Origin of the sequence: Gillisella vitis, assembly GCF_021559775.1 — a bacterium.
Taxonomy (GTDB): domain Bacteria; phylum Pseudomonadota; class Alphaproteobacteria; order Rhizobiales; family Rhizobiaceae; genus Allorhizobium; species Allorhizobium ampelinum.
Map to the genome: position 1 here is coordinate 288,026 of NZ_CP056049.1, position 57,671 is coordinate 345,696.

The following is a 57,671-nucleotide window of genomic DNA, read 5'->3' on the forward strand; positions in this document are numbered from 1 at the left end:
ACGGACGCGGCAAGGCCATATTCCGTATTGTTGGCGCGATGGATCACATCATCGACATCTTTGAACTTCAGAAGCGGCAGAACAGGGCCGAAGGCTTCCTCGACCACCACGCGGCTATCCTCCGGTGGATTATCAATGATGGTCACAGGCACGAAGAAGCCCTTGCGGTCCTCAACTTCGCCGCCCAGCAGGAAGTGGAGGCCTTTGTCCTTCGCATCAGCCAAAAGGTTTTTCAGCTTCTCAAACTGCATGCGGTTCTGAATAGGGCCGAGATCCGTTCCCTGTTCGGCACCGTCGCCAACCTTCACGGTTCTGGCATAGGCCACCAGAGCCTCGGCCAGTTCATCATAAATGTCTTCGTGGATGTAGAGCCGCTTGGCCGCGACGCAGAATTGGGCGCTGTTCTGAAAGGCCGCCCAGAATAGCTTTTCGGCGGTTTCCTTGATGTTGACATCCGGCAGCACAATGGCCGGGTCGTTGCCGCCAAGCTCCAGCGTAATCCGCTTGAGATTGCCTGAGCATGCCTCCATAATTTTGCGGCCGGTGGCTGTGGAGCCGGTGAAGCTGATCTTGCTGATGTCCTTGTGCTGCGTCAGCCAGGAGCCGAGGTCGTTGCCGCCAGAAACCACGTTAAGCACGCCCGGCGGCAGAATATCGCGGACAATCTCGCCCAGTTTCAGTGTGCACAAAGGCGTATAGGGCGAGGGTTTCAACACCATGGTGTTGCCAGCCACCAGCGCAGGCGCGATTTTCCACACGGCCAGCAGGATCGGAAAATTCCATGGGGTGATGCCGCCAACGACACCGAGCGGAACGCGCCGTGTTTCCACCGTGCGCCCATCGGTTTTCTCAGCCACATGAAGGGGCAGCTCTTGCTTGGCGATTTCCCGGCACCAGGTGGCAGAGCCGCCAACCTCCCATTCCGCACCCTTGAACGCCTTGCCCTGTTCCCGGGTCAAAAGACGCATGAACTCTTCCGCATGGGCCTCGATGGCATCGCCAAGGCGGGCAACAAAGGCCTGACGCTCGCTCAATGGGCGGGCCGACCATGCCGGAAAGGCTGCCTTTGCGGCGGATACGGCCGCCTCCAACTGCTCACGGCTGGCGTCGGGGGCCTTGGCAACCACCTCTTCGGTGGCGGGGTTGAAGACCTCAAAGCTGGATGCCGCACTGACGGCCTTGCCGTCGATGGTCATCGTATAATCCCCATTGAAATTAATAGGCATGATGGAACCTCCCGTTTCCAGCGCGTCAAACGCGCAAATATTGACAAATGCCGACCGCCGCTCAGGCGGGGACGTTGGCCTCTCGCAGCGAGCGGCGTAGAACTTTTCCGGTGCTGTTTTTCGGCAGATCTTCGACGAAAATCACCCGTCGCGGGATCTTGTAGGATGCCAGATGCTTGCGGCAGTGGTTGAGCAACGCCTCCTCGCTCAATGCCGTATCGCGGTGAGGCACAACGAAGGCCTGGGCAATTTCACCCTTTTCCTCATCAGCAATGCCCGCAACAGCCACCATGGCAACAGCCGGATGCATGGCAATCACCTGCTCAAGCTCTGCCGGATATACATTATAGCCAGCGGTGATGATCATGTCCTTCTTGCGATCAACCACGAAGATATAGCCATCCGCGTCGGTGCGGGCGATGTCGCCGGTCGCAAGCCAGCCGTCAGTGTCTATCGCCTCAATGGTGGCAGCCTCGTTGCGCCAATATCCCTTTGTGACCGTGGCACCACGCACCAGCAATTCACCGGGTCTACCGGGCGTGGCTTCGTGCGTTGGCTCCTCCAGATCGGCAAGGCGCACCTCCAAACCCGGCATCGGCAGTCCGATTGATCCGGGGCGCGGGCTCCAGTAGGGCGAATGCGTGATGGCAGGGCCTGCAACCTCGGTCATGCCCCACAATTCCAGAAGCGGGCAGCCAAAGCGGTTTGTCACGGCATCGATCTTGGCAGTCGGCATGGTCTGACCGCCAACGGTGCAGCGCGTCAGGCTTGTCAAGTCGGCGTTTGCAATGTTCGGATGGGCGAGCATCTGGTAGAACATGGTTGGCACACCCTCGAAAAGCGTGGCTTTTTCCGCGCTGATCAGCCGCAAAGCCTCGGCGGCATCGAAGCGCGGCGTGGTAATCAGCCGCGACCCGACGAGAAACGTCGCATTCATGACGATATTGCCGTAAACATGCGGAAACGGCAGAGAGGTCAGCACGGCGTCGCCACCGTGACGCACATGGATGGTGGCCGTGCCCGCCAGACTCGCAAAAAGCCCGGCATGGGTCATTGTGGCACCTTTCGGACGCCCGGTTGTGCCAGACGTATAGCCGATGGTGAAGAGATCGTCCGGGCGGCGCTCGACTGGAAGCCTATACTCTCCATCGAGAAGTGTTGTGAGTTCTTCCGCCTCCGGGGCCTCGCCAAGCGTAAAAACATGGGCTTTGGTTTGGAAGGAGGCACGGCGATCAGCAGGGACAATCAGGGCTGCGGCCTCGGAATTGTCCAGAATGAAGGCGACTTCCTCAGCGCTGAGGAGAAAATTCGCAGGCACGACCACCGCACCCAATCTGGCAATGGCATGATAGGCAACCACCCATTGCCAGCCGTTGGGCAAATGCAGCACAATGCGATCGCCCGCTTGCAGACCGCGCGCCGCAAACGCTCCGGCCATGCGCCCTGCCAGATCGTCTATGTCTTGAAAGCTGAAGGAACGCACGCCGGGAAGGGTCAAGGCCGTCTTATTGCCAAACCGTTGGGCGGCGTTATACGCCAAATCGCTGATGCGGGATTGTTGCATTGTTCGCCCCCTCTATGCCATGGCTGGAATAGGAACGGCTTTCACAACGCGCGCTTCGCCTTTTCCGCACACGACGGCGGCATTAAAACGGATCATGCAGGCCTCCCTCGCAGCCGCCCGCTCCTCCAAGCGGCTGCCTTGATCTTCGCAAAAGCTACAACCGAATGCGGATCAAATCCTGCCAAAGAATTGATGCATTCGGACAACGACAAGGCTGCCTCACGGGTGCGATGCAGCTTTCACGGCTTATGCGATGATGTACCCTGCCTTGCCGCAACCGCGAAGGCCCGTGGGGTCTGGCCAGTCCAGGACTTGAACGCGCGCACAAAACTTGCCTCTGCATCAAAGCCGCATTCGCGGGCAATGCGCTTGATCGGCCACTGGGTGGAAGCCAGCAGTCGCTCTGCCAGACGTTGGCGCGAAAGGTCTTTCAGCGCCTGAAACGATGTGCCTTCCTGCTTGATATGGCGGTGAAGGCTGCGGGTTGACAGATTGAGCTTTTCGGCCAAGTCATCAACCCCCGCTGCTGGCATGTCATTCAGCAAGCGGAGAATTTCGCGCGAGAGCAGACGGTCGCGCCGATACTGACGCACCATCAGCGGCAAAGGCCGCCGAAGCATTTGTCGCAAGGCAGCATCATCGCGCAGGACAGGCAGGCCCAGATAGGCTGCATCAAAACGCAGGCTTGCATGATCCGCGCCAAACGACGCAGGGCCGTTGAAGAGATAGTGGTAGCTCTCAGCATGCGCTGGTGCGTCAAAGGGAAACGCAACATCAATCAAGGGAATGCGCGTGTCACCGAGCCACGAGGCCACGCCCTGAAGATTGCGCAGCAGGCTGACCAGACAAAATTCCCGAAACGCGCCAAGCCCGCTTTTTTCTTCGATCCGCACCTCAGCCAGATTGCGTCCCGTTTCGAGACTGAGCGTCACATCCTGCGTGATGAGATTGTGATGACGGCACCAACGCGCGATGGCAATGCCCAGCGTGGCCGAGGGCAGAGATGCGCGGCACAGCATGCCATAACTGCCCCACGGCAGGCGGTGGGAAAACCAGCCAAGCGCCTCATCGTCCAGCTCGCGCATGGCGTGATCCGACAGGCGTTCGAGTTGATCTGCGGTGATTCTGCCATCTGCATGCAGGGTGGCGGGATCAATGCCTGCCGCGAGCAGCGCTGGCTGCGCTGTCATCCCGCGCTTTTGATAGGCTAAAACAATAGCCAAGGCAAAGCCGGAGGGCGTTCTCGCCTGCGTCATTCACCTGCCTCCCTCTGGCACTATCCATCAATTCTTTGACGGGATTTGCCTATCTTCAATCGCTAGACTGCCACAAAGTCAATAATGACCGGCGCGGCGGAAACGCTTGCGGCAGAGGAGGCCGGGCGTGAATCCATTGTCAACAAGCATCAACTCTGGCTCGGCAGAATTTCGCGCCAATGCCGAGGCGATGGCGGAGGCTGTCGCCGATCTCGCCTTGAAAACGGCTGAGGCGGCGCTGGGCGGTGGCGAGGTGGCGCGCAGGCGCCACACCGGGCGCGGAAAGCTGCTGCCGCGTGAGCGGATCGATCGCTTGCTCGATCCCGGATCGCCATTTCTGGAGATTGGTCAGCTTGCGGCCCACGGCCTTTATGATGGCGAAGCCCCGTCTGCGGGTATTGTTGCAGGCATTGGTAATGTCGAGGGCCGCCGTTGCATGGTGGTTGCCAATGACGCGACAGTAAAGGGTGGCACCTACTATCCGATGACGGTGAAGAAGCACCTGCGCGCCCAGAAAATTGCTGCGCAAAACCGTCTTCCCTGTCTTTATCTCGTGGATTCGGGCGGTGGCTATCTGCCGCTCCAGGATGAGTTTTTCCCCGACGAAAATCATTTTGGCCGCATCTTCTACAATCAGGCGCAGATGTCGGCGGCGGGCATTGCACAGATCGCCGTTGTTATGGGCTCCTGCACAGCGGGTGGTGCTTATGTGCCCGCCATGAGTGATGAGACGGTGATTGTACGCGAACAGGGCACAATCTTTCTCGCAGGCCCGCCATTGGTGAAGGCGGCAACGGGTGAGATTGTCACGGCGGAAGATCTTGGCGGTGGCGATGTGCATACCCGCATTTCCGGCGTTGCCGACCATTTGGCCGAAAATGATTCCCACGCCCTTCACATCGCCCGGCGGATCGTCTCGACGTTGCCCGCGCAGGAAGACGCCGCCAACCAGTTCGACGAGCCGATTTATCCAGCCGAAGAGCTTTACGGCATCATCCCATCTGATACACGAAAGCCTTATGATGTGCGTGAGGTCATTGCCCGTCTGGTGGACGGCTCGCGGTTTGATGAATTCAAGGCGCGCTACGGCACAACGCTTGTGACGGGCTTTTCCCATCTTTATGGCATGCAGGTTGGTATCATTGCCAACAATGGCATATTGTTTGGGGAAGCCGCTCTGAAAGGGGCGCATTTTATTGAGCTTTGCGTTCAGCGCCGTATTCCGCTGCTGTTTTTGCAAAACATTACCGGCTTCATGGTCGGGCGCGATTATGAAAATGAGGGCATCGCCAAGCACGGCGCAAAACTGGTGACGGCGGTGGCCACCGCCGCTGTTCCAAAACTCACACTCGTCATCGGCGGCAGCTTTGGCGCCGGAAACTACGGCATGTGCGGGCGGGCCTACAGCCCTCGCTTCCTGTGGATGTGGCCAAATGCGCGGATCAGCGTCATGGGTGGCGATCAGGCGGCGTCCGTTCTGGCCACGCTGCGTCGTGACGGCGTTGCCGCCAAAGGCGAAACATGGCCGCAGCAAGAGGAAGATGCATTCAAAAACGGCATCCGCGCCCAGTACGAACGGCAGGGCCACCCCTATTATTCGACCGCCCGTTTGTGGGATGACGGCATCATTGACCCCGCGCAAACACGCCGGGTTCTCGGCCTTTCCCTGTCAACGGCGCTCAATGCGCCCATCAGTGAAACCCGCTTCGGCCTTTTCCGCATGTGAGATTGCCATGATCTATAAAACCCTTGATCTCGAATTGAACGGCGCGGTCGCAACAGTGTGGATGAACCGGCCAGACCTGCACAATGCCTTCGATGAGATGCTCATTCAGGACATGACGCTGGCCATTGAAGCGCTGTCTGAAAACGACAGCGTGCGCGTCCTTGTGCTGGCCGGTCGTGGGGCCAGTTTTTCCGCAGGCGCTGACCTTGCGTGGATGAAGCGGCAAGGTGCTGCTACCGTTGCGGACAATGCGGCGGATGCAGCCGCCATGGGGCGGATGTTCATGGCATTGCGCAATTGTCCCAAGCCGCTGATTGCCCGCATTCAAGGCGCTGCGATTGGCGGTGGAATGGGGCTGGTGGCGGCCTGCGACATTGCCGTTGCCGCTCCCGATGCCGTGTTTGCCACTTCAGAGGTTCGCCTCGCGCTGATCCCTGCGGTTATCAGCCCGCTGGTTGCTGCTGCGATTGGGGAGCGTCAGTGCCGCCGCTATTTCCTCACGGGGGAGCGGATGGGGGTTGAGAAGGCACATGTGCTGGGCCTTGTGCACGAGATTGCCGAAAAGGATGGCCTTGACGCTGCTGTTGCACGGATTGTTGCCGATGTGCTGAAAGGTGCACCGGGTGCGGTAACAGAGGCGAAGGCGCTGATCACGCAGATTTCCGGCCGTCGTTTCGATGCAGCATTGGTGTCTGAAATGGCAGAGCGGATTGCGGCCCGCCGAGGCACGGATGAAGCCCGCGAGGGCCTTTCGGCTTTTCTGGAAAAACGCAAACCCGGCTGGATCGCGGATCGGAAAGAAGGGTGAAGGATCAAACCATGTTTCAGAAAATCCTGATCGCCAATCGCGGCGAAATCGCCTGCCGCATTATCCGCACCGCACGGCGCATGGGCATTGCCACCGTTGCCGTCTATTCGCAGGCCGATGCTGGCGCGCGCCATGTTCGGCTTGCGGATGAGGCCATTCTCATCGGCCCTGCACCGGCGCGCGAATCCTATCTTGTTGCCGAGAACATTCTTGCCGCTGCCCGCCGCACGGGTGCTGAGGCCATTCACCCCGGCTACGGCTTTCTATCTGAGAATGAAGAGTTCGCCGAAGCCTGCGCTGCCAGCGGCATCGCCTTTATCGGGCCGCCCGCCGCTGCTATCCGTGCCATGGGATCAAAATCGGCTGCAAAAGAGCTGATGGGCAAGGCCGGGGTGCCGCTTGTGCCCGGCTATCACGGCACGGACAACGATCCGGCACGGCTGCGGCAAGAGGCCGATCACATTGGTTATCCCGTGCTGATCAAGGCCTCCGCAGGTGGTGGCGGCAAGGGTATGCGGCGAGTTGATCGCGCAGACGATTTTGCCGATGCGCTGGCCTCCTGCCAGCGTGAAGCGCGCAATGCCTTCGGCGACGATCATGTGCTGATCGAGAAATACATTCTCAAGCCGCGCCATATCGAAATTCAGGTTTTTGCCGATTCCAGCGGCAACTGCATCCATCTTTATGAGCGCGATTGCTCGGTGCAGCGCCGCCACCAGAAGGTTCTGGAAGAGGCACCCGCGCCGGGAATGACCGCAGAGCGGCGCGCAGCCATGGGTGCTGCTGCCGTGACGGCAGCAAAGGCGGTTGGCTATGTCGGGGCGGGCACTGTGGAGTTCATCGTCAATAGCGATGGGTCTTTTTACTTCATGGAGATGAACACCCGCTTGCAAGTGGAGCACCCGGTTACGGAAATGGTGACCGGGCTGGACCTTGTCGAGTGGCAGTTGCGCGTTGCCGCAGGCCACCCCTTGCCCTTGCGGCAGGAGGATGTGCCGCTGATGGGACACGCCATCGAGGCCCGCATCTATGCCGAGGATGCGGACGCAGGTTTTCTGCCGTCCATCGGCACCCTCCAACATCTGGGACTGCCGCAGCAGAATGCGCATGTGCGCATCGATAGCGCGGTCGATGCAGGCGACGCGATCTCACCCCATTACGACCCGATGATCGCCAAGCTGATCGTGTATGGAGCAAACCGCAAAGAAGCGCTGAACCGCATGAGCGAAGCCCTTGGCGCAATTCAGATTGTTGGCCTGACGGCGAATATCGGCTTTCTGCACCGGCTCATAAAGACCCCGTCTTTCGCTGAGGCCGATCTCGACACCGGGCTGATTGAGCGCGAACAGGAGAGATTGTTTGCCCTATCCCCTGTGCCTGCCGGGGTCTGGTATCTGGCGGCTTTGGAGGAGCTTTTGCGGGACGTTCCTGCCAAGCCTGCATCCCCATGGGCGCTGACTGATGGCTGGCGGCTGACCGGCCGGGCGGAGCGCCGGATCGCGCTGTGCTGCAAAGGCGAAACGGTGACCGTCACCGCCGTTTTCTCCGGAGAGGGTTGGTCTCTGGCCCTGTCCGGCACGGATGAACCATCGACCTTTGCGCAAGGCCGTGCCAGCCAAAACGGCCCGGCAACGGCGCTTGATGTGCGGATTGGCGAGCGGCGTTACGACGCGGCGATCATGATTGATGGGAACCATCGTCATGTGTTCTATACCGGGCAAACCTTTGTGGTGGAACGCTTGCCCGACCTGCAACGTGCCACCGACACCAACAGTGGCGGCGGCGGCCTGCGCGCCCCAATGCCCGGCGCGATCATCGCGCTGCTTGCCGAGCCGGGAGCCTCCTTGAAAACGGGCGAGCCATTGCTGGTTATGGAGGCAATGAAAATGGAACACACAATTGTTGCGCCATCCGATGGCACGCTCGCCAGCTTCCATTTTGCGGTTGGCGATCAGGTGGTGGCGGGTGCGGAGCTGGTTGATTTCCAGCCCGCCGCATAAGGACAAGATCATGCACCAAACCAGCGACGACAACATCGTCATTGTCGAGGTCGGCCCTAGAGACGGTTTGCAAAACGAAGCCGCTATTGTTTCGACCGATGTGAAGATCGAATTGGTGAAACGTCTGGCCAGAGCTGGCCTTGATCACATTGAAGCAACCGCTTTTGTGTCGCCAAAATGGGTTCCGCAAATGGCCGATAGTACCGATGTTATGAGGGCTTGCGCCTCGGCAGCGGAGCTTTCGCATGTCACCCTCTCGGCCCTCACGCCCAATCTCAAAGGTTTCGAGGCCGCCATTGCTGCCGGAAGCCGCGAGGTGGCGGTGTTTGCCTCTGCCTCCGAGACCTTCTCCCGGCGCAACATCAATTGCTCGATTGACGACTCCTTCACACGCTTCGAGCCGATTTTCGAGGCGGCGCGGGCCGTGGGCATTCCGGTGCGCGGCTATGTTTCCTGCGTCATCGCCTGCCCTTATGAAGGCGCGATTGATCCGCGTGCTGTCGCGCGCGTTAGTCGTCTTTTGCTGGAAAAAGGCGCCCGCGAAGTCTCCCTTGGCGACACAATCGGGGTTGGAACACCTGCGAAGGTCAAGCGCATGCTTGAAGCAGTGGCGGCAGAGGCACCCTTATCGGCGCTGGCGGGACATTTCCACGACACCTATGGCATGGGGATCGCCAATATTCAGGCCGCACTCGATGCGGGCATCCGTGTGTTCGACAGCTCCATCGGTGGCCTTGGCGGCTGCCCCTATGCCGCTGGCGCGGCTGGCAATGTTGCGACAGAGGAAGTGGTCTATCTGCTGCAAGACCTCGGCCTGTGCCGCGATATAAACCTGCCCAGACTGGCTGAAACCGCCGCATGGATCAGCCACATCACCGGACGAACGGACGTCTCGCGTGTTACGAGAGCTCTGATGGGCAGTTCAAAGAGCTGACATGGTCTCAGCCAGAGAACGATGCGCGGACCATTGTTGTGTCCGGGCAGACCCACGCATCCATAAATTTCAGAAAAAGAGGACATCGCGAGCCTTGTCGAACGAATGGTATCGCGAAGTTATCTATAAATACGTGTTGTGCGCTCACGCGACGATTTTTCTACTCCATCCTTCAGAAAACGTCACTCGTTAGCTCGAGTTTGATGGCATTCACAAAGGGGGGTCGGAACAAGAGCAGTTCAAAACACTGCGCTAAGGTTCAACGTAGCGTGAACTGCGTTACGAATTCCCAAAAGGGTCCACCCGCGGATCGTAAACTAAAGGCGGCAACGTGCATGGTAATCCCGCCGTTTTTAACGGGGGCTTGAGCCAACAAAGTCAGTCACAGAGCCGCGAGGGAGAAGAAACCTAGTGCACTGACGCATTCACTTCGTTCATGCTTTCGTTCACCCGTCTTTTGGTTATGCATCGATCCAAACGGAGGCTTCAGCCGAGTTTGGATCGATGCACCAGTGGTCCGATTCCGACATTTGCCTCCGTCTCCAGCACCCTCGAGAGCAAATGTCGGAGTCTTAAGGACCCCACTAGAAGGTGGGCGGGGTATTAATCCAGATCAACGTGGCCTGCACGTCCGCCGGATTGCGCCAGGAATGCGGACGGCTGCTCTCAAAGTAAAAACTGTCGCCGGTCCGAAGATCATAAAACTGGTCCCCGTCGAGAACGATCTGCAACGCTCCCGCAAGAACGAAGATAAATTCCTCGCCCTCGTGCCGGTAAGCACCTTCGCTGGACGCGCCGGGTGCCAAATCAAACCGATGACATTCCATCTGCCGCGCCCCGGCGGCAAGTGAATGGATGGAAACGCCCATTGATGTGGTCGGCCACGTCATCCACTCGCCGTCACGCACCACTGACGCGCTCTGTTGCTGGGTTGGATGCCCGTTCAGATCGGCAACCGTGGTGCCGAAGTGCTTGGCCAAGTCGTGAAGAACGGTGATGGAAATACCCTGAGATGTGCGCTCGAACGTCGAAAGCTGTGAGACGGACGCTCCTGTCGCCCGGGCCACCGCGTCCAGGGTTTGGTGTGACAGCCTGCGCATTTGCCGAACCTTCGTGCCAATCGCCGCCGTGTCCGTCACCGGTTCAGCCACGTCGAGCCCCTTCTGGCCCGTTTCAGGATGCCCCAGTTCCTCTTTAATGGCAGCCGGGTTTAGCCCTCTTTCGCTGCGCAACCAGGCAATCCTGGCAATGCGCTCCAGAACAGCCGAATCGTAAAGCCTCTGTCCCGATGGCGTGCGTGCTGGCTCGATCAGCCCCTGCTGTTCCCATAGCCTCAGAGTCGATTGCGAAACACCGGACATCCGGGCAGCTTCGGCGATTTTAAGGTGGGTGTTTTGCATCGTATTTCCAGCATGGCTTAAGTGCGTTGTTTTTTTTCTAGCGGCTGTGTGATGGGCATTGCAAGTCTACCGAAAAAATGTAGAGATTTTCACGATATCATCATTGCAACTTCCGATAACCCCAGGCTCGAAGGTGTTTTCAATGCAGAATTCGCAACTCGCGGCACGCCGCACGAATGCCATCTCCCGCGGCGTCGGCGTGACGACCCAGATTTATGCCGAACGGGCCGAAAATGCCGAGATCTGGGATGTCGAAGGCCGCCGTTATATTGATTTTGCTGCCGGGATCGCCGTCGTCAATACCGGTCACCGACACCCAAAGGTGATTGCTGCGGTGAAGGCGCAACTCGATTGCTTCACCCATACCTGCCATCAGGTCATCCCCTATGAGAACTATGTGCGCCTTGCCGAGCGCCTTAACCAGGCAGTACCGGGAAATTTCGAGAAGAAGACAATTTTTGTGACGACCGGTGCCGAGGCGGTCGAGAACGCCGTCAAGATCGCCAGGGCGGCAACCAACCGGTCTGCCGTCATCGCCTTCACCGGCGCCTTCCATGGACGCACCTTCATGGGCATGACGTTGACGGGCAAGGTTACCCCCTACAAGGTTGGCTTCGGGGCGATGATGCCGGATGTCTTTCATGTCCCCTTCCCGGTCGAACTGCATGGCCAGACGATGGAGGATTCGTTGGCTGTGCTCGACAAGCTCTTTAAGGCTGATGTCGATCCGGAGCGCGTTGCAGCCTTCATCATCGAACCCGTGCAAGGCGAAGGTGGATTTTACGAAGTACCCCGACTTTTCATGCAGAAGCTGCGCCAGATTGCCGACAAGCACGGTATCCTGCTGATCGCGGATGAAGTCCAGACAGGCTTTGCGCGCACCGGCAAGCTTTTCGCCATGGAGCATTTCGGCGTCGTTGCCGATATCACCACAATGGCCAAGGGCCTCGGTGGCGGCTTCCCCATCGCGGCTGTCACCGGCCGGGCGGACATCATGGACGCACCGGGCCCAGGTGGTCTCGGCGGCACCTATGGCGGCAATCCGATTGGCATTGCAGCCGGCAATGCCGTCCTCGATGTAATCGAGGAAGAGCAACTGGCAGATCGCGCCACGTCGCTCGGCAACCGCCTTAAGCAAAGACTTCATTCCCTGTCCGATGCCGTGCCTGAGATCGCCGACATCCGCGGTCCCGGCTTCATGAACGCCGTGGAATTCAACCTGCCCGGTTCCAAGACTCCGGATGCCGATTTCACCAACAAGGTGCGGACCGTGGCCGTGGAAAAGGGGCTTATTCTGCTGACCTGCGGTGTGTATGGCAATGTCATCCGCTTTCTGGCTCCCCTGACGATCGACGAGAAAACCTTCAGCGAAGCGCTCGATATCCTTGAAGAAACATTGCGCGCCTGCACCAGGAATAGTTGACGCTATAATGCCCGGCAGGCGCCTGCCAGGCTCAAGGGATCAGAGTTGGCTTAGGCATCGGACCGAAAAGTGGGAACCGGTTTTCGGTCCGATGCTCTAGGGCGAGCGGGTATCCGGCAAGCTGCAAGAATGTCTGGACAATCTCGAATGCAACCTCTTTATCGATGCCCTTCTCATCCAGAAACTGTTGCTGGAGGTCTGTTTTCACTTCGGAATAGAATGAGAATGCCGAAGCATCGACATTCTCAACACTCGCGAAATCGGAAATTTTGGATGCGAGTTGCGCAGCCGAAAGGTCCGTCCCGTAAGGGGCGTTCACAGTCGACAGTACCTTAAACGCAACGCTCGACATTGTTATCACCACCATTTCCAATCAACTATATAAGACCTAACCGTTAAAAACGCAGGAAACACCGCAGACGCAGGACCCTCAGGCTGTCAGCCGTGCAGAGACGGGGTCACGCCTCACTCTAGGAGATCGAACTGTAGACCGCGCAAATGTTGACAGATACGATTAGAACATTTAGTGAACATCGTATGAAAAAGTCACTCAAAGAACGCCTCGCCATCCTCTCGGATGCCGCAAAATACGATGCGTCTTGCGCCTCCAGCGGAACGACAAAGCGGAACGCAGCAGCCGCGGGCGGGCTGGGATCGACGGAGGGCTCCGGGATCTGCCATGCCTATGCGCCGGACGGGCGATGCATCTCTCTCCTTAAAATCCTGATGACGAATTTCTGTATTTACGACTGTGCGTATTGTATCAACCGGTCGTCCAGCAATGTTGAGCGGGCGCGGTTTTCGGTCGAGGACGTCATCTGGCTGACCCTCGAATTCTATCGCCGCAATTACATCGAGGGTCTCTTTCTGTCCTCTGGCATCATCCGCTCTTCCGATTACACAATGGAAGAGATGGTCCGCATCGCTCGCGAATTGCGCACGACACATAATTTCCATGGCTACATTCATCTCAAATCTATTCCCGAGGCGTCGACCCAACTGATTGAGGAAGCCGGGCTCTATGCGGATCGCCTTTCGATCAATATCGAATTGCCGACCGATGCGGGCATCGGGAAATTCGCCCCGGAAAAACGGCCCGACAACATTCGCCAGTCGATGGGCAATTTGCGCTTGAAGATCGAAGAAATGGCCGACCCGACCCTACAGACCAAGCGGCGAAAGAGGTTCGCACCCGCCGGGCAAAGCACCCAGATGATCGTCGGCGCCGACGCTGCCGACGATGCGACCATCCTTGGCACCAGTGCGAGGCTCTATGGAAGCTATGGCTTGAAGCGTGTCTATTATTCCGCCTTCAGCCCGATCCCGGATTCGTCAAAAAACCTTCCGCTGATCAAGCCGCCGCTGATGCGGGAGCATCGACTGTATCAGGCAGACTGGCTCTATCGATTCTACGGGTTCGACATCGCAGAGATCACGGCGGCACGGCCAGACGGCATGCTCGATCTCGACCTCGATCCGAAACTCGCCTGGGCGCTTGGCCATCGCGATCGATTTCCAGTCGACATCAATCTCGCCGACAAGGAAGCGCTTCTGCGTGTGCCTGGCTTCGGCACAAAGACCGTCACATCCATTCTCTCAACACGGCGGTTCAAGCGGCTGCGGCTCGAGGATATCGGGCGTCTCGGCGTGTCCCTCAAAAAAGTCCAGCCGTTCATCACTGCTGAGGGCTGGACGCCGCATCGCTTGATCGATCGCGCCGACTTGCGGGCGATGTTCATGCCAAAGCCCGAACAATTATCGTTATTATGACTGAGACCTGCTTTCTCGAAGGTCGAGGTGATCTGTCTGAATGGCGCGAGGCCGCGCGACGGTGCCTACAGGCTGGGATCGAACCAAAGGCAATCGACTGGCAGCTTATCGGTGATGAACAGGGCTTGTTTGGTGCTGACGCAAGCCGATCCAAAGAGGGCAGCGCGCCAAGCCCGGCAGAACGCACAGGTGGCACGGCGCAGATGTCCGTCCCGGCAGCCTTCCTTCAGCTTGGAGAAGCCGTTGTGTGTCATTCCGATCGCGGCCGCTTCGCCTTGCTTTATCGCCTTCTTTTTCGGTTGAGGCAGGAACGCCATCTTCTTGAGGTGAAGACGGATGCCGATGTGGCGCTGGCGTACCGGATGCAGAAGTCAGTGGGGCGCGATTATCATAAGATGACGGCCTTCCTGCGCTTCAAGGAAGTGCCACTGCCTGTCGGTGTTGCAGGCCGGCGGCGCTTTGTCGCTTGGTTTGAGCCTGACCACTTTATCGTCGCGCGCGTCGCGCCGTTTTTCCAACGTCGGTTCAATGACATGGACTGGATTATTTTGACGCCCCGCGGGTCCGCGTCCTGGGATGGCCAGACACTTCTGACGTCGACCGAACCGGCAGTAAAGCCCGATATATGCGATGAAACCGACGATCTCTGGCGCATATATTATGCATCCATCTTCAATCCCGCCCGCTTGAAGGTGAAGATGATGATGACGGAGATGCCGAAGAAATATTGGAAGAACCTGCCGGAGGCAGAGCTTATTCCCGGCCTGATTGCCGGAGCGGAAGCCAAGCTGATCGATATGGCCCACCGACAAGCCAGCGAGCCGCTCCCTTTCCATCATCGCCTCCAGGACGCTGCTGCGCGTGTACCGGCAGCGCCAGCGGCCGAAGCGGACACGATAGATGCGCTGCGTCAGGAAGCGCGACGCTGCAATCGATGTGATCTCTTCTGCCGGGCAACACAGACCGTGTTCGGCGAAGGGCCTGTCGATGCAAAGATCATGATCGTTGGAGAGCAGCCGGGGGACCAGGAGGATCTCGCAGGCCGGCCATTCGTCGGACCAGCGGGCCGCGTGTTCGATGAGGCTCTGGCGCAGGCAGGCCTGGACCGGCGCGCGCTCTACGTCACCAACGCGGTGAAGCATTTCAAGTATGAGCCACGGGGAAAGCGCCGCATCCATCAGCGCCCGAATATCGCAGAGGTGCAGCAATGCAGATGGTGGCTCACTCAAGAGATCGATATAGTGAAACCGAAGCTGATTGTCGCCATGGGCGCAATCGCGCTGTTTTCGCTCACGGATCGAAAGGACCGCTTGGAGGATGTCCGCAGCCGTCCAATTGTCATGGACGACACGCGACATCTATTCGTGACCGTTCATCCGTCCTACCTGCTGCGTATTCCGGACGAGATCAAGAGAAACGAAGAACTCGCGCGCTTTCGAGAGGATATAAGCCAGATCGGTAGAGTTGTTTGTTGATTTTCACTGAGAACTGACCCGGTAGCACAAGATAGGGGGGGGCGGACGAAAACTTGGACCACCAGGAGGTAGTTCATGTATTCCTACGCAGACAGACTTCGAGCGGTTAAGCTCTATATCCGGCTGGGCAAGCGACTTAACGCGACCATTCGCCAGCTGGGATATCCCACGAAAAATGCCCTGAGGGGCTGGTATCGCGAGTACGTCGAGAATCACGACTTGCGTGTTCAGGCGGTAGCGCGACCGCCAAAGTTTTCCGAGGCTCAAAAGCAGGCTGCTCTTGAGCATTACCGCACTCACGATCGTTGCATCTCTTCGACGATGAGGGCGCTCGGCTATCCCGGTCGAGGAACTCTAACCGGATGGGTTCGTGAGGCGTTTCCGGAGGCGCGGACCGATGGTCGGTCGATCGTGGCACCCTGGCTATTGCGAGGAGGTCCGGCAAGCGGGGGTCATCGGATTATGCAGTGGAGATGAAAGCACTCAACAGGTCGCTGACCGACTGGGCGTCTCAAGGCCGACATTGTATAGCTGGAAAGACCAGCTTCTCGGTCATGAGGCTTCTTCATCCATGAAACGCCGCAAAGCCAACTCCAAAGCGCCAGAACGTGAGGAACTCGAGCGACAGCTTGAAGCCCTCCAGCGTGATGTCCGCCAGTTGCAACTCGAGCATGATCTCCTGAAGAAGGCCAATGAACTCCTAAAAAAGGCCTGGGCGTCGATCTGCAGATCCTGAGTAATCGGGAGAAGACACAGCTGGTTGACGCCCTTAGGAATATCTATCGAGTGCCGGAACTGCTTTCCCAATTGGGCTTGGCACGGAGCTCCTACTTCTACCACAAAATCCGTATGGGCTTGGCAGACAAATATGTCGCTATCCGCCGCAGCATGACGGAAATCTTTGAAGCGAACCGTCGTTGCTACGGTTATCGACGACTGCAGGCGCCGCTGGCCAGACAGAGCGTGATAATCTCGGAAAAGGTTGTCCAGCGATTGATGAAGCAGGAGCAGTTGGTCGTTGCCAGGCCGCGTCGACGGCGGTTTGGATCCTATCTGGGAGAGATCAGTCCAGCGCCCGAGAACCTGATCAATCGCGACTTCCATGCAAAAGCGCCGAACGTGAAGTGGCTGACAGACATCACCGAGTTCCAGATCCCAGCTGGCAAGGTGTACCTTTCGCCTATCATCGATTGCTTTGACGGCATGGTCATCAGCTGGTCGATCGGAACGCAACCAGATGCGGGTCTCGTCAACACCATGCTGGATGCAGCCATCGGAACCGTCGCCAACGGCGAGGAACGGCCAATCATCCATTCTGATCGCGGAGCCCATTATCGATGGCCCGGCTGGTTAACCCGTATCAGCGAAGCAAGACTGGTTCGCTCGATGTCCCGAAAGGGTTGCTCGCAAGACAACGCCGCGTGCGAAGGGTTCTTCGGTCGGTTGAAAACCGAGCTCTTCTATCCACGAGACTGGAAGGCCATCACAATCGAACAGTTCGTGGCAGAGGTGGACGCCTATATCCGATGGTACAATGAAACGCGTATCAAGATATCGCTGGGATCGCTCAGCCCGGTCGAATATCGTAAAAGCCTCGGCCTGAGCATTTAAAACACTCCAAGTTTTTATCCGCACCCCCGCCCGACGAGAGAGCGGTATTGCCGAACATATCGAATGTGAAGGGATCGTTTCATCTGCTTTCCCTCGCTTTTTATCACTGCAAACAGCTTATGAAGCATCGCAGAAGCGGGCAGTATTCGTTACGAGGGGGAAGCTTTAGCGCCTCTAAACCAGAGCGCTGTTGTTTTAGCGGCTTTGTCGCAAAATTTCGGCTTAGTTTGCCGCCTGGATGATCATGAGGTAGATGCGGTCTGAAGTAAGCAGACAGGTAGATTTGAGCGGTCATGGTCGATTTCAAAGGCAGTCACTGGCAAACGGGCTTTGGTTGAAACCGCGATGGGTCGATACAAAGGCGTTATTGGGCTGCGTTTGCGTGCCCGGTCGTTCCTTGCCCAACAGACAGAGGCTGCGATCGCCATCGCGGTATGCTGCTTGGTCGGGCAAAAAATCTTGGCGGCGCTGATCCAGCGTTATGGCATCTACAACCGCTAAGCTGGCCGCGGTGCCATCAAGGGATTGCTGTTAGGCGGACCGCACAATCTTCGGGATATTCTGGCAACGCCTATCCTGAAACAGACCGGCTCCTACCAGTAGGACAGCTATGTCATCTAGAACACAGCGGATATTGTTCAGCAGCATTACGCACGCTTCCTACCTCAGGACAAGACCGCGCTTGCGGTGAAAATCTTCAATCAGGTTTAGGAAGCTGCATAGCGGATCGGATGAATAGCTGATCCGCATCTGCCTGGATTTCATTCGTCTTCGCCTTGAACGGATACGAGCCATCACCTGTGTTCGCCAGATTCCCTAAATTATAAGGCGACGACAATGTCACCACATAATATATTGTATTTTGTAATTTTACGTGGTTTTATGCGGATATGGATATTATAGACCGCAAAATAGTCAGTCTTCTTGCCGAAGACGCCCGCCGCTCGCTTGCCGATATTGGCAATATCGTCGAGCTTTCCGCGTCGGCGGTGAACGAGCGCATCAGACGCCTGACCGCGAGTGGGGCGATCCGCCGTGTCACCGTTGATGCCGATCCATCCGCATTCGATTTGCCGGTGATCGCCTTCGTGTGGATCGCCTTGGCGGCGGATGCGGACGAGGCCAGCTTTCGTACCTATGCTGCGTCCCAGTCCGCTATTGCGGAATGTCACCATGTGACCGGGCAATGGTCCTATCTTATCAAGGTTCATGTCGCGTCGCTGGCGGAAATCGAAGCCTTCCTGGCGGCAATGAAACAGAACAGATTCCTTGCACGTAGCGAGACAATCATTGCTCTCTCATCTGTGGTGCCAGGACCATTCATGCCGAAGGGAAGTTTGGACTGATGGAGCTGACACTCATTTTGAAAAGCATTGTGCTTGGCCTTGCTGTCGCAGCCCCGCTCGGCCCCATCGGCGCCTTGTGCATCAACCGGACTCTTGAACGTGGGTTCTGGGCCGGCGTGGCGGGCGGCTTTGGGACTGCTCTGGCAGATGCCGTCTACGCCAGTCTCGCCGCGCTTGGCTTTTCCGCTTTCGCGGCGACCCTTGCGACAATCGATACGCCGCTCAAAATCATCGGTGGACTTTTCATGGTGTGGCTCGGCTGGAAAAGCCTGAAGCCCAAACCTCTCGCGGACGCGGCCAAGGTTGGAGCGCGCGATCTTTTCGGTACCATCGCTGCAACCTTTTTCCTGACGATCACCAACCCTGTGACCATTCTGTCCTTTGCTGCAATTTTTGCCGGTCTTGGCCTTGCTGGCGCATCGGGGGCGACAAATGCGTTTTTCGTGGTCGCAGGCGTTTTCCTTGGCTCGTTGCTGTGGTGGTTCCTATTGAGTGGCGGCATTGCATTGGCGCGACAGCGCCTTCCCTCAAGTTTTGCCCGCTGGGTTTCCCGTTTGTCCGGACTGATACTGATCTCGTTCGGACTTTTTGCCCTCGGTTCAATCGCTTGGGGCATGATTGCTCGATGAAGATATCCGGCGTTAGCGATTGGTGTCCGTCAATACATACACCGGAGCTGACGGTAAAGATAAGACGACTGAACTTTGATTGACACAGATGCGCGATCTGGCGCTGTGCAGTCCTGCGATTACCGCGATACCAGTCGTTGCAATCATCAGTCCGTCTTGCGTGCAGCAGAGATAATAGCGGCAAACAGATCGAGATCAGCCATGGACTCTGATGGCGGCGTTCGGTTCTCGCCGCCTTGCTTGACCGCCGCATGGAATGCTCGCAACTCGACATCAAAGGGGTCTTGATGAAAGGGGCCAAGCCGGGTGAGGCTGTTATCGTGATCGGTGGAATTTTGAATATCCAGCACCATCGGCAGATTGCGGATGTAAGGGGTTGGATATTCAAAGGCCAGACGATTGTAGCGAGAGTTGATCTCGAAACCGGCTTCAAAGCGCACCACATCGCCAATCATGCATTCATAAATTGCGGTAAAATGACCGTAGTCAAAGAGGGCCGTGATCTGGCTGCCGCCCTGTTTAATCTCGGCGGCAATCACGCGCTTGGGACTGCCCAGCAGATCCCGCATGGCCGAGAGGGAATGAGACGAAAGCCCTGTCAGCACAGAATACGCCGTCTGAAGTTCAGCGGATGCATTCGGGCCAAGCACGCTGTCCATCATCGTACCACGCAACTTACGGCTTTCCTCGATAAGGCTTGCCGGAATATCGTCCTTGGGCGTGACAACCGTATCCGTCTGGCGAAAATACCAGGGGCCTTCGCAGATGACATCCCGGACACGAACGTAGGTAATGTCGGCAAAGGCTGGCAACCGCCTTTTCGCCTCCAGAAAGGCGGGCGCAAATCGACGCATATAGCCAACCATGGCAATGCGATCTGTCTGCTCCACCACATCACTGAGTGCAGCGAGGTCTTCCATCGTCAAACAGCAGGGCTTTTCAATCAAAACATGCTTATCAGCTTTCAGGGCCGCACGGGCATGACGGCCATGGTATTGATCCGGGCTCATGATCAGAATTGCATCAATATCCGGTGACGCAATCATCGCATCGACACTTTCAAATACGCGCTCAATGCTCCACCGTGTCGAGATCGACTGGGCCACGCTGGGGGACGGATCATAAGCGCCCGCAAGCGTGAACATTTCGGTCAATCTCTGCAAAATCGGCAGATGGATCAACTGCGCCACTTCTCCAAGCCCAACAAGACCAAGTCTCACCATAGGATTTCCCGCCTTCGACCAGCTTTCAAGATGCGATAGATATTTCAGGCCGAATTAAATACACAATAATGATTATATCAAGAGATGTTTTGCACGAAATGAGCAGCCTCGGCACAGAATTTTGAAAACGGAAATGGCTTAATGATTGAATTCGCTTTATTTTGTCCGATTTTCAAGAAAATAGCATTTTTAACGCAATGCTCTTTTGCTTTCAAATCGGATCGATTAAGGTGTCATTGTAGATTTAATAATCAATGGAGTCGATTATGAAGCTTGCGACAGCGCCCGACGCCTGGGGCGTCTGGTATGCAGACGATCCGCGACAGACCCCTTGGGAGCGCTATCTGGACGAGGTACGAGACTCCGGCTTCACAGCGACAGAGACCGGGCCTTGGGGCTATCTGCCCACCGATCCATCTCATTTGACAGATGCCCTCGGTAGCCGTGGATTGAGCGTATGCGGATCAGCCCTTGTGCACCTGCTTGCCCCCGCAGACGCCATGGAAACCCTACGCCCAAGGCTTGAGCAGACCTGCGGTCTTTTGAAAGCCATGAAGGCTGAGTGGGTGGTGCTGATGGATGATTCAGACCTGCCCCTCCCCGGCAAAAACCGCGCGCTTTCCCCGCAAGACTGGGCATCGATGATCCGCAACATCAAGGATGCGGCCCATTATGTCACGGAAGAGCACGGGCTTTCTTTCGTTTTTCATCCGCATGTCGGCTCTGGCGTCGAAACGGAAGCCGAAGTCATTCGCCTTCTCGAAGAAACGCCCGAAGACAGCGTCGGCCTTTGCTTCGATTTTGGTCATCACGCCTATACCGGTGCCGATGCCGTGGCTTTTATGAAGCGCTATGCGGACCGTATTCCCTATTACCACTTCAAGAATGTAGATCCCGTTTTGCTGGCGCATATACGCCAAAACAACATCAACTTCATTGAGGGCTTCCAGTCGGGGGTTATGTGCGAGCTGGACAAGGGCATGGTGGATTTTGCAGAGGTTCGGGATTTTCTTGCAACCCGTGGGTTTGATGGCTATGCCGTTTATGAACAGGATATGTATCCCTGCCCTCCGGAGAAGCCTTTTCCGATTGCGTGCCACAACCGGCAGGTCTTGCGTGAGCTTGGGATTTAACATCCATACCGAGAGTGGCGTGCGACAATAGGACGAAGGAACAGCCGTGACACTTCTGGATCGGTTTGATGGAGGCTTTGCCCGCGACGGTGAGGACATTATTGCGGGCAGCCGGATTGAAGATGCCCGCATTCATAATCGTCGTCTGGTGTTTGAAACCATTTTTCAACGCGGCCCCATCAGTCGGGTGGAGATTTCAGCCATTGTCGGGCTGAAACCCCAAACCATTTCGTCCATCACCCGCGAACTGCTCGAGCAGGAATTGATCGTCGAGGCCGGGCGCTCCTCAGGTCTGCGCGGTCAGCCGCAAATCTATTTGGAGGCCAATGCCGAAGCGGGCTTTTCAATCGGGGTTCATCTGGATCAGAACCAGTGTCATATTCTGGTGTTTGACTTGAAACGGCAGGAGCGCGCCCGCAAGTCGATGCGGTGTGATACGGCAAACCCCGATGTGACCGTGCGGATGCTGGCGCAAACCATAACAACATTGCTGCACGACAATGCCCTGCCTGCGGAGCGCATCTGGGGCCTTGGTCTGGTACTGCCCACATTTGGCTCCGATGTCTATGATTTCGATTTTTCCATGCGGCATTGGGAGGCCTGGCGCGATGCATCCTTTGCTGAAGACCTGCAACGCCTGACCGGCTTTGCCGTTCTGGTGGAAAATGACGGAACGGCAGCAGCCATTGGCGAGCGCCTTCACCGCCATGATGCGCAAGAGGCGTCGTTTGCCTATTTCTACATCGGCCATGGAGCCGGTGCAGGGCTGATTATTGATGGCTATCCCTTCAAGGGTGTTGGCGGAAATGCCGGCGAAATCGGGCTGTTGCCAATCCTTGGCCTTGGCGCCAATCCGGTCTGGCCGGACAATCCCAGCAGCGCTGTTCAGGGCGGTGTTCTTTCTATTGGCGGGCTGGCAGCCGCTTGCGGTCTATCAGAGCAGTCCATGGATGAGCAGAGCATCTTGAGCCTGCTGGAGCGGCGTGATCATCGGTTGATGGATTGGCTGGCGTCTGCGGCCAGTGTGCTGCGTGATGTCTGCGCGGTCATTGAAGTGATGTTCGATCCCGGCTTTATTGCCGTGGGCGGTGCCTTGCCACGGGCGCTGGTGGAACGGCTGGTGGATCGCGCCTATCCGCTGCGCCCCACGCCATCGGCTCGGCGTGACCGGGCCTTGCCACGGCTTTTGCCTGCAACGCTGATTGAGGATGCGGCGGTGACGGGGGCGGCGATGCTGCCGATTTTTGTCACCACCAGCCATAATTTCCGCCATCTCTATTTCCGGCAGATTCTCGCAGACGACCGGTCATGATTATGCAGGCCCTGCATGATGCACGGCCTTGTTATCACGAAACACGGTGTAGCGGGCGACAACGGGTGTATAGAACACGCCTTCCTTGATGTCGGCGTCTTTTGGTGTCTGAACTTTCCAGACGGTGCCATCCTGCGCTTGCGCCTCGATCTTGAGGAAAGAGCCATAATTGACAATACGCCGCACACACGCCCCTTGGCCGTCATCTGATGGCAAGAGGACAATATCTTCCGGGCGCACAGTTAACAGCGCTTCGCCCGTCTCTATCGGCGCATCAATAGCAACGCCACCCAGATGCGCGCCACCTTGGTTGATCTGAATGCTATGGGAATTCATATCGCCAATGAAGCTAGCAACAAAAGGCGAATTGGGCGTTGAGTAAATTTCACGCGGCGTGCCCACCTGTTCAATCCGCCCCATGCTCATCACCACAATCCGATCAGCAACAGAGAGCGCTTCATCCTGACCGTGGGTGACGAACACGGTGGTAATGCCGAGTTTTTTCTGGATTTGCCGCACCTCTTCGCGCAAACGGTCGCGCAGGTGTTGATCAAGGCTGGCAAAAGGCTCATCCATCAGCAGAATTTTGGGCTCCAGCACAACGCAGCGAGCAATGGCAACACGCTGACGCTGGCCACCGGACAGATGTGCCGGGAGGCGCTTGCCATAATCCGCCAACCCCACCATGGCCAAGGCATCGGAGACCTTGCGGGCAATCTCGGCTTTCGGCAGGCCGCGCAGCGTCAGGCCAAAGGCAATGTTTTCAAACACGGTCATGTGCTGCCACAGGGCATGGCTTTGGAAGACCATGGCGGTAGGGCGTTTTTCCGGCGGCGTCCGTGCAACATCCACGCCATCAATCAGCACCTTGCCGCCCGACGGCGTCTCGAACCCGCCAATAATGCGCAGCAATGTTGATTTTCCCGACCCGGATGGGCCGAGCAGGCAGACCAGTTCACCATCATCAATCGTGAGCGACAAAGGCTCAATCGCGGTGACGATGGAATAGTTTTTCGAGACGTTTTCGAGGGCGAGTGTGGACATGTGTTCAGTGTCTTTCTCGAAAATAGGTTTTAATCATCATCATCCGCCGAGCCCTTTGGCAAAAGCTTCGCCGCCAATCACCCGGCGCGCCATCAGGATGGCGGCCAGAGACGGCACCCAGAGCATGACCGACAGCACAGCCCCGTATTGCACCACCAACTGATTGTTGATCATCGACATCATCAACAGCGGCATGGTGCGAATGCGCGGTGCACCCACCAGCCACGCGCCTTCCGTCTCGTAGAAGGTCCAAACGAAGGTCATTAGCAAGGCAGCGGCAATCGTGGGAAAAGCTTGGGGCAATGTGATGTGGCGAAACACCTGCCAGCGGTTTGCGCCGACATCGCGAGCCGCCTCTTCCATATCCCGGCTGACAGCTCTGAACGCGGCGGTTGGCAGCCAGATCATCAACAGCAGGGTATTCAGCAGTTGGATAATCACCACGCCGGTAAAGGTGCCCACCAGATTGAAGGATAAAAACAGCACCGCGATGGAAATGATCAATGCAAAACGCGGAAAGGCATTGGCCATCAGAAATGACAGCATGAATACCGATTTCCCCGGAAAATCCATGCGGGCAAAGGCATAGGCCGCTGGCAGGCAGATGATGGCGGATAGCAATGTGACGGTCAGCGACAGCTCAACTGATGTCCAAAGGGCCGCCCAGACATCGGGCCGGGCCAAAACCGCAGACCAGAAGCGAAAGCCCCATTTGGTCGGCAGAACGGAGGGATAGAACCATTGCTCAGCAAAGGCCCAGAGAAAAACCGTGAGCACGGGCAGAACGATAAAGACAATCAGAAACAGCAGAATGATCAGGCCAAACACATCATGGCGGCGACTGGACAGGAACATCATCACTCTCCGTCTTGGGGCTTGCGGGCAATCGAGCGGACATAGGCAATACCGGCCAGAGAGCAGATGAGAAAGGTGATCGTCGCCTGCGTTGAGGCTTGCAGCGGATCACGCACGCTTGCAAATGTGCGCAGCATGAACGGCCCCATCATCTCCGGGCTCGTTGGTCCCAGCATGAAGGGCATCAGGGCTTGGCCGAAGAAGCCAAGAAAATTCAGCGCCGATACGATCAGCAGGGAATGCATGATCTGCGGAATGATGATGCGGACCAGAATCCGCAGCCGTCCCGCGCCCACATCGCGGGCCGCTTCAATTGAGGCATCCGAAATGCCCGACAGGCCGGAGATCAAGATCAGCAAAGTGAGCGGCATACCGTCCCAGAGCAGGCCGATCACCGGCCCCCAAGGAGTCAGATAGGGCGATGCATAATGATGGAACCCGATAAAGGATAGCAGGCTTTGCAGCCAGCCATTCGGCCCCAGATAGCGGATCAGTGCGTAGCAGATGATAATGCCGGGAACAAACATGGGAAACAACGCCAAGCCTTGAATCAGGCTGGCCAGCGGACCACGGGTAAAGCGCATGTAGAGCGCAATCGGCAGATTGATGGCAATCAGCAGCGCAAGGCTGACGAATGTGGTCCAGAGTGTTCTACCAAGATTGGCAAGGCTATAGGCATCGGTGAAGAAGAAAACATAGCTGTCAAAATTCAGCGTATGGACACCATCACGGCCTTCACGCCAGAAGGTGCCGATAATGGTCAGCGCCGCCGGATAGAACAGAAAAATCACGATGGATAGAACCGGAATGGCCACAAAGGCCAATCCGGTCCAGCGCGATCCTTCCGAGAGGCCATGCGTGCGCATCACCATGCCTCAGCGCTTAATGTTTGAGGCGACGTTGCGATACCAGCCCTCAAACAGTGCAGGCTCCCATGTGCCGGGGAAAAGCGGGATGGATTTGGGCGCGACTTTTGCGAATTTATCCTGAAGTTCCTTGGACATAAACTCCCACTTGATGCCGGGGAAGCCGCCGAGGTCGGTCACCACATGGTTCTGGATGTCCGCTGTGATCAGGTAATCGGCAAGCTTGAGCACCATATCCTTGTTGGCCGCAACCGTTGGCACGACAATGCCGGAAAAACCGCCGGTAAACGCCAGATCCTGCAACTGCGCAACAGATGTTGTCTCAGGCACCACGCCCTGGCTCATCGCCTGCAAGGCCATGTCCGACCAGGCAACGGTCATGGAAACAGCGCCGCTGGCCAGCATCTGGATGGACGCTGTGTTGCCGGAGGTGTATTCACCGCCATTGAACAGTGAGGGCTGGATGTCCTTGAGCAAAGGCCAGAGCTTGGAAAACAGCGGCTCGGCATAGGCCGGGGTGTAATTTTCCGGCAGGAACAGGTCGGGGTTCAAGCCAGTGACTTCCTGAAGCGCACGCTCGATAAAGCATGCCCCGGAATCGCCAAGATCAGGACGAGCATAGGCAAACTGGCCGGGATTGGCCTTGATCCACGCCACAAGCTCCCTGAAGGTGGTGGGGACGGCTTTGACCTTGTCGGCATTATACATCATCACGACTTGCGAGCCGCGATAGGGCAAAAGCGCCGGGCTTTGCACCACGACCGGGTTGACCTTGTCGTAATTGGACAGGCCAGCCTTGGAAAAATCCACCCAGAGACCCGCTTCCAGCGACCCTGTGGGATAAAACGGGGTGACAGCTTCCAGCATATCGACCTGCGGGTCCTTCTTGGCTTTGAAGGCGGCCATAGCGCGATCAGCCAGAGAATTCATCGCGGAGCCACCACCGCCCGGAACAAGATTGAGCGTCACACCGGAATGGGCCGCCTCAAAACCCGGCTTGATCACCTGGGTCCAGAAATCAATGACATTGGTATCGCTGTTGAAGAATATGTCGAGAACGCCGGGGGCCGCAAAGGCTGGCCTTGAACCAGCCAGCGCCAGACCAACACCTGTCGCAGAATATTTCAGGAATTCACGTCGTTGCATGCGCATTGACACCTCCATCGGCAGCACGGACACGCGCCTGCCCTTTGTTTGGCCACGGATAAGGCCAGGTTCCCACTCCAGATTGGCGACTGCGCTTTAGATACGTCTCTATCTGCCAATATTTAAATTCTTAACACGAATTATATCGCCTCTGTCAAGCAAACAATTGAACAAATATTCGTTTTCATAGCCCATCGGACTCGACGATATTCCGCCAGAATTCGCATCGAAATGGCAATTCGCGTGTTCATCAGCCGAGCGCAACACACAAAGAAATCCGATATTTTTGAGAGATATCGGTCGATATTATGCGATAATTCGCTATGATCGCGCCAAATGCAGCAGAAAAATCGCGATCCTGTTTTCTCAAAAATATTATATCATCAGCAATGATTAAATGTTGCAGTGCCAAACAAAACCAATGCGGGAGACCATCATGCGTGCCTATCGAGACCGCCAGCGTAGCCTTGAACAGCTCTCGCGTCACATCGAAGTTTGGGCCGATGAACTGGAAGCGTATGAGCTACGCGAGCGCATACCACTTGGGGCCTTCCTCGCCAGCACGCCGGAAGGGCTGACGACGCACATGGGTGTTGGTGACGCGTGGCCAAACCGCCATGGCATTCACACGTTTCTGCTGGAAGACGCAATTATGATACCAGAAGAACCCGGCGTGGAGCTGCGGCTTGATTTTGGTGGTGAAAGCCTTGTGCGGCTGATTGGGCTGGATGGCGAGATTCTCGAGAGTTTTGCGGCTAACCCCTGTCATCGCAGGTTTGATGTCCCCCGCGGCATTCCCTTCAAAATCAGAGCGGAATCCGCCGCGCGCAGTCTGTTTGGCGTGCCCAATCGCAACCCCGTGCTCTCCATGGCCGAGATTTATCGATATTATCCCGAAATTCGCGCCTTGCGCCGTCGCCTGCTGACTTTACGCAACACCGCCGACACGGTGAAAGACAAAGAGCTTGCCCGTACGCTCTATGAAGCGGCAGAAATTGTTCTCTCAGGTTTGCGGCTGCCGACAGCAACACAGGATGTCGGCCCTCGTCTGGCCAGCCGCACTTGGGCGCGCGATATATGGGAGCGCAGTTTTGAGCCGACCGACACACCAAACGCCCTGACGCAGGAAGCGCTTGCTTCTGTTGAGACGGCAACCGTCAGGCTTGATGCCATGCTGACTGAGCTTCGAAATGCCTACCCCAAACAGGGACGTGTGCTGGTGACTGGTCACGCCCATATTGATTATGCCTGGCTTTGGCCGCAGCCGGAAACGGTGCGAAAAATCGTCAGAACCTTCAACAGTGTCAACGCATTGCTCAAGCGGCACGATGATTTTCGTTTTCTGCAATCGTCCTCCCTTTACTATCAGCATGTTGAGCAAGAAGACCCGGCGCTGTTTGAAGAGATCAAACAGCGCGTCTCGGAAGGCCGTTGGGAAGTCATCGGCGGCATGTTGGTGGAGTGTGATACCAACATGCCCTCGGCAGAGGCCTTTTTGCGGCAGTTTCTGTATGGGCAGCGCTATTTTCAAAAACACTTCGGCATCACCAGCCGCACGGCGTGGCTGCCCGATACATTTGGCTTTACTGCCGCCATGCCGCAGATCATGCGGCACGCTGGAATCGACACATTGGTGACAATCAAAGTATCGTGGAATGAGACCAACAGCCTGCCAGACAATCTTTTCCGTTGGCAAGGCAATGATGGCTCGCGGGTGCTGGTTCACACTTTCGACGCCTATGACAATGACGGCTACAATATGCTGATGACGCCTGCCGCCCTTTGTGAAGTATGGGGCAAACATGCTGCCAAGGATATGACCGATACCGTCATTGCCTCCTACGGCTGGGGCGATGGCGGCGGTGGACCTGACCCGGATCAGATCGAAACCCTGCCGCTTCTCAATCTCATGCCAGCCATTCCAACCGTCGAGCATGGAGCGATCGAGCCACATATTCAGGCCTTGGCAAACGATCTTGAAGCGGCAGCCCTGCCCGTCTGGCGTGGCGAGCTTTATCTGGAATACCACCGGGCAACATTGACCACGCAGGCGCGCACCAAGCAACTCAACCGACAGGCAGAAGCCGCTCTGGTGGCTGCGGAAGCCCTCTCCGTACTCGATGCCTTAGAAGGCGGAGCGCCTGCGAAGAGCAACCTGAAACCTCAATGGGAATTGCTGCTTCGAAACCAGTTTCACGACATTTTGCCAGGTTCTTCCATCCGCGAGGTCTATCAGCAAACCGAACCAGAGCTGGAGGGCGTCATCGATGATGCAACAACCCTGATCCAGACCCGCCTGCAAGCCATTGCGGCACGCCATAGCGGTGATCTCGAAGGATTGCTGGTGGCCAACCTGTCAGGCTCCAGAAAAACCGCATTCCAGATTGAAAGCGCAAGCCCCCTGCCCGCCGCCTTGCAAGCGCAAGAGCTGAACGGGCGCTATGTTGCGGCCATTGAGCGTAATCTGAAGCCACTCAGTCTCGGTTTTGTCAGCAGTTCAAGCCCGCGCCGTGTAACAACGGACGGCAAAACCATGGAGAATGATTTTGTCCGGCTGACTCTGGATGAAGCAGGCCGAATGATCAGCCTGATCGACAAGAGATCAGACCGTGAGCTGATGGACGGCCCCGGCAACCAATTGCTGCTGTATCGCAATGATCTGCCGCGCAATTTCGACGCCTGGGACATTGAGCCCGGCTTTGAGCTTGGTGAAGAGGAATGGCTGTCGCTTGAAACGATGGAGGTGACGGCCAATGGCCCGCATCTGGCAGAAATCACCATCACCAGACGCTTTTCAGCCAGCATGATCCGGCAAAAAATCCGGCTGTGGTCCAACAGTCCACGGATGGAATTCGTCACTGATCTCGATTGGCACGACCGGCGCACCTATCTGCGTGCAGCCTTCCCCGTAACCGTGTTGGCAGAGGACGCCGTGTTCGATCAGGCCATTGGCATCACCCGGAGGCCTACGCATGACAATACCAGCTGGCAGAAAGCCCAGTTCGAATCCTGCGGCCATCGCTTTGTTTCACTCTCGGAAACAGACTGGGGTGCAGCCCTGCTCTCGGCTGACAAATATGGCTTTTCTGCCAAGGGCAAGCGGCTAACTTTGAGCCTTGTTCGTGGCCCAATGTTTCCCGATATGTTGGCCGACGAGGGCAATCACCATTTCGTTTACGCCCTTTTGCCGCATGATGGTCGCTGGTGGAGCGAAGAGGTTCAGGCGGAGGCTGATCTCGTCAATGCGGGCCTGCATTTCACGCCAGCCACCACCGCTGAAAACTACGATATCGCACCCATCGGGTTTTCCGGTCAAAGTGTTCGTGTGCATGCCCTCAAGCCCGCGGAAGATGGGGAAGGACATGTCCTGCGCCTGTCGGAGTCAGCTGGCCGTCGCGGGGCGTTTCATTTGGCACTGCCAGGCGGCTGCAAGCCAACCCTAATCAATGCCATCGAGGTGCCGCTTGATGACATGGATGATCCCTCAAGCCGTCCTTTCGGTCTCGCAAGCTTCCTCTTTTGAATGTGAGAGAGTTGTAAGCTGGACACGCGGCAAAGACCTGGTTGATCTTGCGTCATTCTCACCTGAAATCCCGGATCGGCTTCAGGGAATTGGCTCTTTGGCCAGGCACCTGATACAGCTGTGCTTATGGGCTACCCGCAAACCCGTCTTTGAGACAGCGGCCTGAAATAGGAGAGCTTGTATTGGGGTGGAAAACGTCGAAGATCGAATACGTAAACGGTTACAAGATTGTGGAGGTCGATGGGCCGTCGTTCAAAGTCTTTAAGGGCGACCAGCAGCTCGGGGATGATTTCCCCTATTCCGGTGAAGCTGCTGCTCATGCGAGGTCCTTGCCAAAATTGAATAATTCACAGGGTTAAGCACATCATAGGCGAGAAACTTCGCATCAGTTGGCAATCATCCAATGTCTTATTTTGATTTCCCGAGATCTCTGTAATTCAGACCCGCAGAGATCTCGGTTCAGATTGCAGTTTATGGATTGCGGAGCGGAAGGCCTGAGTGGATTTGCCCTATCGTGTTGAGATGCGCCTCCAGTCTTTGATGCTTGGCAACATTTTTTCGATGAAGTTGCTTGCTATAAAGAGCCTTGTCGTCTGCAGGGAGACATTCCTTTGTCTTGCAATGCCTTACAAAAACAAACAAACGGCAGAAGCCAAAACACTTGGATCACTCGGTCCTGAGGCTGGCGAGACTCCACCCCGATGGTAGAGCATTCGCTGCGCGAAACTGCGCAATCGGGGTCGCCTCTCCAAACTTTTTGCATGACCTAATGTTATATTATTTGCGCATGAAACAATCTTATGACCGATGAAACGCGCATATCATTGATACGCTGCATGGGTTTGGCTGTCTGGAGGAGGCCCCCGCGCGCCCGTTGTCGAAAACATGGCACGGGAAGTGTTGGTTAGCAAAAGGAGATTGCCGTGAAATACTTCGTGGAGGAGGATTCGGTCGCTATCGTCAACGCCCGCATGGGTAACGATACGAACCCGAGGTTGGCTGAAATCATGTCGGCGCTGGTCAAGCATCTGCATGCCTTCGTCAAGGATACCCGGTTGACCTCTGAGGAGTGGGAGATCGCCATTGGCTTCCTGACCAAGACCGGCCAGATCTGTACGCAAGAGCGGCAGGAGTTTATTTTGCTATCCGATGTGCTGGGCTGCTCCATGCTGGTGGATGCCATCACCAATCGCCGTCCCAAAGGTGCCACGGAAAGCACGGTGCTTGGCCCATTCCACGTTGAAAACGCCCCTATTCGCGACCATGGCACTGTGATCAGTCTGGATGGCAAGGGTGAGAGCTGCCTGTTCGAAGGCCGCATTCTCGACCTTGATCACCAACCGATTGAGGGTGCATGTGTTGATGTCTGGTCGGACAACGCCGATGGCTTCTATGACGTCCAGCAGCCCGATATCCAGCCGAAATGGAACAATCGTGGCCGGTTCATCACAGGAGCTGATGGCAGCTATCGCTTTGTGGGCATCCGGCCGGTGAGTTACCCGATCCCTGATGACGGGCCGGTTGGCGCGCTGCTTGAACACCTTGGCCGTCATCCCTGGCGGCCCGCGCATATGCATTACATGATCAGCGCACCCGGCTTTCGCAAGCTGGTCACCCATACCTTTGTCGGCGGCGATGAATATCTTTCCTCCGATGCGGTGTTCGGGGTGAAGGAAACGCTCGTTGCTCCCTATGAGCGACTTCAGGATGCTGCAACCCTGTGGCGATCACCTTTTGACTTCGTGCTAACACCAGAATGAAAGTGAGCCGGCGGTGCCAAACCTGAAGATATATGTCGACGAAACCATTTTCGAGGCATCCCGCGCCAGTCTTCACGAGGCGCTGCCGCGGATCCGGGATCTGCTGTGCGAGGCTTTTCAGGTCGCGCCATCGGCCTGCCAACTGGCCGTCATCCCGATTGTTGGATTGCCAGACCAGCCTCAACTCAATATCGAACTGCTGATCCTGCCGCATGCCGAGCGCACCGAAGCGGTCGTGCGGGCAGCGGCAGAAAAGCTGCGTGATCTACTGAATACGGTTACAGGCAAGCGTAGTGCGGTGCGCATCGCTCACCTAGACCCTGTGACCTATGTCGCATTAAAATAGCAGCTCACGCGCTTAGCCGCGGCGGCGGGTTACTTGCTGCTCATGCTCCATGCGAGTGCTGAGATGTTTGAACTTTTCGGTCACAAACGCGACAAACCGTTCCAGTGCTGGCGGCGGCATCCGCTCCGTGGCTGTCAGCAATCCCAATTGGCGATCAGGATGCTCAATACGCAGCGGCAGCGCCTGGAGAGGGATAACCCGCTGGTGGGTAAAGACAACCGAATATGGCAGGACCGTCAGAGAATCCGACCCCAGCACGACGCTGAAAATAGAGGCCAGCGTTCCGCCTGAAAAACTCACTTTGAAATCATCGAGCCCGATTGATTTCAAAGATCGTTGCAAATCGCGAAACAGCGGGCTGTCGGGCGGTGGCGCAATCCAGGAATAGGGTTCGATGTCCGCCAGGGTGATCGCACCGCGCCGCGCCAATGGGTGTGTGGCACTGCCAACAATAACATTGCGGCCAGCCAATAAGGGTGTGAACTGCATGTCAGCCGGGATCATATTGGCATGCATCGGAAGGATAGCGAGATCAAGCGCACCGCTGCGTAGGCCGGCAGAAAGATCCTCGAAATAGCCATAGGTCTGGGTGATTTGCACATCGGAATGGCGGTTTTGAAATTCCGCCACCATGCCAGCAACCACGCCATCGAAGAAAATTGGCGTTCCGCCCAGACGCAATCGGCCCGCCTGCCCCTGACGATAGCGCTGCACCAGACGGCTGGCCTCAAGGTTTTGAGTTCTGATTTTGGCTCCGAGCCGCGCCAGTTGATTGCCAAGCTCCGTTGGGCGCAGAGGCCGACGCCCGGCCTCAAACAGCGGCGTGCCGATCCGCTCCTCCAAAAGCGCCATGGTGCGCGACACCGATGGCTGCGATTTCCCAAGCGCTTCAGCGCCCTCCGTCAGGCCGCCCTTTTCGACGATAACCGCCAGGATTTCGAGATGCTCACTGTCTATCTTCATAACAAAAGATTATATTATATCGCCACCTTGCGATCAATATCCGCCTTTCACTGATCTATTGTCGCCTTCATAGGAGCCAGACAGTCGGCAGGAGGAGCCCCATGTCATATTTCCGCGAAGAGTTTGCGTCGACCTGGCCGGCATTGCGTGTGCGTTTCGGCGTTGGTGTGCGTCACGATCTGGTCGCAGAGATCACACGGTTGGAATGCCATCGCGCTCTGATCCTGACAACGCCGGAACAGGCGAATGTCGCGGAAGAGTTCGCGGCCTTGTGTGGCGACCACGCCGCAGGCATTTTCACCCGTGCCCGGATGCACACACCCGTGGATATATCAGAGGAAGCAACGGCTTATGCCCGCGACATTGGCGCCGATTGTCTGGTCGCCATTGGCGGCGGCTCCACAACCGGCCTTGGCAAGGCCATTGCTTTGCGCACTGATCTGCCACAAATCGTTGTTCCAACGACCTATGCGGGCAGTGAAGCAACCGCCATTCTCGGACAGACGGAAAATGGCGTTAAAACCACATTGACCAGCGCCAAGGTTCAGCCCGAAGTTATTCTCTATGATGCAGAACTGGTGCGCAGCCTGCCCGTTGGCATGACCGTGACCAGCGCGTTGAATGCGATGGCCCATGCTGCCGAAGGCCTTTATGCGCAAAACCGTACCCCCTTGACCACGCTGATGGCGCTTGAAGGGCTGCGGGCCTTTCGCGATGCCCTGCCCCGTGTTCTGAAAGATCCGTCCGATCTCAAGGCGCGTGGTGAAACGCTCTATGGCGCATGGTTGTGCGGAACGGTGCTGGGTCAGGTCGGCATGGCACTGCACCACAAGCTCTGCCACACGCTGGGTGGTAGTTTTGATTTGCCCCATGCTGAAACGCACGCTGTGATCTTGCCGCATGCAATCGCCTACAACAGCGTTGCCGCGCAGGGTGAATTGCGCCCATTGGCTGAGCTGTTCGGGGGGCAAGAGGCAGGAGCAGCACTTTATGGCTTTGCCCGCACATCGCACGCACCGATGGCGCTGAAAGACCTTGGATTGAAGGAGAGCGACCTTGATCGGGCAGCCGATCTTGCGGCGCAAAATCCATACTGGAATCCGCGCCCTGTGGAGCGGGTGGCAATAAGGCGGCTTTTGCAAGCGGCATGGACCGGAGAGCCGCCGGTCGCCTGACAGAGTTGAAGAGGGAGGAAATTGACAAATGGCAGACATTACAACGGATGTGCTGATTATCGGCACTGGACCGGCAGGCTCGGCAGCGGCAGCCCTGCTGTCGACCTACGGGATCAACAATATGGTCGTCAACCGCTATCGCTGGTTGGCCAATTCACCACGCGCTCACATTACCAACCAGCGTGCCATGGAAGTGCTGCGCGATCTTGGTCGTGATGTGGAGGACGAGGCCTACTTGTTTGCGACGCATCAGGAGCTGATGGGCGAAAACATTTTCTGCGAAAGCCTGGCGGGTGAAGAAATTGGTCGCCTGAAAGCATGGGGCAATCATCCCCTGAGCAAGGCTGAACATCTGATGTCGTCTCCGACGAAGATGAATGACTTGCCGCAAACTTTTATGGAGCCTTTGCTGTTCAAGGCGGCTTGTTCGCGCGGAACTCAAGCGCGCATGTCCACCGAATATCTGCGCCACGAACAAAATGCCGAAGGCGTGTTGACCACCTGCAAAGATCGGCTTTCAGGGCATGAACTGACCATTCAGTCGAAATATCTGATCGGTGCCGATGGCGCAAAATCGCTGGTGGCTGAGCATGCTGGCCTGCCATTTGAAGGCAAAATGGGTGTCGGCGGCTCGATGAACATCCTGTTCAAGGCCGATCTTACCAAATATGTCGCGCATCGCCCTTCGGTTCTCTACTGGGTGATGCAGCCGGGTGCCGATGTCGGCGGCATTGGCATGGGGCTGGTGCGCATGGTGCGCCCTTGGAATGAATGGCTGATTGTCTGGGGCTATGACATCAACGGGCCTGAGCCGGAAGTGACAGAGGAACTGGCCACCGGCGTGGCACGGCAGCTGATCGGCGATCCTGATTTGGAAATTGAACTGTTGGCGGCCAACACCTGGACCGTGAACAATTATTACGCCACCCGCACCTCCAATGGCCGCGTGTTCTGTGTTGGCGACGCCATCCACAGGCATCCGCCATCCAATGGCCTCGGCTCAAACACCTCGATCCAGGATTCCTTCAACCTTGCCTGGAAGCTGGCCATGGTTCTGAAGGGTCAGGCTGGAGAGGGCCTGCTGGAAAGCTTCAACGTCGAACGCGCACCAATCGCCAAGCAGATCGTGAGCCGCGCCAACCAGTCGATTGGCGAAACCGGACCGATTTTCGCAGCACTTGGCATGAGTGAAGGCGTCGATCCAGAGCAGATGCAGAAAAATCTTGAAGCCCGCACGGATGGAACCGAGGCTGCCGAACAGCAACGCGAGGCCATCCGCAAGGCAATCGCCTTCAAGAAATATGAGTTTGACGCCCATGGCATCGAAATGAACCAGCGTTATCGGTCCGATGCCATCGTCACTGACGGGCAGATTGAACCCGATTTCCTGCTGGATGCCGACCTGCATCACCAGCCAACCACTTGGCCGGGTGCACGCCTACCACATGCCTGGCTCTACAAACATGTCGGGGGTGCCGAAGTATCAACTCTCGATCTCTGCGGCCATGGCAAATTCACGCTGCTGACGGGCCTGGGTGGAAAAGCCTGGGTTGACGCTGCCGCAGCGGTGGGCAGCGAATTGGGCATGGAGATCAACGCGCATATGATCGGCCCGCGCCAAACCTATGTCGATCCCACCGGCGACTGGGCGCGGTTGAGCGAGATCCGCGACACCGGCTGCGTTCTTGTTCGCCCCGACCACCATGTGTGCTGGCGCAGCACGGCAGCAAGTGCTGCACCAACGGACGACTTGCGCCGTGTGCTGCGGCAGATTTTGGCGCTCTAAGCCAGCAATGGCACCGAGATGATCGGTGCCATTCGAATGCCAGTTCATAACCTGATGACATATTTACCACGACGATTCAGATCAATTATGTGGTTTCTGGCTGTTAGCTTTTGACCTGGGAAGACGGGAATTGGGGGAGGAGACCCATTTCGAAAGGTGCGTGTGCGTGATGCGCAGGATCGCTCAACAGTGATCAATGCACTTTTGACCAGATTCCAGAGATGAAAGACGGGTGTGTAGCATTAACGGTCGGCGGATGCGGGCTTTGATGCCGACGGCTACCGCATTCAGACAGAGCTCAACGCGCGGGGAGGCGCATGGCAATGGGACGACCGATATTCACCAGACGTGATTTTATCAAGACAACCGCCGTCAGTGGCGCTGTGCTTGCAACCTCGGGCTTGGCCGCGCCAGCGATTGCCAAGGATGTGGCCATCAAACTTGGCTATGTCAGCCCCCAGACTGGCCCGCTCGCGGGATTTGGCGAAGCCGACAAGTTTGTCATCGATGCGTTTATGACAGCAACCAAAGCCATGGGCCTCAACTATCAGGTCATCGTCAAGGACAGCCAGTCAAACCCCAACCGGGCCGCTCAAGTTGCCAAGGAATTGATCGTTGATGACGAAGTCAATTTGATGCTGGTCTCCTCGACGCCTGAAACGACCAATCCGGTCTCAACCACTTGCGAGGGGGAAGGTGTTGCGTGTATTTCCACTGTCGCACCGTGGCAATCCTGGTTCATCGGTCAGCAAGGCAATCCCTCCGATCCTGCAAGCTGGAAGCCGTTTAATTATGCCTACCACTTCTTTTGGGGGCTGGAAGATATCATCGCGGTCTACACCGGCATGTGGAGCCAGCTTGCGACCGACAAAAAGGTCGGCGGCCTGTTTCCCAATGATGGCGACGGCAATGCCTGGGGCGACAAGGTTGTCGGCTTCCCGCCGGTTCTTGAAAAGCTTGGCTATTCACTGACGGACACCGGGCGCTACCAGAATCTGACGGATGATTTTTCTGCCCAGATCAACGCCTTCAAGCAGAAGAACACCGATATTCTGACCGGAGTGATGATCCCGCCGGATCTCACCACATTCTGGAATCAGGCCAAACAGCAGGGATTGAAGCCGAAGATCGCCTCCATCGGCAAAGCGCTGCTGTTTCCGCAAGCCGTGGAAGCGCTCGGCAATGCCGGTCACAACCTCTCCACGGAAGTCTGGTGGACACCAACGCATCCGTTTAAATCCTCGCTCACCGGCCAAACGTCGGCCCAGGTCGCGGCGGCCTTTACCAAGGCAACAGGGCGTCCCTGGACGCAGCCGATCGGCTTCGCCCATGCGCTTTTCGAACTCGCCGTCGATGTGATGAAGCGGGCCGAGGATGTGAGCGACGCCAACTCTGTAGCCAAAGCGATTGGTGAAACCAAGCTCGACACACTGGTCGGCCCCATTGCCTGGGGAAGCGACAAGCTGCCGCCGTTTGCCAGCAAGAATGTGGCCAAGACCCCGCTGGTCGGGGGGCAATGGCGGCTCAAGACTGATGGCGGCTATGACCTTGTGGTGGTCGAAAACGGCCTCATTCCGTCTGTGCCGCTCGGCGGTAAGCTCGAACCTCTCGCGTGAGCGCAAGCGACCCGCTCCCACACTGCGGAGCGGGTTCGTTTTCAACAGGAGCCTTTGAATGCCAATCCTTGAACTGTGTGGCGTGTCGAAATCGTTTGGTGCCATTGTGGTTGCTGACAACATTGATTTTGCTGTGCAGGAGGGCGAGGCGCTGGGCGTGATTGGACCGAATGGCGCAGGGAAATCCACGTTGTTCAATCTGATCAGCGGCAACCTTTCGGTCGCGTCTGGAACAATCCGGTTTGATGGCCGCGACGTGACGACCATGCCGCCCATGCAGCGTTGCTTTGCCGGAATGGGGCGGACTTTCCAGATCCCCCAGCCCTTTGAGCGGCTTACCGTCTTTGAAAATCTCTTGGTTGCCGGGGCCTTTGGCGGGCAGTCCAGTGAGGCAGAGATGACCGATTTCTGTGCCGACATTCTTGTTGAAACCGGCTTGATTGCCAAAGCCAATGCGCTTGCAGGCTCGCTGGGCCTTCTGGAGCGCAAGCGGCTGGAACTGGCCCGCGCGCTGGCCACAAAGCCAAAACTGCTGCTTCTGGATGAGATCGCGGGTGGATTGACGGAAGGTGAATGTCACCAACTCGTCGCCACCATCAGGAGCGTTCACCAGCGTGGCGTTGCGGTCATCTGGATCGAGCATGTGCTACATGCGCTAACGGCAGTGGTGGAGCGCATCCTGGTGCTGAACTTCGGTCGGGTGCTGGGCATTGGCGAACCGCAGGCGATCATGGCCTCGCGCGAGGTTCGAGAAATCTATCTGGGTCTGGAGGTATAATGACCAGTCTGCTCGAAACACGCGGCCTTACGGCATTCTACGGCGACTTTCAGGCTCTGTTCGGCGTCGATCTCAGGCTGGATGCCGGAGAAACGATTGCGGTGATTGGGGCCAATGGCGCTGGAAAGTCCACCTTGATGCGTGCCATTGTCGGGGTGCTGGCGTCTGAGCCAGACACCATTCTGCACCAAGGCGTGTCCATCGGTGCGTTGGCGGCACCCGATGTGATGGCGCGTGGCATTGCGCTGGTGCCGGAAGGGCGCAAGCTTTTTCCCTCGCTCACCGTCGAGGAAAATTTGCTGATCGGCCAATATGGCCGCACGGTCAATGGCCCATGGTCGCTTGCCAACATTTATGAGCTTTTTCCCGTTTTGCAGGAACGCCGCCACCAACCTGCGACAGCGCTTTCCGGTGGCCAGCAGCAAATGGTTGCGATTGGCAGGGCGCTGATGTCCAATCCAGAGGTCCTGTTGTGCGATGAGCTGAGCCTCGGCCTAGCCCCGGTGGTGATCAAGGACATTTATGCCGCATTCCCACGCATCCGCGCCGCAGGTGCTGCGATCATTATTGTCGAACAAGATATTGGCCAGGCGCTGAAACAGGCGGATCGCGTCTATTGCATGATGGAGGGGCGCATCACCCTGACGGGCCGTCCTTCCGATCTCGACCGCAACGACATTCATGCCGCGTATTTCGGAGCTGAATCCCATGAACTGGCTTGATACCATTGTGCAAGGCGTGCTGCTGGGCGGCCTCTACGCGCTGTTTGCCGCAGGTCTCAGTCTGGTCTTCGGCATTATGCGACTGGTCAATCTTGCGCATGGCGACCTGATTGTCCTCGCCTCTTTCCTGATCCTGATGCTCGCCAATACCTTCGGGATCAACCCGTTTCTCGCAGCCCTGATTGCCACCCCGCTGATGTTTGGGCTTGGCTGGCTGTTGCAGACCTATCTTTTGAACCGCACACTTGGCAAGGATATCCTGCCGCCGCTTCTGGTCACGTTCGGCCTGTCCATCGTGCTCCAAAACGGCCTTCTGGAAGGCTTCACCGCCGATAGCCGCCGTCTTTCGACAGGTGTGCTGGAAACCGCATCGCTGCCTTTGGCGGGATTGAACATCGGTATCATGCCGCTTTTGACGTTCGGATCGGCGATCATCGTCATTATCGCGCTCAACCAGTTGATCTACCGCACATCGCTTGGTCGGGCATTTCGGGCCACATCCGATGATCCGGTGACAGCTGGCATGATGGGGGTGCGTCCGCATCGTATCTTTGCCATGGCAACAGGGCTTGCCATGGTTGTGGTCACCATCGCGGCTCTCTATCTCAGCACCCGCGCCAATTTCGACCCAACCGCAGGGCCATCACGGCTGATCTATGCCTTCGAGGCGGTCATCATTGGCGGACTCGGATCACTGTGGGGCACATTGGCGGGCGGTGTTGTTTTGGGCATCGCCCAAACGCTCGGTGCAGCCATCAATCCCGAATGGCAGATTTTGGCAGGCCATATCGCCTTCTTGATCGTGCTTCTGGTCAGGCCACGCGGCTTGTTTCCCCGCGCCAATGATTGAGGATCAGCAGATGACATCCACCAACATCGCCCCAACCCAAGAGAATGGCTCAACCGGCTGGCGCATTCAAACGCGAACACGGCTGTCTTCGGCCTTTACGATAGGACTCATACTGGTCTTTGCAGCGCTGGCCTTCGCTCCTTTTTTCGTGTCGCGTGGCACAGTGCAAAATCTGTTTTACATCCTGACGATGCTGACATTGGCGCAGAACTGGAACCTGCTTGCCGGATATGCCGGATTGATTTCGGTCGGCCAACAACTGTTTGTCGGCTGTGGAGCCTATGCGCTGTTTGCAATGGTCATTCTGCTTGGCGTCAATCCGCTGATTGCCATTCCGCTGGCAGGCGTTTTCGCCATGATCGTCGCATTGCCCACCGCCCTCTTCACCTTCCGTCTCCACGGCTCCTATTTCGCCATCGGCACCTGGGTGATTGCAGAAGTGGGGCGGCTTGTGTTTGCCCAATGGAAAACGCTGGGCGGCGGCACGGGGGCGTCGCTGCCAAGGGAGGCCACCCGCGATATGTTTGGCCTATCCACCATCAGCACAGTGTTCGGCATGAAACCGGCTGTTGCACTGGATTCACTGGCCTATTGGCTCGCATTGTTGTTGACGGGTTTCACCATCGTTTTCGTCTATCGGCTGTTGCGCAGCAAGCAAGGACTGGGCCTTGCTGCTGTGCGCGACAATGAAACAGCGGCAACGGCACTCGGCGTGAATGCCCTTCGTCTGAAATTGACGATTTATCTTCTCACAGCAGCCCTGACCGGCATGACTGGCGCACTGATCTATCTTCAGAAAGCCCGAATTTCACCCGATGCCGCCTTTTCACTCACAGATTGGACAGCCTATGTACTGTTCATCGTCATTGTGGGTGGAATCGGCACCATCGAAGGACCTATCGTTGGCGTGATCATTTTGTTTTTCCTGCAAAATCTTCTGTCGGATTTTGGCTCATGGTATCTTTTATTGCTGGGGGCGCTTGCAATCGTAACAATGCTGTTTGCACCCAGGGGCATATGGGGGCTATTCTCAGAGCGCACCGGCATTGAGTTTTTCCCGGTTCGCCGGTTGTTGCGCGGTAGAACGAAAAACAAAAACTGACCTCACCGACAAGCAGTGCAAGGATCAGTTCACCCCCAAATCCCCAGAGCCCTCTTCTACCCCGATCTCAAAGGCATTGAGGGTCATAGCAACAAACGTGTAGTAGCCAACCACACCCACGAGTTCTGCTAGGCCCGCTTGCCCCAGAACAGTCACAGCCTCGTCATGAAGCGGGCTTGGGATGAAGCGGGTCTCCAATAATGTCTTGGTATAACAATAGACGATGCGGGCTTTGTCGCTTGGAAAGGCGGGAGTGATGCGTGTTCGGATTGCCTCGATGACATTCGGCTCAATGCCAGCTTTCAATGCCTCCCGCTTATGCGCATCCCACTCGAAAATAGCGCCCCAGTCGCGCGCAACCACAAGAATCGCAAGTTCGGACAGATCAGCACCAAGCTCTGTGTTATAGCGAACGAATTCGCCGAGGCGTTGCGCCCTTGCGCCCAATTCAGGGCTGTGGATCCACGCCCTGAGCGGTGCTGGAATGCGACCGCGTCGGCCAGATTTTGCTTCTTCAGCCACACTTTGCTGTGCCGGTGACATGTCTTCCAATTGTAGATCGGTCAAACGCATGCGCGTATTTCCTGAGTGTCACGAGAGCAGGAGGGCTTTCGCCTGAACTTCACGGTTGCCGCGCATCGATGTTTCGATCTGCCGGGCCGCATTCATCGCCATATCGACCAGCAGTGCTTTTTCCATAAGATCAAAGCGCGAGCGCGTTGTTAAAATCACCAGGGCCGCCGGGTCGAGTGCGTCACCGACAGGGATCGGAACCGCGACGCCTGCGGCATTCGGGTCAAGCTCCCCGATTGAGACAACATGGCCGTCATTTCGATATTTTAGCATCTGCTTGCGAAATTCTGCCCATGTGGTTCCAAGCCCCGCCTCCGCTATTTCCGCTCCATAACGATCATAGAGCTTCTTGAGTTGCGAAGCTGTCATCGACGCCAGCAAGACTTTCGATCCACCGCCGCGAAACAGCGGCATTGGCCGTCCCCGACCGAAAGCGATTTGACCTGTTTCGTGCGCCAACTCCTGATGAACCGCCATTATCTTCGTACCATACATGCTGGCCAGCAGCACATCGCAGCCCGATTCCTGCGCGACCCGCACCATAACCGGCCGACATGCGATCAGCAGGGGGTCGCACTGGCGGATATAGTAATCGAGTTCAATCACGCGCGGACCAAGAGAATAGCCACCCTCTGCGCGGCGCAACAAGCCAACGTCGCAAAGTTCCTTGACATAGCGATAGCCGGTGGGACGAGAATGCCCACAATATTGGATGATCTCGTCAGCTGACCAAATCGGCTTATCAACCGAAAACAGATCAAGGATCAGGAGCATTTTCGTTAGGCTTGACATGCAGGCTCGCGTGTAGAGTTGTTTGCGCCGATCCGTGAGGGTCATCGCACCGTTGCGACGCACCTATCCCACGCAGAGAGACTCGACCAAAAAAATGCACGCTAATCACCGAAGAGAAGGTGTGCAAGGTGCCCCACCTCCCTCCCCTGATCACATCATGGGCTGACGGGCGCGTGTTTGCCTGTCAGTTGAACGGCTGGGCCCTTCACGCCTTTGGCCATAAGCTCAACACGTGTTTCGCGTGGCCAGGTTCTCTTCAGGTCATCGCGCACATTGATCGCCAGCCGACCAAGGCCTTCGACTTCCAACTCAACGCTATCTCCATCCTGAAATGCATTGAGACCCCGGTGATTGGTCCCCGTGGCCACGACATCGCCCGGCTCCAAAGCCTGGATATGGCTTAGCCATTCAATGCAACGCGGGATCTTGTGCGCCATGTCATCGGTGTTGAAATCCTGCTTGAGCTCGCCATTGACCCAAAGGCGAACCTGCAAGGATTGCGGGTCCGGGATTTCATCGGCGGTGACGATCCAGGGACCAATCGGGGCAAACGTGTCACGCGATTTCATCTGAAAATAATTGTTCTTTTCAGGGAGGGTGCCACGCGCTGAACCATCGATGAAATTCACGTAACCGAAAACATAGTCGCGCCAGTTCTCAGCAGAAACCTGATGCGCACGCTTGCCAATCACCAAAGCCATTTCAGCTTCCCCTTCAAAGGTCCTTGCGGGAATGTCAGGCAGGACCATGGTGCCGCCCGGTCCGATAACAGCCGTCGGTGCCTTGTGGAACGCATTGATGGCGGGCGGCTCCGCAAGTGTTCCGTCCTCCATATAGTTGACGGCCATGCAGACGATATTGCCGGGCTTCGGCAGAGGCGCTCGCAGCGCAACCGATGCCAAGCTGATCGGCTCACCAGCGTCTGCCGCGGCTTCCAGCGCGCTGCGAAACTCATCAAACCGCGCGATTAGTCCTTGCATGAGGTCGTGTGGCCCCACATGCGCAATTGTCTCGACTGCGGACGAAACGTCTATGATGACGTCATCGCGGACGACGCCAAGTTTGTAGGAGTCGAAAAATGCAAGCTTCATGAAGATGATCTCTAAGCTAGAGTTTATCGAGGAAAATGGCACCCAGTTTTCTGAAAAGACAAACGAAAACAAGACAACCTAAACTCTGTCCGGCTCAATCTGAGCCTGACAGAATCCAGCCCCTCGTTGATGCGCGTCTGATACGAGAAATCAGGAGCGCCCGATTGCCGATCCGGCACTTTGCGCCGAAGCGTTACTGGGTTTCCAAGATCTTCTGCTTCAGCTTTTCATTGAAACGATCGCGCCACTCGTGCAAGGGCTGAAAGTCTTCATGCGCACGATTGGTTGCCTCGGATATGCGATAAATCTCATCGGCCGGAAGGGTGAAATCGACCGGATCGGCGCAAGGCTGTTTGACATACCATTCCGTGTCGGTGAAATATTCCAGCCGGTTGCCCTCAGGATCAGGGAAATAGATCGACCAGGCAATGCCGTGGCTCACGCAACGCATCTCCTTGGTTCCAGCATCAACAAGACGACGATGGACTTCACGCACTTCTTCAAGCGTGTCCAACTTGAACGAAAGCTGCTGCACCTGCGGGGTGTCAGCTGTCCGGCCAGCAAATAGCGCAACCTGGTGATGTTCCTCGATGTTGCGGCTCAAGAAGCACATTCTGCCCGGCACTTCATCTGTGACGATAAACCCGAGCACATTGATGTAATATTCACGCATGAGCGCGAGATCGTGAACGAAAAGCCCGACATGGCTGATGGAAACCTGTTGCATTCCTACCTCCCTGAAACTCATTTTTGATAACAGAACGATATTCCCAATATCGAATACCATATCAATCTCACAAATTGAGATTAACGTCAATATCGTTATAGCGCCTTCGCCGGCAAAATCGCAGAGATGGTCTCGGCGTTCGATAAAAGCGCGTCCAAGGCAGCCTGCGCAATGCGTTCATCCTGATGGGACTGAACCCCAGACACACCGATTCCGCCCAAGCACCATTTTTCAACCATGATCGGCAGCCCGCCCTGAATCGGCAATCCGTATGAAAGTTTGAGAAAAACGGGTCTTTCCGCGATTCTTTCTTCCATATCCTTTGATTTTCGCCGGGAAATTGCCGCCATTTTCGCTTTTCCAATGGCGATTTCGCTGGTGGCAGAGCCGGTGCCATCCATTCGTTCAAGACGAAGAAGAGCGCCGCCTTCGTCAACAATGGCAATCGTGACACTCCAACTGTTTGCTTCGGCACATATGCGGGCTGCCTCGCACATCAGAATTATGTCGATCTCATTCAGGTGTGGCCTCATATGCATGTGTCATTTTCTCCTTAGGAATGAAAGTCTCTGGAAAAATCAGATAAATCTCATAATATTAGATTAATTGACATTTTCAAAGAGGCATGCCAAACCTTTTAGCGTCGCTGACACGTCGCGATCTCACTCTGGGGGGAGTCCATGTTTTTCCGCGGTCATACAATCAATCTGGCCTTAATGCTGGACGCAGCAGCATCCGTAAGCAGATGGCAGCCAAGCCAAGCTCTTCAAGAACACGCAAAGGGAACCCATCGATGACCACGTTGATTGACGACGTTTCCAAACGGATCGCTTCAGGAGCACCCTTTCGGCAAGATCCCCTTGTTTCGCAGGGCCTGTCTATCCACGTCCTCGACACTATCGGTGCATGGATTGCGGGGCGTGCGACACGAGAAGGCCATCGTCTTTCACGGCTCAGAGATGAGAAATCCCAGTCATTGGCACCACTGACGCGCTCAACACTGGACACGATTGCACTGAGGGTCGCCACCGCAAGGCTGAGCGAGGTGGACGATGTGCATATGCCCTCATGCACAACGCCGGGCGCGATTGTGGTTATGACGGCTTTGTCTTTGATGGCGGATCGTGCGGACGCCATTCTGTTTATCGATGCACTCCACGCGGGATATGAGATCATGACCCGCCTTGGCGAGGCGGTGTCCGGTCCTGATATCTTACACAAGGGCATCTGGCCGACCTATATGCTCGCACCGGTCACGACGGCCGCAGTCACCGCAAAGCTTTTGGGCTTGGATTGGGAACGGACAGCGCATGCCCTGGCCATTGCGCTTTCCACATCGAGTGGAAGGCCGGGAGGCAGCGTGAGTGGCGGGGTGGTTGGTGGCGCGGGAACCTCTGCGCGTTGGCTGTTCGCGGGCCTTGCCGCAAAAACGGGCTGCATCGCCGCCCTCAGTGCCTCGAAAGGCTTCAATGGCGATAGAAGCTTCATGGATGGAGAGTGGCCCGCCCGAAGCCACGGCGTAACATTGGAGAAAGATATTCTCCTGAATGTCTTTGAAGGTCAGGCGGCCGTCCTGGGCACCAGTATCAAACCTTATTGCGCAGCCAAGCACGCCATAGCCGCCATCGACGGCTTTCAAAGGCTTCTGAAACAGGGGGTTCCGCTTGACACTGTGAGCAAGGTCGTTGTGAAAGCCCCACCCGTGCATGCTGGCATGATCGGCCACCATGATGTCAGTTTGAGCCGCCTTTCTCGCATTACCAGTTGCAGCTACAATCTCGCTCTGGCGGCATTTTGGCCGGATAAATTGCTCGATATCGAGCGAACCGATGCCGTGGCTGACCCAGCGGTGGTGGAGTTTGCAAAAAAGGTGGAGGTTGTTGCCGATCCTGAACTGGCGCACCAATGCCCTCAGAATTACCCCGCGAGCATCGATCTTTTCATCAATGAGAGGATTATTGCTTCAATTGCCATATCGGACGCCCTCGGCGACCCCGCCAAACCCTTCGATCTTGATTTGGCACGAGGAAAATTTCGCCGTCTCGCACGCGGTGTCATCCGTGAAAGCCTGGCGATGCACATCGAGCAATGCTGTCTGGACTTGAACAATCCAACGGCTGGGCCGGAACTGGCGGCGATCATGACGGAGATAGACAATTCACTGACACCCAAAACGGTGGCAGACCATGACAGGGAAGACATGCAAAACGCCGGAATCATATCGGCCGCAGAACTGGAGAGGAGAGATTATGGTAGGGTCAGTTGATGTCGTCATTGTAGGGTTGGGTCCAACAGGTGCCACCTTGGCGAACCTGCTGTGCAGCATGGACCTGACGGTATGCATCGTTGAGGCCGATGAAACGATGTTTACGCTGCCGCGCGCGACCCATTTTGATGGGGAGGTGATGCGAGTGTTTCAAACAATCGGACTTGCAGACAAGATCAAGCCCGACACACATGTCAATCCCGGCATGACCTTTATCAACGCACAGCACGAAGTCATCCTGCACTGGCCGCGTCCCGCCGAAGTGGGGCCGCAGAACTGGCATGGAAGTTATCGCTTTCACCAACCCGCACTGGAAACGGTGTTGCGGGAGGGCCTCAATCGCTTCCCGCAAGCAAAGGTATTATCCGGCTGTGAAGTCGTTTCACTGGAACAGGGCGAATACGGCGTTGTCGCACAATACCGCACGCGCAAGACTGGTGAAACCGCATCAATCAAAGGCCGTTACCTTGTTGGATGTGACGGCGGACGATCGCCTGTTCGTGGCATGATCTCGAGCCAGCTTGAGGATCTCGGAAGCCATGAACGTTGGATCGTGGTCGATCTGCTGATGAACCGAGACGTTGAAGGCCTGACCGATGGTACGGTTCAATTTTGCAACCCGGTGCGCCCCACGACCTTCATGCGTTGCGTCAAGAACCGACGCCGGTGGGAGTTTATGGTGATGCCCAGGGATGATCTTGAACAGCTTCTGACGCCCGAGGGTATTTGGGGGCTCCTTTCGCCCTGGCTGACGCCCGATGATGGCGAGATCGAGCGTGCGGTGACCTATTTCTTCCACGCTGTCATGGCCAAGCCATGGCGGGTGGATCGCGTGCTTCTTGCCGGAGATGCCGCGCACCAGACACCGCCTTTCCTTGGTCAGGGGCTTTGTGCTGGCATCAGGGACAGTTCCAACCTCGCCTGGAAGCTCGCCAGCGTGATCAAAGGCACCGCATCGGAGGCTCTCCTCGATACGTATGAACAGGAGCGAGCGCCACACGTTCGCAAATATATCGAGAATGCCATTCAGATCGGCAGTATCATTCAGACAGTTGACCCTGAACTGGCGCGCGAGAGAGATGAGAATCTGGCCAAGGGTGGGCGGTTTATCACCTCAATCAACGCGCAACTTGGTGAGGGATTGCATGGATCAGAACCGCTCCCGGCGGGAATGATTTCGCGGCAACCGATCCTGACGTCCGGTCGCCCGCTAGACGACGTGGTCGGCAATGCTTTCGTGGTTCTTGGTGCGCAGGATGTGTTGGATAAGGTGTCGCAAGACACGCGCAGGCGATGGCATGACATCGGTTTGGTCTGCCTTGCCGATGAGGGCAGCGACTATTTGGCTGAGATTGGGGCGATGGCCATCATCATTCGGCCCGACCGTTACATTTTGGGGATCGCCAATAGCCCGCAAGACCTTGACCGTATCTCAGAATTACTTCCCACTTGGGGGCAGCGGACAGACATGATTGGGATGGCGGCACAAAGGTAAAATTTCCATCGGCAGCCTTCTTGAGGCCGTTCAGCGTCACCGATCTGGATGCTAAATGGCCTCGTTTTCATTGGATCTGGCTTTACATATGGATCGGATCAAATGGAAAATATGCAACGACTATAAAGCATTATAGCGTTGGCACGCTCAACGGTGCACAACGCTATAATAGAAAACAGATAAGCCTTGCTCAGGAGGCATCGAACACGGCCATAAAGCCGTATCCGATCATTGTCCTCATAGGATTTTTATAGCTGCTCTGCCTTGATCGAATTGCGCAAGATGCCAATTTCGGAGATCTCAACTTCAACAATGTCTCCATCCTTAAGGAACAGTTGCGGGTTGCGGCGAACGCCGACGCCACCGGGCGTTCCCGTAACGATCACATCGCCCGCTTCCAACGGGGTAAAGATCGAGCAATACTCGATAATTTCCGGAATAGAGAAAATCATCTGGCTGGCGTCCGCACTTTGGACTTCTTGTCCGTTGACGCGGGTCTTGAGATGCAGCGGCGCGTTGTCAGGAATTTCGCCGCGCGTTGACATCCAGGGGCCAAAACCACCCGTTTGATACCAGTTCTTGCCCGGCGTCCATTGCCCTGTGTGCCCCTGCCATTCGCGAATACTGCCGTCATTATAAGGCGCATAGCCGGCAATATGGCTCCAGGAATCGGCTTGCGAGATCCGGCGGCCGGGTTTGCCGATGATGATTGCGATCTCCCCTTCATAGTCAAATGTATGGGACTCGGGCGGAGCCACCAAAGGCTGCATGTGGCCAATCTGGCTGGCTGGGAAACGCGCAAAAACCATCGGCTTCTTGCTGGGGTCTCTGCCAATTTCAGAGCGGTGCGCTTCATAATTCACGCCGATGCAGATGATTTTTGGCGGGTTGGGGATGACGGGAAGAAATGTAATATCCGTTAACGCATAGTCCGGCTTTGCGCCAACACATGCCGCTTCAAGTTCAGGAAGTGCATCTGCTTCAAGGACCGCCAGAAGATCTGCATAGCGCCCTTCAAACTTGCGCCCAAGATCGATAACGCCGTCATCAATGACAGCGCCGAAGCTTTTACGGTTCTGGATTTCAAAACTCAGTAGTTTCATGTCTTAAGCACTCCTGTTTGTACCGGTTCTGGGATTGAGCATTCACCGTTGACCGGCAATCAAAGTCTTCCGGTCCCGGGGAGTGGAAACTCCTGCAGGAACGGCGCATATTCTGGCTCCAGATCAATCTCGATGGCCGCCATGACGCGAACGAGACCGATATATTCGCCGATGGTGACCAGCAGATCCACAAGGTGCTCGCTGCTGAGGGCTTGCGCGAGTTGATCGAAACGCTCCCCGGAGAGCGTGATGTGATCTGTGAGCTCTCTTGTTGCGGCCAGTACCACCCGCGCCAGCGGCTCCAGGTGGGTCTCGCCACCTTCGCTCTCCACGCTGATCGCCCGGATATCATCTCGGCTCACCCCAAAGGACAGCGCCACATCAACGTGATGCGCCCATTCATAGGCAGAGCGGGTGCTGTAACCGACTTGCAAGATCGCCAGTTCGCGCAGGCGTGGGTTCAATCCACTTTGATGGCGGAAATACATTCCCCTTGCCGCAACAAGGTTCGCTAGGACAGGACTATGCGCAACGGCCCGCGTAATATTCGACGTCATGCGCGGGATGTTGCGATGCTCGGGCTGGAGATCCTCCATTCGCAAATATTTTATGCGTCCCATAGCCTTATGCCCCCAAGCTTCGTTTTGCCTCGCCCAGTGCCTCTCCAACAATCGAAGCTGGATCATAACCGGCCGATGCGAATGCGATGAGGTCTGGCTGATAATTGGACTGCGAGCAGATCAGGAAGGCATCCCGCTCAAGGCCTTCAATCAAGACCTTTGCAGCATGTTCTGCCGGCACACGCACAGTGCGTCGCGTCGGAACACCGATGGAAAATTCTTCTGGTGCAGGCATTCCCGGCGGTGGGCTCGGCGGGACACCGCCCGGCATCTCGGCGGTTGCCGTAATACCGGGGCAGAAAACCGAGATACCGACACCGGTTCCGCTTAGGGCATGCGCATAGGCATAGCTCAGGGAAAGCTGGGCACCCTTTGAGGTGATATAGGGGCCCATGAAGCGGATCGGTGGATCAGGAAGCAGCGCCAATGCAGACGAGGTGTTGACGATGTGGCCCGCGTTGCGCTCCAGCATTCCCGGCAAAAAAGCCTTGATGGTGCGAAGATAGCCCAGCACATTGACATCGAATGCGGCTTGAAACTGATCGAGACCAACATTCAAGATAGAGCCGGTCACCGGAGGCTTGGCGGCATTGTTGATGAGGATATCGACCACACCGCAGCTGCTTTCGACCTGTCGCTGCAAGTCAGCGACCTCCTGATCGTTGGCGAGATTACAGCGGAAGGCCACCGCCTTGCCACCGGGCACCGACTTGGCCGCTTCTTTCGCGCCGTCCTCGTTGATATCCACGATAACCACCCGGGCACCCAACTGGCCAAGGCTTCGTGCAGTTGCGCGACCGATACCGGTCGCGGCACCCGTTATGAGTACCAATTTGCCGTCGAATTTCATCCGTTGCATCCTATGTTGCAGCTACAGCCTATTGTTTTCGTTTGTCTTTTCAGAGAGATCGGAGCCCACTTTTCCTTGACAAACTCTAAGCAGCCGGTGTTTCACCCAAAAGGGAAATGAAAGCGCCCCATGAGCAGGCGTCAGCCTTGGCGTCATAGCCAAAGCCGGGGCCAGCCTCATGAATATCGGGATCGGTGAACCCATGACCAACACCCCCGAAGAGGCACAGCTGGTAGTTGACACCTGCGGTGCTCATGTCCTGCTGGAAGCCTTGTATTTGGCTCATCGGCGAAAAAGGGTCGGCATCACCGACACAAACCATCAGCGAGGTCTTGATGCCTGCCGCACCCCGCTCGCTCGTCAATGCGCCATGAAAGACGGTTGCGCTTTTGACCGGAACACCCGACCTTGCAAGTTCCAGCCCGCACCAGCCACCGAAACAATAGCCAGCGACCGCGATGGCCCCGACATCCAGCCGGGCGGCGTCAGCGAGGGCTTGCAACCCGGCTTCGACACGGGCCAGCAACAGATCGGGCTGCGCTTTCAGTGCCCCCACCAAGGCACGCGCCTGCGCAGGCTCTTTCACCAATTGCCCTGCCCCGTACAGGTCCGCGGCAAAGGCGTGATAGCCAAGGCTCGCCAGCATGTCTCCGCGTCTGCGCATATGGGGTCCAAGCCCCGGCGCTTCATGCAGCAACAGAACGCCGGTTTTGGCGGCGCTGTCTCCGGCCGCGTAATATCCGATACATTCTGTATCTCCGGCGTGATAACGCCGCTCAACACCCCGCATCTCAAACACCTCCCCGTGTTAAGCTATTGATGATTGGCAGGCCAAAAACCATGGCGTGAATGCCCATGCTCGATATCTGTTTACAGACATCGAGCACTTCCCGTGCGCTTGCTCCATGCTCCAGCGCTGCCCGCACATGTTGACGCACGCCGACCGGATTGAGTTGGGTGACCTGCGCATGAACCGCAAGCGCGATCAGATGCGCCTCCTTCAGCGACAATGTCGCATCCGGCCCCCGCATCGGGGCGGCTGCGAAATTGAGCCAGCATTGATAGAATTTCGGATCAAGCTTTATTCCGGCCTGAACCTCTTCCAAGACGGCCCCGAAAACGGCAAGATGCTCCTTGCGCACCATCGTCGCAGACGGCTCATCGACAACAATCTCGCCGGGCGCGAACTCGGCAATTGCTTCAGCGGCGAGCAGATAAGAATGAATGCCCATCGCGCTGACCGTTGCGACCACGCAAAGAAGCTCTGACGGGCTAGCCCCCAAATCCAGTGCCTGCCGGGCGTGGTTTTTAAACCCCTTTTCGAACATATGCGTGGGCGAACAATTCGTTGCCACATAGATCAATTCGCGCAGTTTTGGCGATATCGATCCTTGCTCGTCGGAATAGACGGAGAAATCGAGATAGGCCGCAACATAGGCTGGTGAGTAGGAAAGCATCGCCTCCCAGTCATCATGCCAGTGACCACGCCGACGTTTAAACTCCGCACGGATCCAGTCTGGATCGAGCGACGACCCTGCTGATGTCAAGATGGTCTCCATGGCAGTCAGAACGGGCTGAGCGGGGCAAGCCCGAAGTGAAGGCGTGCAGCGTTGACGGCGGTGCGCGACCGTTGCTGAACAAAATGGGTTTTCTGCACGGCCGCGTCTCGATAGATACGGGCAAGCATGGATTGCTTGGCCCCCGTGCTCGTGCCCGCCGTGGTGAAGATGATTTCCAACCCGTCCCACGCAAGGCGGCAGGCCTCCTGGGCGGCAGCAAATAGCCGTCTATCTGTCTCTTCAGTAAAACCTTCGCCAGTCTCCTGGTGCAGCCTGCACGCTTCCAGATAGCGCTCCGTCACCTTCAAGAGAAGCGCTTCGGCGGAATCGATCTTGGTTTGGGCATCGCCATAATATTGCTGGAACTCGTGGCTCTCGTACAAGCGCTGCTTTGATGAGAACCGCATCGGCTTGTTGCGCAAGATGTCTTCGAAAATATCGAGCGCACCCTTTACAGCGCCGACCACGACCGCACCCAGCTCAATCACAAAATACGATGCTTTGCGGCCGTTATACATTGGGTTTGCATGCACCGCCGCGCCACGCTCGCCGCGCCACATGACGATGGGAGCGGTGCGATATTCCGGCACAAACACATCCTTGACGACAAGCCGGCGAGAACCGGTGCCCTGCATCCCAATCATGTCCCAGTTATTGACGATTTCATAATCAGAACGGTCAACCAGCATCAATCGGGGCGTCATACTGCCGTCGGCTTCCGGCGTCAGACCGCTGACCATTGCGTGGGTTGAGACATCGCAACCCGATGCATAGTCCCAACCGCCGCTGACACGAAATCCGCCCTTTTCAAGCGTCACCGGAACCGGCGACCCAACCGAGGGACAACGATAATCACCGTCATCGCCATAGGCCTCGATCTGAGCACGTTCGCTGAAATCAGCCAGCATGATGGGATGGCCGGACACAAGCGCCAGAACCCAGCCGCTCGAAGGGCAGCCGCGAGCGATTTCCATCATCACCTTGACGTAAGTGGTCAGGTCAAATTCATAGCCACCGAAGCGACGCGGCTGGACAACACGATAAAATCCAGCCCGCATGAACTCCTGATGGGTAACCTCCAGCAAGCGCCCACCGGCCTCGGCATCCGCTTGGCGCGCTCTGAGTGTGCCGATCATGGCCGTAGCTCGCGCGATCATCTCATCTGGCTGCAACTTCGGCTCCGGCGGCTCCAATCCAACAGTTTCGAACTTTCGCTCAACATTTACCATTAACGCACCTCACCCTCCGCATGAGCCCTCGCAATTGGGACGAGTACTCTCCTGAGGATGATTTGAAACCCGCCATTGGCAATCGACAACAAGGGTCAAGGCCATGTCCGGTATGTGTACACGGATACATCTGCCGGACGCCTGCGTCAGCCAAGATGTAGGGTGTTGCTGAAGGCTTTAGTGTTCGAGTCACGCAGTTAAATGGTTAATTGCGCCCGTCTCCGATATTCGGAACGTTCTCGATATCAAGAGGTCGCCCAATGAGGCTGTTTCCATTTCATTCTACACATCCTCGGTATGGCCGAGCCATCCTGGCCGCATGCTCGCTTATCCTATGCATGAACGCCGCGTTTCCCATCTACGGCGCAAGCGTGATCAACACATCCATGGTCACATCATTGGGCTGGGATCGCAGTCTCCTCGGGCTGCTCGTGTCCGTCAACATGGCCGTTACCGGCATTACAGCGCCGCTCGTCGGTTCTGCAGTCAATCGCTTTGGTGCGCGCCTCGTGCTGATCGCAGGCAGCCTGTTACTGCTGCTTGGAGCGAGCGCAATGGCTTTCTGGGTTGAAAAGCCGTGGCAAGTCGTCGTTGCATTTGGCATCCTCATGGGATTGGCCATGAGTGCTGGTGGTTTCGTTGCTAATCAGGCTTGTGTCGCAGCCTGGTTTGATAAAAAGCGGGCTCGGGCCTTTGCGGTGCTTTATGCCACTATGGGCGTTGGCGGTTTTGTTGCTGCACCGCTGATCAGCCGGTCCATTGCCCTTAGCGATTGGCGCGCCGGATGGCTGGTCTTCATCGGTGCCGGAGCCTTGGCTTTGTTTCTGGCAATCTTCGTTGTGCGCGATACGCCACCGGGCGCAAGCGATGCCAATGTTGCGAAATTCGCACAATTCGATGCTTCCGGAGACCAGAAGGGATCAGTCTACAAATCACCGGCACTGTGGCTGGTGATCACATGCATTGTCACGGCTGGCGCCGGGTGTTCATTCTACATCGCCCATGGTCTGGCACTTCTGCATGATTCCAGCTTTGCCCCGACGGATGCTGCAGCATCACTATCCCTGATGGCCGCCTCGACCTTGCTGGGCAACTTCGCCGTTGGAGCCTTCAGTGAGCGCTTAGGGACCCGCAATATTCTCGCGGCTGGCCTCCTTGTCTTTGCTTTTGGTATATTGACACTCGGTTACGCTCATAACTCAATCATGCTCTATGCCTATGCCGTCTTGTTGGGCGCGGGCTATGGTGCGGTGCAGGTAAGCTCAATGGCCCTGCTGAGCGAAACCTTTGATTCGCGGCATTTTGCTGCGGTCTCCGGCTTTGCAATTTCAATGATGACGATCGCAAGCGCTGTCGCGCCAATCGTTGTCGGACAGTTGTTCGATCACACCCACACCTATATGCCGAGTGTCCTGACCATTGCCGCGCTGAATGGTATTGCCGCAGTGCTGATGGCAACCAATCGTCGGGCTTTTTTGTCCGGCACCCCCCAAGTACACGCCACCTAAATGGTTGAGGGGCGGCGCCCGCGCCCGCCCGGCCTCACAGGCGTGGTTACGAACCCGCAACGGGATCAGATCACAATGAAACAACAGGAGAAGGTCGACGGTGGCGAAAGCCAGGTCGGCCTTCTCCTGTTTGGGCAGGCCACTTCCACGGAACCCTATTCTGCTGAGTGCCGACACAACCCATGCCAATCAAACTGGTTGAAGCCTCGACACCGCAATCGTGCTTGATACCCATCCGACCTTCATTGGTTTGCCGGTTACTCCGAGCATTTCGAGGAGTTGAATGAACAGTTGCGTCACTCTTTGATGTTTGTCATGAACCGTCAAAACCCTATCGCTGCATGTCATCCACAAAGAGAAACCGCCGCTCTTGCGAGCGGCGGTTCAAATGACCGGGTATTGAAATCCTGCTCAGATCTCAGGCTTCTTCAAACTTGTCCTTCAGCCCCTGCAAGGCACCGGAGATGTCGCTGCCAATTCCTTTTTCTGCCATTTCCTGGATCGCACTCGGCACGTCAACAGCAATGCTATACTCAACTTTAGAGCCCGCACCTGACTCACCCACAACGAATGTCGCCAGAAACCCTTCAAGCTTCGGCGCACCTGGAGGCAGATCCTGGTTCGGAACCATCTCGTAAGCAAGTGTGCGCTTTTCATTGTCAAGCACAGCAATGCGATCAAGGATGGTGTTGCCGCGCTTCATCTTGACAATGCGCTCACCCTTGGCTGGCCCCGGAGCCGTGGATTCAATATGGGGCTGCCAAGCATGAAAATTGTAAAAATCGCTGATGAACGTCCAGACTTCCGCAGCGGGTGCCTTCAATTCGACTGACTGAGATAGTTTCATTGTCTTCTCCCTTGTTATTTCCGTCCCGGAACGAAACGGAAGATTAAAAAAATCGTCCCCACTTTTGTTCACGCCGCCGCCTGATACCGACCCAATGGCGGCATCAGGCCGCTCACATCGCCTCTAGTGATTGTGCAAATGTGATGTCGATCGGTGTCAGCGCACGAATTTCATCAGGCGTGAATCCTTCTGCAATCGCAGTCACTTCAAAGCCATTTCCCTGACGCACCAGCAGCGCAAGGTCAGTTACCACCGTATCGACACACGCAAGCGCGCTGAGCGGATAGGAGCATTCGCGCACAAATTTTGGCTTACCCTTGCCATCGCAATGTTCCATGAGAACGATAACCTTGCTCCCGGACGACGCGAGATCCATAGCGCCGCCAATGCCCCCACCTGACTGGCCTGGCACAGCCCAATTGGCGAGATCACCCTTTTCACTGACCTGATAGGCCCCCAAAAGAATCGCGGACAGCTTTCCTGATCGCGCAATTTCAAAGGAGGCTACGCTGTCGAACAAGGCACCACCGGGTCGCATTTTGATGAAGTTTCCTGCCGCATCGAAAAAATCGACATCGAATTGCGTAGGATCCTGCAGCAGATCGTAACCGAGAGCCCCATTCTCCGCGTGAAGAAAGATGGATTTGTCCTGCGTGTGCCCAGCAACCAGCGTGGGCAGGCCTGAGCCAAGATTGACATAGGCACCTTCAGGCAAGAGTGTAGCAGCACGCTTTGCCATATTCGTCCGGGTTAAGGCTGGTTTGCCGAAATATTCCCGCCCACTCTCAGGCGCACGGCGACCCATCCGGCCCGCAGGGGCCGGATATTTGGCAACCGTCTGCACGACGCGCGAAACAAAAATCCCAGGCAAGCCGACGCGTTCGGGCGAGATTTCGCCAGCTTCAACAATGTGCTCCACCTCAACGATGGTCAATTTCGCCGCCCTGGCAAAGCTGGCATGAAAATGCGCACTGCTGCCGCGAAACTCGACATTGCCGAAACGGTCAGCCCGGTATCCACGGATCAGAGCAACATCAACGGGCAGAGCATGTTCGAGAACATAATCCCGCTCGCCAAAGCGCCGTACTTCCTTGCCCTCCTGGAGAGGAGTTCCGACAGTGACGGGGCTATAGAAAGCAGGCAAACCGGCACCCGCCGCCCGCAGTCTCTCCACGAGAATGCCCTGTGGCACCATTTCAAGCGCAATCTCGCCCGCCGCAATCTTTTCCTCTTCCGGCGAAGGCATGCCCGGACGGACGGAGAACGACAGAACAAGCCTGCTTACCTGACCGTTCTGCACAAGGATCTGCGGGCGAAAATCGCCTCCCGCCCCCAGAGAGTTGGCGATGATGGCGAGATTCTTGGCCCCTTGCGCCTGCAACGCCAACACCAAGCTGTTGGGATAGGAATGGCCAACGCCAAAGCCAGCAATTGCAATCGATGCGCCGTCCTTGATATCCGCAACAGCGTCACTGGTACTTTCGAAGACCTTGTTCAATGCCTCCTCCTTCCACTACATCTAAAATTGAATTCGGCAAATCAGGCCGGTGTGAATCGTGGGAGAGCCGTGGCGTCGCTGCTATTGTGAAACACGACTTTTACGCGCTGACCTATGCGCAGCGTTTCCCGGCTATAGTCGACGA

The 57,671-nt window shown here is 56.6% G+C and carries 49 protein-coding genes and 3 pseudogenes (2 of these 52 running past the window's edge); 27 read left to right on the forward strand and 25 right to left on the reverse strand.

Annotated features, from left to right (window positions below; all coding sequences use genetic code 11):
• From AVCG78_RS23370 to AVCG78_RS23380, 3 genes are all read right to left on the reverse strand, one after another.
• On the reverse strand, window positions 1-1,226 hold the 5' portion of the coding sequence (locus AVCG78_RS23370) for an aldehyde dehydrogenase family protein (protein WP_071584821.1). It extends 202 nt beyond the left edge of the window; 1,226 of the gene's 1,428 nt are visible here — the first part of the coding sequence; it begins with the start codon at window positions 1,224-1,226; the stop codon falls past the left edge of the window.
• A 61-nt stretch (window positions 1,227-1,287) separates the two neighbouring features.
• Window positions 1,288-2,790 carry an AMP-binding protein gene (locus AVCG78_RS23375; protein ID WP_071203478.1) on the reverse strand — a complete coding sequence of 501 codons (1,503 nt, stop codon included), beginning with the start codon at window positions 2,788-2,790 and terminating at the stop codon, window positions 1,288-1,290.
• A 239-nt stretch (window positions 2,791-3,029) separates the two neighbouring features.
• The gene (locus tag AVCG78_RS23380; RefSeq protein WP_071203477.1) at window positions 3,030-4,046 is read right to left on the reverse strand and encodes an AraC family transcriptional regulator; all 1,017 of its coding nucleotides are present in this window, start codon (window positions 4,044-4,046) and stop codon (window positions 3,030-3,032) included.
• A gap of 127 nt (window positions 4,047-4,173) precedes the next feature.
• Between AVCG78_RS23380 and AVCG78_RS23385 the strand changes: the two genes are divergently transcribed.
• The 4 genes from AVCG78_RS23385 to AVCG78_RS23400 are packed head-to-tail and all read left to right on the forward strand — an operon-like array spanning window position 4,174 to window position 9,514.
• Window positions 4,174-5,772 carry a carboxyl transferase domain-containing protein gene (locus AVCG78_RS23385; RefSeq protein ID WP_071584819.1) on the forward strand — a complete coding sequence of 533 codons (1,599 nt, stop codon included), beginning with the start codon at window positions 4,174-4,176 and terminating at the stop codon, window positions 5,770-5,772.
• 7 nt (window positions 5,773-5,779) lie between these two features.
• Window positions 5,780-6,580 carry an enoyl-CoA hydratase-related protein gene (locus tag AVCG78_RS23390; RefSeq protein WP_071584818.1) on the forward strand — a complete coding sequence of 267 codons (801 nt, stop codon included), beginning with the start codon at window positions 5,780-5,782 and terminating at the stop codon, window positions 6,578-6,580.
• An 11-nt stretch (window positions 6,581-6,591) separates the two neighbouring features.
• Window positions 6,592-8,580 (forward strand): acetyl/propionyl/methylcrotonyl-CoA carboxylase subunit alpha, encoded by a 1,989-nt coding sequence (locus tag AVCG78_RS23395; RefSeq protein WP_156601703.1) that lies wholly within the window; start codon window positions 6,592-6,594, stop codon window positions 8,578-8,580.
• A 10-nt stretch (window positions 8,581-8,590) separates the two neighbouring features.
• A complete protein-coding gene (locus tag AVCG78_RS23400) occupies window positions 8,591-9,514 on the forward strand; it encodes a hydroxymethylglutaryl-CoA lyase (protein WP_071203579.1) in 924 nt (307 codons plus the stop codon).
• 584 nt (window positions 9,515-10,098) lie between these two features.
• On the opposite strand, the gene AVCG78_RS23405 is transcribed toward AVCG78_RS23400, so the two are convergent.
• A complete protein-coding gene (locus tag AVCG78_RS23405; protein ID WP_015918712.1) occupies window positions 10,099-10,914 on the reverse strand; it encodes a cupin domain-containing protein in 816 nt (271 codons plus the stop codon).
• 142 nt (window positions 10,915-11,056) lie between these two features.
• Between AVCG78_RS23405 and AVCG78_RS23410 the strand changes: the two genes are divergently transcribed.
• Window positions 11,057-12,337, forward strand: a complete 1,281-nt coding sequence (locus AVCG78_RS23410; RefSeq protein WP_071203474.1) for a 4-aminobutyrate--2-oxoglutarate transaminase — start codon at window positions 11,057-11,059, stop codon at window positions 12,335-12,337.
• A gap of 31 nt (window positions 12,338-12,368) precedes the next feature.
• Here AVCG78_RS23410 and AVCG78_RS23415 read toward each other — a convergent pair whose 3' ends face one another.
• Window positions 12,369-12,689, reverse strand: a complete 321-nt coding sequence (locus tag AVCG78_RS23415) for a hypothetical protein (protein WP_071203473.1) — start codon at window positions 12,687-12,689, stop codon at window positions 12,369-12,371.
• A gap of 185 nt (window positions 12,690-12,874) precedes the next feature.
• Here AVCG78_RS23415 and AVCG78_RS23420 point away from each other — a divergent pair, with 185 nt between their 5' ends.
• The 7 genes and pseudogenes from AVCG78_RS23420 (at window position 12,875) to AVCG78_RS23450 (ending at window position 19,168) form a co-directional block, all read left to right on the forward strand.
• Complete coding sequence (locus AVCG78_RS23420; protein ID WP_071203472.1) at window positions 12,875-14,107, forward strand: putative DNA modification/repair radical SAM protein; 1,233 nt, start codon at window positions 12,875-12,877, stop codon at window positions 14,105-14,107.
• Window positions 14,104-15,582, forward strand: a complete 1,479-nt coding sequence (locus AVCG78_RS23425; protein ID WP_071203471.1) for a UdgX family uracil-DNA binding protein — start codon at window positions 14,104-14,106, stop codon at window positions 15,580-15,582. Before AVCG78_RS23420 ends, AVCG78_RS23425 begins: the two co-directional genes overlap by 4 nt.
• A 75-nt stretch (window positions 15,583-15,657) precedes the next feature.
• Window positions 15,658-17,193 (forward strand): annotated as a pseudogene (locus tag AVCG78_RS23430) (IS3 family transposase).
• A gap of 318 nt (window positions 17,194-17,511) precedes the next feature.
• Window positions 17,512-17,628, forward strand: a pseudogene (locus AVCG78_RS23435) (IS5/IS1182 family transposase); the annotation flags it as partial.
• 33 nt (window positions 17,629-17,661) lie between these two features.
• Window positions 17,662-17,904: pseudogene (locus AVCG78_RS23440) on the forward strand (hypothetical protein); the annotation flags it as partial.
• A 179-nt stretch (window positions 17,905-18,083) separates the two neighbouring features.
• Window positions 18,084-18,539 (forward strand): Lrp/AsnC family transcriptional regulator, encoded by a 456-nt coding sequence (locus AVCG78_RS23445; protein WP_071203469.1) that lies wholly within the window; start codon window positions 18,084-18,086, stop codon window positions 18,537-18,539.
• Window positions 18,539-19,168 carry a LysE family translocator gene (locus tag AVCG78_RS23450; protein WP_071584816.1) on the forward strand — a complete coding sequence of 210 codons (630 nt, stop codon included), beginning with the start codon at window positions 18,539-18,541 and terminating at the stop codon, window positions 19,166-19,168. Before AVCG78_RS23445 ends, AVCG78_RS23450 begins: the two co-directional genes overlap by 1 nt.
• Window positions 19,169-19,314: 146 nt before the next feature.
• Here AVCG78_RS23450 and AVCG78_RS23455 read toward each other — a convergent pair whose 3' ends face one another.
• The gene (locus AVCG78_RS23455; protein WP_071203467.1) at window positions 19,315-20,391 is read right to left on the reverse strand and encodes a Gfo/Idh/MocA family protein; all 1,077 of its coding nucleotides are present in this window, start codon (window positions 20,389-20,391) and stop codon (window positions 19,315-19,317) included.
• Window positions 20,392-20,657: 266 nt separating this feature from the next.
• Between AVCG78_RS23455 and AVCG78_RS23460 the strand changes: the two genes are divergently transcribed.
• Window positions 20,658-21,524, forward strand: a complete 867-nt coding sequence (locus AVCG78_RS23460; protein WP_234796141.1) for a sugar phosphate isomerase/epimerase family protein — start codon at window positions 20,658-20,660, stop codon at window positions 21,522-21,524.
• A 46-nt stretch (window positions 21,525-21,570) separates the two neighbouring features.
• A complete protein-coding gene (locus AVCG78_RS23465; protein WP_015918539.1) occupies window positions 21,571-22,836 on the forward strand; it encodes an ROK family protein in 1,266 nt (421 codons plus the stop codon).
• Here the strand turns inward: AVCG78_RS23465 and AVCG78_RS23470 are convergent, their stop codons facing one another.
• The 4 genes from AVCG78_RS23470 to AVCG78_RS23485 are packed head-to-tail and all read right to left on the reverse strand — an operon-like array spanning window position 22,837 to window position 26,753.
• On the reverse strand, window positions 22,837-23,880 hold the full coding sequence (locus AVCG78_RS23470; protein WP_071203465.1) for an ABC transporter ATP-binding protein: 1,044 nt from the start codon (window positions 23,878-23,880) through the stop codon (window positions 22,837-22,839).
• A 39-nt stretch (window positions 23,881-23,919) separates the two neighbouring features.
• Window positions 23,920-24,735: an ABC transporter permease gene (locus tag AVCG78_RS23475; RefSeq protein ID WP_081355362.1), complete on the reverse strand. Its 816-nt coding sequence runs from the start codon at window positions 24,733-24,735 to the stop codon at window positions 23,920-23,922.
• Window positions 24,736-24,737: 2 nt separating this feature from the next.
• Window positions 24,738-25,607, reverse strand: a complete 870-nt coding sequence (locus tag AVCG78_RS23480; RefSeq protein WP_156601702.1) for an ABC transporter permease — start codon at window positions 25,605-25,607, stop codon at window positions 24,738-24,740.
• Window positions 25,608-25,610: 3 nt separating this feature from the next.
• Complete coding sequence (locus tag AVCG78_RS23485) at window positions 25,611-26,753, reverse strand: extracellular solute-binding protein (protein ID WP_081355361.1); 1,143 nt, start codon at window positions 26,751-26,753, stop codon at window positions 25,611-25,613.
• Between the two features lie 430 nt (window positions 26,754-27,183).
• Between AVCG78_RS23485 and AVCG78_RS23490 the strand changes: the two genes are divergently transcribed.
• The 3 genes from AVCG78_RS23490 (at window position 27,184) to AVCG78_RS23500 (ending at window position 32,376) form a co-directional block, all read left to right on the forward strand.
• Entirely contained in the window at window positions 27,184-30,270 is a 3,087-nt protein-coding gene (locus AVCG78_RS23490; RefSeq protein WP_081355367.1) for an alpha-mannosidase, read from the forward strand.
• A 971-nt stretch (window positions 30,271-31,241) separates the two neighbouring features.
• Window positions 31,242-32,030, forward strand: a complete 789-nt coding sequence (locus tag AVCG78_RS23495; protein ID WP_049777552.1) for a dioxygenase family protein — start codon at window positions 31,242-31,244, stop codon at window positions 32,028-32,030.
• A 13-nt stretch (window positions 32,031-32,043) separates the two neighbouring features.
• Window positions 32,044-32,376 (forward strand): hypothetical protein, encoded by a 333-nt coding sequence (locus AVCG78_RS23500; protein WP_081355360.1) that lies wholly within the window; start codon window positions 32,044-32,046, stop codon window positions 32,374-32,376.
• 12 nt (window positions 32,377-32,388) lie between these two features.
• On the opposite strand, the gene AVCG78_RS23505 is transcribed toward AVCG78_RS23500, so the two are convergent.
• Entirely contained in the window at window positions 32,389-33,339 is a 951-nt protein-coding gene (locus AVCG78_RS23505) for a LysR family transcriptional regulator (RefSeq protein WP_015918531.1), read from the reverse strand.
• Window positions 33,340-33,440: 101 nt separating this feature from the next.
• Here AVCG78_RS23505 and AVCG78_RS23510 point away from each other — a divergent pair, with 101 nt between their 5' ends.
• From AVCG78_RS23510 to AVCG78_RS23540, 7 genes are all read left to right on the forward strand, one after another.
• Window positions 33,441-34,514 carry a maleylacetate reductase gene (locus AVCG78_RS23510; RefSeq protein ID WP_071203461.1) on the forward strand — a complete coding sequence of 358 codons (1,074 nt, stop codon included), beginning with the start codon at window positions 33,441-33,443 and terminating at the stop codon, window positions 34,512-34,514.
• Between the two features lie 28 nt (window positions 34,515-34,542).
• On the forward strand, window positions 34,543-36,300 hold the full coding sequence (locus tag AVCG78_RS23515) for an FAD-dependent monooxygenase (RefSeq protein ID WP_071203460.1): 1,758 nt from the start codon (window positions 34,543-34,545) through the stop codon (window positions 36,298-36,300).
• 335 nt (window positions 36,301-36,635) lie between these two features.
• Window positions 36,636-37,916: an ABC transporter substrate-binding protein gene (locus AVCG78_RS23520; RefSeq protein ID WP_071203573.1), complete on the forward strand. Its 1,281-nt coding sequence runs from the start codon at window positions 36,636-36,638 to the stop codon at window positions 37,914-37,916.
• Between the two features lie 58 nt (window positions 37,917-37,974).
• A complete protein-coding gene (locus tag AVCG78_RS23525; RefSeq protein WP_071203459.1) occupies window positions 37,975-38,694 on the forward strand; it encodes an ABC transporter ATP-binding protein in 720 nt (239 codons plus the stop codon).
• Window positions 38,694-39,416: an ABC transporter ATP-binding protein gene (locus AVCG78_RS23530; protein ID WP_071203458.1), complete on the forward strand. Its 723-nt coding sequence runs from the start codon at window positions 38,694-38,696 to the stop codon at window positions 39,414-39,416. The genes AVCG78_RS23525 and AVCG78_RS23530 overlap by 1 nt, the downstream gene beginning before the upstream one ends.
• Window positions 39,403-40,266: a branched-chain amino acid ABC transporter permease gene (locus AVCG78_RS23535; RefSeq protein ID WP_071584814.1), complete on the forward strand. Its 864-nt coding sequence runs from the start codon at window positions 39,403-39,405 to the stop codon at window positions 40,264-40,266. Before AVCG78_RS23530 ends, AVCG78_RS23535 begins: the two co-directional genes overlap by 14 nt.
• A gap of 10 nt (window positions 40,267-40,276) precedes the next feature.
• Window positions 40,277-41,368 (forward strand): branched-chain amino acid ABC transporter permease, encoded by a 1,092-nt coding sequence (locus AVCG78_RS23540; RefSeq protein WP_071203571.1) that lies wholly within the window; start codon window positions 40,277-40,279, stop codon window positions 41,366-41,368.
• A 24-nt stretch (window positions 41,369-41,392) separates the two neighbouring features.
• Here AVCG78_RS23540 and AVCG78_RS23545 read toward each other — a convergent pair whose 3' ends face one another.
• The 5 genes from AVCG78_RS23545 to AVCG78_RS23565 form a co-directional block, all read right to left on the reverse strand.
• A complete protein-coding gene (locus AVCG78_RS23545) occupies window positions 41,393-41,941 on the reverse strand; it encodes a carboxymuconolactone decarboxylase family protein (RefSeq protein ID WP_071203456.1) in 549 nt (182 codons plus the stop codon).
• 18 nt (window positions 41,942-41,959) lie between these two features.
• A complete protein-coding gene (locus AVCG78_RS23550; protein WP_071203455.1) occupies window positions 41,960-42,733 on the reverse strand; it encodes an IclR family transcriptional regulator in 774 nt (257 codons plus the stop codon).
• Window positions 42,734-42,888: 155 nt separating this feature from the next.
• On the reverse strand, window positions 42,889-43,824 hold the full coding sequence (locus AVCG78_RS23555) for a fumarylacetoacetate hydrolase family protein (protein ID WP_071203454.1): 936 nt from the start codon (window positions 43,822-43,824) through the stop codon (window positions 42,889-42,891).
• A 193-nt stretch (window positions 43,825-44,017) separates the two neighbouring features.
• On the reverse strand, window positions 44,018-44,551 hold the full coding sequence (locus tag AVCG78_RS23560; RefSeq protein WP_015918520.1) for a VOC family protein: 534 nt from the start codon (window positions 44,549-44,551) through the stop codon (window positions 44,018-44,020).
• 95 nt (window positions 44,552-44,646) lie between these two features.
• On the reverse strand, window positions 44,647-45,090 hold the full coding sequence (locus tag AVCG78_RS23565; protein ID WP_071203453.1) for a GlcG/HbpS family heme-binding protein: 444 nt from the start codon (window positions 45,088-45,090) through the stop codon (window positions 44,647-44,649).
• Between the two features lie 86 nt (window positions 45,091-45,176).
• Between AVCG78_RS23565 and AVCG78_RS23570 the strand changes: the two genes are divergently transcribed.
• Together AVCG78_RS23570 and mhpA are read left to right on the forward strand one after the other, a co-directional pair.
• A complete protein-coding gene (locus AVCG78_RS23570) occupies window positions 45,177-46,817 on the forward strand; it encodes an MmgE/PrpD family protein (protein WP_234796139.1) in 1,641 nt (546 codons plus the stop codon).
• Complete coding sequence (mhpA, locus tag AVCG78_RS23575) at window positions 46,738-48,312, forward strand: bifunctional 3-(3-hydroxy-phenyl)propionate/3-hydroxycinnamic acid hydroxylase MhpA (protein ID WP_234796138.1); 1,575 nt, start codon at window positions 46,738-46,740, stop codon at window positions 48,310-48,312. The genes AVCG78_RS23570 and mhpA overlap by 80 nt, the downstream gene beginning before the upstream one ends.
• Window positions 48,313-48,560: 248 nt before the next feature.
• Here the strand turns inward: mhpA and AVCG78_RS23580 are convergent, their stop codons facing one another.
• The 6 genes from AVCG78_RS23580 to AVCG78_RS23605 all read right to left on the reverse strand — a co-directional run bounded on the left by AVCG78_RS23580 (window position 48,561) and on the right by AVCG78_RS23605 (window position 53,673).
• Entirely contained in the window at window positions 48,561-49,415 is an 855-nt protein-coding gene (locus AVCG78_RS23580; protein WP_071203450.1) for a fumarylacetoacetate hydrolase family protein, read from the reverse strand.
• 59 nt (window positions 49,416-49,474) lie between these two features.
• Entirely contained in the window at window positions 49,475-49,903 is a 429-nt protein-coding gene (locus AVCG78_RS23585; RefSeq protein WP_234796137.1) for a carboxymuconolactone decarboxylase family protein, read from the reverse strand.
• A 136-nt stretch (window positions 49,904-50,039) separates the two neighbouring features.
• A complete protein-coding gene (locus AVCG78_RS23590) occupies window positions 50,040-50,885 on the reverse strand; it encodes an SDR family NAD(P)-dependent oxidoreductase (RefSeq protein ID WP_015918514.1) in 846 nt (281 codons plus the stop codon).
• Between the two features lie 85 nt (window positions 50,886-50,970).
• The gene (locus AVCG78_RS23595; protein ID WP_071203448.1) at window positions 50,971-51,675 is read right to left on the reverse strand and encodes a dienelactone hydrolase family protein; all 705 of its coding nucleotides are present in this window, start codon (window positions 51,673-51,675) and stop codon (window positions 50,971-50,973) included.
• A gap of 1 nt (window position 51,676) precedes the next feature.
• A complete protein-coding gene (locus AVCG78_RS23600; RefSeq protein ID WP_234796136.1) occupies window positions 51,677-52,432 on the reverse strand; it encodes a carboxymuconolactone decarboxylase family protein in 756 nt (251 codons plus the stop codon).
• Between the two features lie 17 nt (window positions 52,433-52,449).
• The gene (locus tag AVCG78_RS23605; RefSeq protein WP_071203446.1) at window positions 52,450-53,673 is read right to left on the reverse strand and encodes an acyl-CoA dehydrogenase family protein; all 1,224 of its coding nucleotides are present in this window, start codon (window positions 53,671-53,673) and stop codon (window positions 52,450-52,452) included.
• Between the two features lie 338 nt (window positions 53,674-54,011).
• Here AVCG78_RS23605 and AVCG78_RS23610 point away from each other — a divergent pair, with 338 nt between their 5' ends.
• Window positions 54,012-55,181: an MFS transporter gene (locus AVCG78_RS23610; RefSeq protein ID WP_071203445.1), complete on the forward strand. Its 1,170-nt coding sequence runs from the start codon at window positions 54,012-54,014 to the stop codon at window positions 55,179-55,181.
• Window positions 55,182-55,599: 418 nt separating this feature from the next.
• Here AVCG78_RS23610 and AVCG78_RS23615 read toward each other — a convergent pair whose 3' ends face one another.
• The 3 genes in view from AVCG78_RS23615 to AVCG78_RS23625 are tightly spaced (at most 41 nt apart) and all read right to left on the reverse strand, a layout consistent with a single transcriptional unit that may run on beyond the window.
• Complete coding sequence (locus tag AVCG78_RS23615) at window positions 55,600-56,100, reverse strand: SRPBCC family protein (RefSeq protein WP_197434954.1); 501 nt, start codon at window positions 56,098-56,100, stop codon at window positions 55,600-55,602.
• Window positions 56,101-56,140: 40 nt separating this feature from the next.
• Window positions 56,141-57,526 carry a 3-oxoacid CoA-transferase gene (locus AVCG78_RS23620; RefSeq protein ID WP_071203444.1) on the reverse strand — a complete coding sequence of 462 codons (1,386 nt, stop codon included), beginning with the start codon at window positions 57,524-57,526 and terminating at the stop codon, window positions 56,141-56,143.
• Between the two features lie 41 nt (window positions 57,527-57,567).
• Window positions 57,568-57,671, reverse strand: partial view of a Zn-ribbon domain-containing OB-fold protein gene (locus AVCG78_RS23625; protein WP_197434953.1) — the final stretch only. It continues 322 nt past the right edge of the window; 104 of the gene's 426 nt are visible here — the last part of the coding sequence; its start codon lies beyond the right edge, outside the window; its stop codon occupies window positions 57,568-57,570.

Excerpts from the sequence above, each read along its gene's own strand:
- AVCG78_RS23375 (WP_071203478.1), bottom strand. The coding sequence starts at position 2,790 with ATGCAACAATCCCGCATCAGCGATTTGGCGTATAACGCCGCCCAACGG.
- AVCG78_RS23380 (WP_071203477.1), bottom strand. The coding sequence starts at position 4,046 with ATGACGCAGGCGAGAACGCCCTCCGGCTTTGCCTTGGCTATTGTTTTA.
- AVCG78_RS23390 (WP_071584818.1), top strand. The coding sequence starts at position 5,780 with ATGATCTATAAAACCCTTGATCTCGAATTGAACGGCGCGGTCGCAACA.
- AVCG78_RS23395 (WP_156601703.1), top strand. The coding sequence starts at position 6,592 with ATGTTTCAGAAAATCCTGATCGCCAATCGCGGCGAAATCGCCTGCCGC.
- AVCG78_RS23400 (WP_071203579.1), top strand. The coding sequence starts at position 8,591 with ATGCACCAAACCAGCGACGACAACATCGTCATTGTCGAGGTCGGCCCT.
- AVCG78_RS23405 (WP_015918712.1), bottom strand. The coding sequence starts at position 10,914 with ATGCAAAACACCCACCTTAAAATCGCCGAAGCTGCCCGGATGTCCGGT.
- AVCG78_RS23410 (WP_071203474.1), top strand. The coding sequence starts at position 11,057 with ATGCAGAATTCGCAACTCGCGGCACGCCGCACGAATGCCATCTCCCGC.
- AVCG78_RS23415 (WP_071203473.1), bottom strand. The coding sequence starts at position 12,689 with ATGTCGAGCGTTGCGTTTAAGGTACTGTCGACTGTGAACGCCCCTTAC.
- AVCG78_RS23420 (WP_071203472.1), top strand. The coding sequence starts at position 12,875 with ATGAAAAAGTCACTCAAAGAACGCCTCGCCATCCTCTCGGATGCCGCA.
- AVCG78_RS23425 (WP_071203471.1), top strand. The coding sequence starts at position 14,104 with ATGACTGAGACCTGCTTTCTCGAAGGTCGAGGTGATCTGTCTGAATGG.
- AVCG78_RS23445 (WP_071203469.1), top strand. The coding sequence starts at position 18,084 with ATGGATATTATAGACCGCAAAATAGTCAGTCTTCTTGCCGAAGACGCC.
- AVCG78_RS23450 (WP_071584816.1), top strand. The coding sequence starts at position 18,539 with ATGGAGCTGACACTCATTTTGAAAAGCATTGTGCTTGGCCTTGCTGTC.
- AVCG78_RS23455 (WP_071203467.1), bottom strand. The coding sequence starts at position 20,391 with ATGGTGAGACTTGGTCTTGTTGGGCTTGGAGAAGTGGCGCAGTTGATC.
- AVCG78_RS23460 (WP_234796141.1), top strand. The coding sequence starts at position 20,658 with ATGAAGCTTGCGACAGCGCCCGACGCCTGGGGCGTCTGGTATGCAGAC.
- AVCG78_RS23470 (WP_071203465.1), bottom strand. The coding sequence starts at position 23,880 with ATGTCCACACTCGCCCTCGAAAACGTCTCGAAAAACTATTCCATCGTC.
- AVCG78_RS23475 (WP_081355362.1), bottom strand. The coding sequence starts at position 24,735 with ATGTTCCTGTCCAGTCGCCGCCATGATGTGTTTGGCCTGATCATTCTG.
- AVCG78_RS23480 (WP_156601702.1), bottom strand. The coding sequence starts at position 25,607 with ATGGTGATGCGCACGCATGGCCTCTCGGAAGGATCGCGCTGGACCGGA.
- AVCG78_RS23485 (WP_081355361.1), bottom strand. The coding sequence starts at position 26,753 with ATGCGCATGCAACGACGTGAATTCCTGAAATATTCTGCGACAGGTGTT.
- AVCG78_RS23490 (WP_081355367.1), top strand. The coding sequence starts at position 27,184 with ATGCGTGCCTATCGAGACCGCCAGCGTAGCCTTGAACAGCTCTCGCGT.
- AVCG78_RS23495 (WP_049777552.1), top strand. The coding sequence starts at position 31,242 with ATGGGTAACGATACGAACCCGAGGTTGGCTGAAATCATGTCGGCGCTG.
- AVCG78_RS23505 (WP_015918531.1), bottom strand. The coding sequence starts at position 33,339 with ATGAAGATAGACAGTGAGCATCTCGAAATCCTGGCGGTTATCGTCGAA.
- AVCG78_RS23510 (WP_071203461.1), top strand. The coding sequence starts at position 33,441 with ATGTCATATTTCCGCGAAGAGTTTGCGTCGACCTGGCCGGCATTGCGT.
- AVCG78_RS23515 (WP_071203460.1), top strand. The coding sequence starts at position 34,543 with ATGGCAGACATTACAACGGATGTGCTGATTATCGGCACTGGACCGGCA.
- AVCG78_RS23525 (WP_071203459.1), top strand. The coding sequence starts at position 37,975 with ATGCCAATCCTTGAACTGTGTGGCGTGTCGAAATCGTTTGGTGCCATT.
- AVCG78_RS23530 (WP_071203458.1), top strand. The coding sequence starts at position 38,694 with ATGACCAGTCTGCTCGAAACACGCGGCCTTACGGCATTCTACGGCGAC.
- AVCG78_RS23535 (WP_071584814.1), top strand. The coding sequence starts at position 39,403 with ATGAACTGGCTTGATACCATTGTGCAAGGCGTGCTGCTGGGCGGCCTC.
- AVCG78_RS23540 (WP_071203571.1), top strand. The coding sequence starts at position 40,277 with ATGACATCCACCAACATCGCCCCAACCCAAGAGAATGGCTCAACCGGC.
- AVCG78_RS23545 (WP_071203456.1), bottom strand. The coding sequence starts at position 41,941 with ATGCGTTTGACCGATCTACAATTGGAAGACATGTCACCGGCACAGCAA.
- AVCG78_RS23550 (WP_071203455.1), bottom strand. The coding sequence starts at position 42,733 with ATGTCAAGCCTAACGAAAATGCTCCTGATCCTTGATCTGTTTTCGGTT.
- AVCG78_RS23555 (WP_071203454.1), bottom strand. The coding sequence starts at position 43,824 with ATGAAGCTTGCATTTTTCGACTCCTACAAACTTGGCGTCGTCCGCGAT.
- AVCG78_RS23560 (WP_015918520.1), bottom strand. The coding sequence starts at position 44,551 with ATGCAACAGGTTTCCATCAGCCATGTCGGGCTTTTCGTTCACGATCTC.
- AVCG78_RS23565 (WP_071203453.1), bottom strand. The coding sequence starts at position 45,090 with ATGCATATGAGGCCACACCTGAATGAGATCGACATAATTCTGATGTGC.
- AVCG78_RS23570 (WP_234796139.1), top strand. The coding sequence starts at position 45,177 with ATGCCAAACCTTTTAGCGTCGCTGACACGTCGCGATCTCACTCTGGGG.
- mhpA (WP_234796138.1), top strand. The coding sequence starts at position 46,738 with ATGACAGGGAAGACATGCAAAACGCCGGAATCATATCGGCCGCAGAAC.
- AVCG78_RS23580 (WP_071203450.1), bottom strand. The coding sequence starts at position 49,415 with ATGAAACTACTGAGTTTTGAAATCCAGAACCGTAAAAGCTTCGGCGCT.
- AVCG78_RS23585 (WP_234796137.1), bottom strand. The coding sequence starts at position 49,903 with ATGTATTTCCGCCATCAAAGTGGATTGAACCCACGCCTGCGCGAACTG.
- AVCG78_RS23590 (WP_015918514.1), bottom strand. The coding sequence starts at position 50,885 with ATGAAATTCGACGGCAAATTGGTACTCATAACGGGTGCCGCGACCGGT.
- AVCG78_RS23595 (WP_071203448.1), bottom strand. The coding sequence starts at position 51,675 with ATGCGGGGTGTTGAGCGGCGTTATCACGCCGGAGATACAGAATGTATC.
- AVCG78_RS23605 (WP_071203446.1), bottom strand. The coding sequence starts at position 53,673 with ATGGTAAATGTTGAGCGAAAGTTCGAAACTGTTGGATTGGAGCCGCCG.
- AVCG78_RS23610 (WP_071203445.1), top strand. The coding sequence starts at position 54,012 with ATGAACGCCGCGTTTCCCATCTACGGCGCAAGCGTGATCAACACATCC.